Origin of the sequence: Ensifer sp. LC11 (genome assembly GCF_001695835.1) — a bacterium.
Taxonomy (GTDB): domain Bacteria; phylum Pseudomonadota; class Alphaproteobacteria; order Rhizobiales; family Rhizobiaceae; genus Ensifer.
Genome location: NZ_MBSO01000011.1, coordinates 1 through 54,688, shown reverse-complemented (window position 1 = coordinate 54,688; position 54,688 = coordinate 1). Strand labels below are relative to the sequence as shown.

Here is a 54,688-nt window from a genome sequence, read left to right as displayed (position 1 = left end):
AAACCGCCCTTGGCCTGTCGAATGTCCAGCTGCACACGGTAAGGCGACAGGTCAAGGTCGATCATCGGCGCGCGTTGGCGCTCTGGCAGACCGGCATTCGCGAGGCGCGCATCCTTGCCGCCTTCACCGCCGATCCGAAGGCGCTGACGCGTGACGAGGCGCGGCGCTGGGCCGACGACTGCAATTCCTGGGAGGTTGTCGACACGGTCGCCGACCTTTTTGTCACCGCCCGCTTCGACGAAAAGCTGATCCCGGAGTTTGCGGCCGACGAACGCGAGTTCGTCCGTCGCATCGCCTTTGCGATGATTGCGACCGCCGCGGTGCACCTGAAGAAGGAGCCGGACGCCACGATCCTCGCCTGGCTGCCGCTGATCGAGCAGCATTCGGGCGACGGGCGCAATTTCGTCAAGAAGGCGGTCAACTGGGCGCTGCGGCAGATCGGCAAGCGTAACGCCACCTGTCACGGTCCGGCGCTGGCGCTGGCGCAACGACTGGCGGAGAGTTCCGACCGCGCCGCCCGCTGGACAGGCAAGGACGCGGTTCGGGAGCTTGAAAGCGACAAGGTGCGCGGGAGGCTTGGCCTTGTCGAAAGCTGACCGGGGTTCAGTCTTCCGAAGACTTCGCCTGATCAATGATCATATAGTCGAGCGGCAGCTCGGTGGTGTACTTGATCTGCTCCATGGCAAAGACCGACGAAACGTCGCGGATCTCGATCTTGGTGATCATGCGCTTGTAGAAGGCGTCATAGGCGGCGATATCGGGCACGACGACCCGCAGCAGATAGTCGACATCGCCACTCATGCGATAGAATTCGACCACCTCTGGAAACTCGGCGACAACTTCCGAGAAGCGACGCAGCCACTCCATCGAATGCGAATTCGTGCGGATCGACACGAACACCGTCACCTTGGTGTTGATCTTCACCGGATCGAGAAGGGCGACGCGCCGACGGATGACACCATCCTCTTCCATCTTCTGAATGCGCCGCCAGCACGGCGTGGTCGACAGCCCCACCTTCTTGGCAAGGTCGGCAACAGCCAGCGTGGAATCCTCCTGCAACAGGCGCAGGATCTTGCGGTCTAGGCGATCCATGAAAGTCCCTCTCGAATTATTTTTCCCTCTATAGCGCGAAACTGGTGAAGAGAAAGAAAATTGTTTCAGCTTGTGAGCACTGAGACGCGTTCACGCAGGAACGGCAGCACGTCAGCCTCAAACCAGGGATTTCGCTTCAGCCAACCGGTGTTGCGCCAGCTCGGGTGCGGCAGAGGCAAGATTGCCGGAACGGCGTTGCGCAAGGCATGGCGCCGCCAATCTCCGACGGTCTCGGTCATCGATTTCGGGCAATCCGGCCCGATGTGCCAGCGCTGGGCATAGTGCCCGATCGCCAGAACGAGTTCGACCTGCGGCATCTGATCCATCACCCGCTGCCGCCAGAAAGGCGCACATTCGCGACGCGGCGGCAGATCGCTGCCGTGGGCGTCATAGCCGGGAAAACAGAAGCCCATCGGCACGATCGCGAACTTTTCCGGATCGTAGAACTCGTCCCGACCAACGGCCAGCCATTGCCTGAGCCGGTCGCCGGAGGCATCGTTGAACGGCAGCCCGCTTTCGTGCACGCGCAAGCCCGGTGCCTGCCCGGCAATCAGGATGCGCGCGGAAGACGAAATGACCGCCACCGGGTGCGGCTCGTGCGGCAGGAAATCACCGGCGCGCGCCGGTTGATCGCGACAGATTCGGCAGGCGGAAATCTCCGCGCGAAGCTGTTCGATGGCCGGGATGCGGCTCTCAGCCATCGCCGATACCAGCAAACAACGCAGTCAGGCGCTCAAGCAGCCAGCGGCGCATCGCCGCGATCCAGCCATCGATGACATGCGGCGCTTCGTCCGGTTGACCGTTTGTTCGGCGCCACTCCTGCGGTGCCACGAACTCGCCGGCCCAGATCCCGCGTTTCTCCTTTTCGGCTCTGGCCTCTTCCGCCTCGTAGCGCCCGTAACTCACCGCATAGCCGGCGAGCACCATCTCGCGGCCGACATCCCGCCCGCCCGCCTCGCAGGCACCAAGATCGCGACCATAACGATCGCGGCCGAAGAAGCGGCATTTGATGTCGCCGGCGGAAAGCAGCGCCCTCAACCGGTCGCGCGCCTGACGGCCACATTGCCAGGCAATACCCTCGCGTTGACAGGTCTGAGCGAGTTCCGGCGCGTCGATCCCCTCGATACGGACGCGCTTGCCGTCGATCCGCAGGCTGTCACCGTCACTCGCCGTCGCAAGTCCGCTAACCTCGCCGGTCGCTGCCCGCTCTCCCATGGGCAGCCGGTCGGCAAAGTAGGCACCGATCGCAAGCGCAACCAGCATGGCCCAGCCGCCAAGCATTCCGCCACGGCCACCAGGCCGCGGCCGGCCCGTAACCTCGCGTCTCCCGGGATACCGATATCGCGTCCGTCCGAATTTCACGTCTGCATTCACCTCGATTGTCGCGCGCGACCGCGTCTCGGACCGGCGCGTCATAAACATGGACGATTCCAAAAGATTAGAGAAGGAATCTCACGTATCGCTCCACCGGCCAAAAACAAAACACGACCGCGCCACAATGGTTGTCGAATCCTTCACGCACCGCAGCAACTTCTTAAGGATTGCTCACTAGACTGCAACGCAATCGCAACCCCGTCGCATATGAGCATGAGTATCGCTGCCAGCACATCGACCGATAAGATTATCGTCGACAAATCGCGAAGCCATCGAAACAAGGCTGTTTCGAGGACGGTCCGCGCGACGCGCGAACGGCTGCAGACGGGCTCGTCCGTGCCTTCGGGCTTCGAGCGCGAGATGCTCAATCTCTACATCGACTCCGCCCTGCATGGCGCCATCGCCATCCCGGTGCTCGTTGCCATAATCGCGGCGATCGGTATCTATCTCTCCGGCAATCTCGGCTTCGTCCTCTGGGCGCTGATGACCCTGTCGGCCCATGCCGTCACGCTGTTCTTTGCAAGGAAGGCGCGCAACGAAGATATCAGCGCCGAGAAGGTTCCTGTCTGGCGCCGCCGCTTCCTTTTTGGCCAGGTGCTGATGGGTCTCTGCTGGGCAACCTTCGTCGCCCAGGATTGCGCGAGCTGCGGCAATGTCCGTTTCGGTTTCTTTGAAGGTACAGTGCTGCTCGTGGCCCTTGCTGCAACCGCCATGGGCACGTTCCTGCTGCGCAATGCGCTCCTCTACACCTTCGCTCCCGTCGTTGCAGCGCTCGCCTTCGCGTCTCTGGCAACAGGCGATCCGATCTATATCGGCCTCACAGGCATCATTTCGCTGTCGCTGCTTTTCCTCGTCCTCATGACCGACCGCATGAACCGCGCCAGCGTGCACATTCTCTCGGTTCAATCGGAGAAGGACGACCTGATCGCGGAACTCGAAGTGGCAAAGTCGATGTCGGACGAAGCCCGCCGTCGCGCAGAAGAAGCAAACCTCGCCAAGTCCCGCTTCCTCGCCTCCATGTCGCACGAGCTGCGTACGCCGCTGAACGCCATTCTCGGTTTCTCCGAGGTCATGTCGACGGAAGTTCTGGGGCCGCTGAGCAACCCGACCTACAAGGAATACACCAACGATATCCATCGTTCGGGCGAGCATCTGCTGAACCTCATCAACGAAATCCTCGATCTGTCGCGCATCGAGGCCGGCCGCTACGACCTCAATGAGGATGCCGTCAGCCTCGTCGATATCGCCGAGGATTGCATCGGCATGGTGCAACTGAAGGCCCGCGCCAAGAACATCACCATCCATCAGCAGTTCGAACTCGGCATGCCCTCGGTCTGGGTCGACGAAAAGTCGATGCGCCAGGTCATTCTCAACCTTCTGTCGAATGCGGTGAAGTTCACCAACACCGGTGGCGAAGTCACCTTCAAGGTGGGCTGGACTGCCGGTGGCGGCCAGTATCTCTCGATCAAGGACAACGGGCCGGGCATTCCTGAAGAAGAGATCCCGATCGTGCTGTCGGCCTTCGGCCAGGGCTCGATCGCCATCAAGAGCGCCGAACAGGGCACCGGTCTCGGTCTGCCGATCGTCCAGGCCATTCTTGCCAAGCACAACGGCGAGTTCATCCTGCGCTCGAAGCTGCGCGAAGGGACGGAAGCGATCGCCATCCTGCCCGCCCGCCGCGTGCTCGAAAGTCTGCCGGCGATCGAGGATGTCGCCGCCCCGGTCCGTCGCCGCAAGAGCTTTGCCTGATCCATGCTGATCGAAACGCAACGTCTCAGGCTAAGGCCTTGGGAAGAGCGCGACATCGCGCCCTTTGCGCTCGCCAATGCCGATCCGGAAGTCCGGCGCTACTACTTCCCCGCCATTTTAACGCGGGAGGAAACGGCCGAGATGATCGCCGATTGCGAGCGGCATCTGCGCGAACACGGCTTCGGCTTCCTCGCCCTCGAACGCAAAGCGGATGGTGCGCTCGTTGGCGGCCTCGGCCTTTCCCAGGCCGGAGACGAAATCCCCGGCGGACCGCATGTCGAAATCGGCTGGATTCTCGCCCGCCCCTATTGGCGACAGGGATACGCGCTGGAAGCCGCGCAGGCGTGCCTGCACCATGCATGGTCGATACTCGGGCTGGCCGAAGTCATCGGCTACACCTCCCGCATCAACCATCCCTCGCGTGAGCTGATGGAACGGCTGGGCATGCGATCGGATCCCGCAGAGGATTTCGACGATGTCACGGTGCCCGTCGGCAATCCGCTCCGCCCCCACGTGCTCTACCGGATCAAGGTGCCGGCCTGACGGCCCGTCAGTTCATGAAGCCGTCGAAGATCACGACATAGCCGGCATAGACGCCGTTGGCGACGATCAGGCAAAGGCAGGCAAACGAACCGAGGTCCTTGGCGTTCTTGCCCATTTCGGAGATTTCCGGGGAGACGCGATCGACGATTTCCTCGATCGCCGTGTTGATCGCTTCGAAGGCCATCATCAGCAGGAAGAGGATCGCCATCGCCACATATTGGAAGAAGGTCGCGCCGACGATGGTGAATGCGACCATTGCGATGGCAAAGGCGATCAGCTCGTGACGGAAGGCGGCCTCGCCGATCAGCCGTTTGGCACCCCCAAGAGAATAGCTGGCGGCGGCAAAAAGATGCCGAATGCCGGTCTGTTTTTCGACCGGACCCGTCTGTCCAAGGCGGTGCGTGGTGTTCTTGGCGTCCATTTCTTCTCGACTGGGCTTGAAACTGCGCTTGCTTCGACATCGGGATTGAGGCGAATGAAAGGCGGCTTCGGTTGCAGGTGCCCTCGACAAATACTTAGGGCGTGCAGATGCGCTTGGATAGGCGAGAAGGGCGCATGCATCAAGGCCCGCCGCACGCCACGATGGCCGATGCGACAGGCTTTGGACAGCAATTGACCGGCTCTCTTGCAGAACCCGGCCGTTTCTTGATCACTGCTTGTTGCTGACCCCGGCCTGGGCGAAGGTCGCCATGCCGCTGTGGCAGGCGGCCGCAGCCTTGACGATGCCGGCGGCAAGCGCTGCCCCGGTGCCTTCGCCAAGCCGCATGCCGAGTGCGAGCAGCGGCGTCTTGCCGAGCTTCTCGATCGCGCGGATATGGCCCGGCTCGCCGGAGACATGACCGATCAGGCAATGGTCGAGTGCTGCCGGATTGGCCGCCTTCAGGATCGAGGCTGCCGCTGTCGCCACATAGCCGTCGATGATGACGGGCACCTTCTGCACGCGGGCGGCGAGGATGGCGCCGGCCATTGCCGCGATCTCGCGGCCGCCAAGGCGGCGCATGAGTTCGAGCGGATCGGACAGATGATCGCGATGCAGCGCCACCGCCTTCTCGACCGCGGCGATCTTGCGCTTCAGCACGTCGCCTTCCGAACCGGTGCCCGGACCGACCCACTCTTCAGCCGTGCCGCCATAAAGGCCGAGATTGATGGCCGCAGCGATCGTCGTGTTGCCGATGCCCATTTCGCCGATGCACAGAAGGTCCGTGCCGCCGGCAACCGCTTCCATGCCGAAGGCCATGGTCGCCGCGCAGTCGCGTTCGGACAGAGCCGCTTCCTCGGTGATATCACCGGTCGGGTATTCGAGTGCCAGGTCAAAAACCTTGAGGCCGAGATCGTGGCTGACGCAGATCTGGTTGATGGCCGCACCACCGGCCGCGAAGTTCTCGACCATCTGCGCCGTCACCGACGAAGGGAACGGCGTCACACCCTGACGGGTGACGCCGTGATTGCCGGCAAAGATCGCCACCAGCGGCCGGTTGACGGCCGGTGGCTTGCCCGTCCAGGCGGCAAGCCAGAAAGCGATTTCCTCGAGACGACCGAGTGCGCCCGGCGGTTTCGTCAATTGCGCATCCCGCTCCCGCGCGGCCACCAGCGCTGCCGAATCCGGCCCCGGCAGGTTGCGCAACAGTTCGCGGAAATCATCAAACGGCAGGCCGCTGGCACTCATCGGGGGAATCCTTGCATGATCGTGAAGTCTATCTACGCCCCTCATAAAGGCCGCCGAATATTCGGGCAACGACATTTGCGCCACTCTGCGTCGCCGGAGCATGATCGCAGGCATGCGCGCGATTCGACGCGCGAGCGGGAAGAGGAAAGATGTGCGCGGCTGTGCGCCCCCGTCCCGCAGGCACTTGCGAAACGCGGTCCGGTCAGCAACTTTGGCCGAGTTGCCGATTGAGGCTGGATCTTTTGGGGGAGCGATGAGCTTCGTTGGCGATTTCTGTGACGATGTGGCGCGCGCGGTCGGCTTCCTCAGCCGTATCCCGATGCCTGGGCGCCACTTCGTCGGCTACGATGGACGCCTAAGCCGCGCGGTGCGTGCCTTCCCGCTTGCCGGCCTGCTGATTGCGCTGCCATCCGCGGCGATCGCCGCCGCATTGATGGCGTGCCAGGTGAGCTCGCTCTTTGCCGCCTTCGTCGTCATCACCATTCAGGTGCTCGTCACCGGCGCGCTGCACGAGGACGGGCTTGGCGATACGGCCGACGGCTTTGGTGGTGGCCGCGACCGGGAGGCAGCGCTTGATATCATGAAGGACAGCCGTGTCGGCACCTATGGCGCCGTCGCGCTCGCGCTCTCGATTGGCCTTCGTGTTTCGGCCCTTGCCTCCATCCTTCCGCTTTTCACGCCCATGGGTGCAAGCATGGCGATCCTCGGTGCTGCGGCCCTTAGCCGCGCGGCCATGGTCTGGCATTGGGCGCGTCTGCCGCCCGCAAGGAGCGGAGGTGTTGCGGCTGCCGCCGGCGAGCCGGAACAGGGCGCCACGCGCTTCGCCCTCGCCTTTGGCCTCCTCGCAGCGATGCTGCTCTTCTATTACGCCAAGGTGCCGGCCCTCGGCCTGATCGTGACGCTCGTGGCCTACATAACCACCGTCAAGGGCTTCGACCTGCTGGCAACGCGCAAGATCGGCGGCCACACGGGCGACACGATTGGAGCCACACAGCAACTGACGGAAATCGTCGTGCTCGGCGCCCTTGCGCTGACGGTTTGAAAGCTCGATATAATCAGGGAAAAACAGAGCAACGCCATGGAATCTCCCTGCATTCTCGTCTGTTCGATCGATGACAAGACCGGCTACTGTTTCGGCTGCGGCCGGACGCGCGATGAAATCGGTAGCTGGACGCTCTATACCGATGCGGAACGCCGCGCGATCATGACCGCGCTTCCCGCGCGCCTTGATACGGTCGAACGCAAGCCCCGGCGCGAAACCCGCCGTAGCCGCATGGCGAGAGAACGCGACCAAGCATGACCCGTCTCGCCATACTGCTCTCTATTCTGGCCATCGGCCTCATTCTCTTGATCATCAATCATGATGCCGGCCGTACCATGGGCCTTGCCAACGACGACTTCGGTCAGTTGGTGTCGCTTGCCGCCATCGCAACGCTCCTCGGCGCCGGCATCCTCCAGAGCCGCAGGCGTTTCGGCGAAGGACTGCGTCAGGTCGCCATCTGGCTCCTCATCGTGCTCGCCCTCATCTCGGCCTATGTGTACCGCTTCGAGCTGCAAGGATTTGGCAACCGCTTGCTCGCCGGCCTTGTTCCCGGCCGCGCGACAGTCATTACCGACAGCGAGGGGCGGAAGGAGGTGGTGCTGCAAAAGATGCTGAACGGCCACTTCGAAACGACTGCCACGGTCGACGGCCAGGAGATCAGCATGTTGGTCGATACCGGCGCGAGCAGCATCGCACTCACCTACGAAGACGCCGAAAAGGTCGGCCTCGATCCGGCAAACCTCGACTATATCCTCACGGTCATGACTGCAAACGGCCGGGCGCAGGCTGCACCCGTGATGCTGCAGGAGATCTCCATCGGCCCGATCACCCGCCGCAACATCGGCGCGACGGTTGCCGCCAAGGGCAAGCTCGACCAGAGCCTGCTCGGCATGAGCTTCCTCGCCACCCTCGATATGCTGCAGATGCGCACCGACGAGCTACGCCTGCGCGACTGATCCGTCCTGCGCGGGCCAAAGGGCCCTCGCCACATCCGCGGTCAGTTTCTGAGCCGATATCCCGTGCGGAAGATCCAGGCCAGCACCGACATGCAGATCGCCAGGAAGACGAGGATGATCACCGCGCTGAAGACCGGGTTGACGTCCGAGACCTCGAAGAAGCTCCAACGGAAACCGCTGATCAGGTAAAGCACCGGGTTGAAGTGGCTCACCGCCTCCCAGAAAGGCGGCAGCATCTTGACCGAATAGAAGCTGCCGCCGAGGAAGACGAGCGGCGGGATCACCAGCATCGGAATCAGGTTCAGCTGCTCGAAATCCTTGGCCCAGATGCCGATGATGAAGCCGAACAGACTGAAGGAGATGGCCGTCAGCACGAAGAAGAAGACCATGACGAGCGGATGGGCGATCGTCAGATCGACGAAGAGCGAGGCCGTCAGAAGGATGATCGTGCCGATCATCAGCCCCTTGGTCGCCGCCGCGCCGACATAGCCGAGCACGATCTCCACCATGGAAACCGGCGAAGACAGAACTTCATAGATCGTGCCGGTGAATTTCGGGAAGTAGATACCGAAGGAGCCGTTACCGATGCATTGCGTCAACAGCGTCAGCATCATCAGCCCCGGCGTGATGAAGGCACCGTAGGAAACGCCGTCGATCTCCTGGATGCGCCCGCCGATCGCCGCGCCAAAGACGATGAAATAGAGCGAGGTGGAGATGACCGGCGACACCACGCTCTGCAACAGCGTGCGGCGGGTGCGCGCCATCTCGAAGAAATAGATCGACTTGATCGCTTCGATGTTCATCGCCCTGCCCCCACGATTTCGACGAAAATGTCTTCCAGCGAGCTTTGCCGCGTGGAAATGTCCTTGAGCCTGATGCCAGCCTCGCCGAGCGCCGCCAAAAGCGCAGTGATCCCGGTACGCTCGGCACTCGTGTCGTAATCGTAGATCAGACAGTGACCGTCGCCCTCAAGCGTCAGATTGTAGCTCGACAGCGTGTCGGGAACATCCTCAAGCGGATGGGTGAGATCGACCCGCAACTGCTTGCGGCCGAGCTTCGACATCAGCGCCGCCTTGTCCTCGACAAGCAGGATCTCGCCGCCATTGATGACGCCGATACGGTCGGCGATTTCCTCTGCCTCTTCGATGTAGTGCGTCGTCAGAATGATCGTCACGCCCGAGGCGCGCAGCCGTTCGACGACATCCCACATGCTCTTGCGCAGATTGACGTCGACCCCGGCCGTCGGCTCGTCGAGGAAGAGCACCCGCGGCTCATGTGACAATGCCTTGGCGATCAGCACGCGCCGCTTCATGCCGCCGGACAGTTCGCGCAGCATGTTGTCCTTCTTGTCCCAGAGCGACAGGTCCTTCAGCACCTTCTCGATATGGTCAGGGTTCGGCTTCTTGCCGTGCAGACCACGCGAGAAGGTGACCGTGTTCCATACGGTTTCGAAGGCGTCGGTCGTCAGTTCCTGCGGCACGAGCCCGATCATCGAGCGCGTCTCGCGAAACGCCCGCACAACATCATGGCCGCCAACGGTCACCGTCCCGCCGCTCGGATTGACGATGCCGCAGATGATCGAGATCAGCGTCGTCTTGCCGGCGCCGTTCGGCCCGAGCAGCGCCAGGATCTCGCCCTCCTCGATATCGAGGCTGACGCCTTTCAGCGCCTTGAAACCGGAGGCATAGGTCTTCGACAGATTGGAAACGGAAACGATAGGCGCCATAAAAAACGGATCCGGGAAGGGTGCGAAGTCGGCAGGTCCCGCCTATATGGGACGATTCATCACGATTTGCAGCCTGCCGGATCGAAAAAACAAGGTGACGCTTCGTCAATGCGGCAGCGACATGCGGGCCTCCGTGCCCGCATCTCCGACAGGCCCGGCGGATTTCCGCTCGACCAAGCGGTCATGAGCGAGCATCCCGACGATCATCGCGGCCACGAACAGGATCGTTGCCGGAAGGCCAAGTGACAACGACGCGAGCGCCGGTCCTGGGCAAAGCCCGACCAGTCCCCAGCCGACGCCGAAGGTCGCTGAACCGGCAATCAGCCGTCCGTCGATCGCGCGGTTGGACGGCAGATGAAAGCTCGCGTCGAACAGCGGACGCATGAGCCGGCGGCTGACGACGACGCCAAGCGCAGACACCGAGACTGCGCCTGCGAGCACGAAGGCGAGACTCGGGTTCCAGTTGCCGGTGATATCGAGAAAGGCCCGCACGCGGGCGGGATCGAGCATGCCGGAAAGCGAAAGGCCAAACCCGAAGACGACGCCGGAAACGAGGGTCGCGGCAAGGCGGAACACAGCGCTGTTCATCCGAAGAAACCCGCAACAAAGACCGTAAGGATTGCCGCTGCCATGAAGGTGGCAACCGCGGCTATCGAACGGTGCGAAAGCCGCGCAAGTCCGACGACGCCGTGGCCGCTGGTGCACCCGGAACCCAGGCGTGACCCGAAGCCGACCAGCAGGCCTCCGGTCACAAGCAGCGGCCAGGAGGAGGTCACCGTCACGGACGGCCAGGCATCGAATATGAGGCGATACAACACCGGTCCGGCCATCAGCCCCAGAACGAACAATGCGCCCGACGAAATCTGAATGCCCTGCAACAAGCGCCCTGCAATGCCGCTGACCCCGGCGACGCGACCGTTCGCCACCATCAGGATTGCCGCCGAGAGGCCGATCAACAGGCCGCCAGCCAACGCATTCCCGTATTCACTCATGCTTTTGAACCATCCCGACAGAAGATCTGGTAGACCGCGCCGACAAGACGCGCGACTTTGTCGTGGCTGAGCCGATAGAAAACCTGCTTGGCCTGCCGACGGGTCGAGACAATGCCGGCATCGCGCAGGACCGTCAATTGTTGCGAAAGCGTCGGCTGGCGAATGCTCAGTGTCTCTTCCAGCGCCGCCACCGAGTGCTCGCCTTCCAAAAGCGCGCTGACGATCAACAGCCGGTTGCGATTGGCGAGCGTTCTCAAAACTTTCGAAACCTCTGCTGCGTGCACCGCCATATCGGCACGCACGCCCGGAAATTGCATGACAGTTCCCATTCCGTCCTCCTGCCCCTATCAAGGAGTGAGTAGAGCCCCCAATGCTTGTGGTGGCCGAACTGATACCATCCAAGATTGTTATATAAGATAATATAATATCGTAATACTTATTATTAAACCAGATGAAACTGGAGGTATGAACCCGATCCCGGCGGCGGGGCATCGTCGCTCATGCGAAGAATCATATAGGAAATTCAGCTAGTTACAACTTGGCCGCGGGAGATGCGAAAACGCCATATTTGGGGCAACCGCCCGGAACGATCAGGCGAAGAGTAAAACCTAGGGTATAGTATCGGTCTTTGGCAGAGACCATTCTGCAGGGCCGAAACAACCAAGCCTCGAACGCCGGACTTGAGGCCCGGCTGGGCAACGGCGCCTGAGGCGCCGCCTATTTTATGGAGCCGGCAAAGCATTTCTGCGCAGCAGCTCAGCAATTCCGTGTCGCTGTCACGAAACCGTGATGCTCATCGAGCAATTTGCATCGCGCGGGCCGCAACATCGCCCTTTGATTTGCGCTCGTGATTTGCACACCGGAGCCTCCCCCTTTTGCTCCGGTTGTTGGGCCGGCCTCCCCGCCGGCCTCTTTTTTTGCCGGCTTGCGGATTTTCGTAGCCGGCAGCCGAATCTCGCCGCCGAACCAGAGGGCGATCGGCTAATCGCAGTGGCGATAGCCGGTCTTGCGGGTCCTCAGATCGAAGTGAAAATGATCCTTGTGGAACGGATCGCTTCCGGGACCGAGCACCGTGTTGAAATACTTGCAGCTGTCTGTGCGAACCGCCTTCAAGAGCCCTTTTTCACGGAAAGCGAAAAAGCCCTTCTTGCGCACATCGATTTCCTTGCCGTTCTTCAGCACGAACTTGCCAACGTCGATAGCATTGCCGCGCGCGTGCTCCGACATCGGGTTGCCGCGGCGCGAGTTCATCGTGCGGCAGGAATAGCCGCCGAGCGGCTTGATGGTCTTGACGCCCGACCAGTAGCGATAGCGCGACGATGGGGCGAGCTCGTACTTGACCCACTTGGCAAAAGCTTCGGTGACCTGGCAGTTGAGCTTTACGGCCGGCTGCACGCCGATATTGCCCGAGAGCCCGCTAAGCTCGATCGGATAGTCGATACCGCATGACGGGCCGTTGCTGATACGCGGGACGTCGCGGAACTCGACGCCGAGTTTCCTCAGCCGCTGGCGGCAGGCAATCTCCGAACCTGGCATTTCGCCGGTATAGTCAGGGGTTGAAAGCGGATTGCGCAGGCGCGGCAGGAAGGCGACCTGCTGCGGCTCCTGCGCCCGTTGCATGACGCGTTGCGCTTCCATGGCCCGGGCGCGTTGCGCCTCTTCGGCCGCAGCCTTCTCAGGCGAGAGCGGCGGCAGATCCGGATCGTAGCCGACATTTGCCTCCGACGGCGCCGTTTCCATGGTCCCGCCAAGCTGGCGCACATTCTCTTCGCCGATGCCGCCGACCACCGGCTGACTGGCATTGCCCTCGGCAATGTCGTTGCTCTGTTCCTCAGCCAGGCCGACGACGGGCTGATCGACGCCAAGCATGGCATCCATGTTCACGCCTTCCTCGGGAACAGGCATTGAACCGGCGCCGGCCGGCTGGGCGCCGGAGGAAACGGCTTCGTCGCTGTCGATCATGGGAAGCGCGCGGCGCGCCGGCTGACGCGGCTGCGTCGCAACGGCATGTTCCGGATTGGCCTGAAAGGTCGAGGCTTGTGTGGCGGCGGGATAGGCGGCCACCTCCTCTTCCGGCACGGCATCAACCGGGACCGGCCCGATCGAACCGACACGGGCGCCGCCGTCGATGCGACCCGGCGGCGAAAGCGCGTCGTCGGTCGAGCAGGCAACGAGCGACAGCGAGAGGACGAGTGCCGTCAGCGGCCGATGGAGACGAGTAACATAGGCCATAACCGAACTGTGCCTTCCTCCAGACGGTCAAGCCAGACCGCCATCATCGCCCCGCACCCTGCGCCGTTTCTGGCGCACACCGCCGTAGTCGCATCAAAGCTGCCTTCGGCCTGTGTCGCAAACCGGGCACCCCGTGCAAAAGGCCTGACTTTTCAGGTATTTTATTCAAATACGGTAAATGAAGCCTTGCATTGCAGATGCGATAATCCGCGAGGCGCAACCGGTCGGCTGCACGCAAAGAAGAAGCCCGCGTCCTTGTCGGACACGGGCTTCAAGCTTGTCATCGATCTACAGGAACTTAGCGGCACTCGCCCCGATGGATGATCTGGAAGCCCGCGCCGCCTGCCTCGCACGAATTCGAGAAGGTCTCGATCCGGTTGCCGCGCTGGCCGCAGACCGGCGCGTATTCGCGGGTGCAGAACTGGCCCTCGGAAGGACGGTCGTCATCCCGGCGGCATTCGCCCCGGCCGATCACCTGGAAGCCCTCGGAGCGCGCCTGGCAAGCGTTCGAGAAGGTCTGCGTACGACGGCCGCGCTGACCGCACACGGGGTTGTATTCCATGGTGCAGGCCTGCGGTTCGCGATCCGGCGGGCGATAGTCCGGGCGGCATTCGCCGCGGTGGATCACGCTGAAACCGTCGGCGCGGGCCTGGCAGGAGTTCGGGAAGGTGCGCATGCGATTGCCGCGCTCGCCGCAAACCGGCGCGTATTCCATCGTGCAGACCGGCGGACGGATCGGCCGCGGCCCCGGACGCGGCTCATCAACAACGACGGTACAGGCCGAAAGAAAGCCGAGCGCCAGCATCAGCGCGGCGACCGGGCGGGTCAAAAGAATTTTGAGAAGTGCCATGGATGTCCCCTCTGGAGCGCGGTCGGCAACCGGAGCGACGCCCCGCAAAATACCTCCCGCTTCTCGCGTATCTATCTCCAGTCGCGGTAAGGTCAAGACGGAGAATTCCGCCCTGCGCTGGAACCGATGGAGAAGCATCTGGAATGAACGTTGCGGTGAGATTGCAACTCGCGGCCATCACCGCAAAGCCGAGACCTCCACCAAAGGTGGAGGTTTCCACTACTGCGCACGAAACACCAGTATTTAGGGTTTGGCCCCAGGTGTGGTCTGCGCGCGCGTAAAAATGTAGGCCACTACAGCGCCAATGACGGCCGCAACGGCGTCTGATTCGATGACTTTTGTAACGCCTAAAAACATTGTGGCTGGGACGACGATCATAATACCCAGCAGCGGCAGCACATAGGGTGCGAACGGGCTGTCAGCGGTAACTTTCGGAGCGATAATCAAAAATCCGAACAGAATGATGGCTGAAAGTACAAACACACCGCCGGTGGGCGTTTGTGCGTTGCTTACCAGTGTTGCAATGGTATCCACGGCTGCCCCTCTTCGTTTTTCACCAGAGAGAGTGTGCCACAACTTTACGAAGAGTCTAATTCAAAGAATCCCGCTGTCGGCGGTTCGCGCACAGCCATGTTCCCACCCGGGATTGTAAAACATGTCCGATCCTCCCGCTCAGCATCAAGGTGTCTAACTTACGAAGAGACCCGCGCAGTTGCCGCGCGGGTCTCGTTCAACGCTCGATGGGCGACTCAGGCAGCGCGCCCGTAGGCCGAATGCGATGCTGAGGACTGCAGCCGGAACTTCGTGAGCAGCGACTTCAACTCGCGGCTTTCCACGGCCAGCGTCTGGCTCGCAGCCGTGGTTTCCTCCACCATCGCCGCGTTCTGCTGGGTCATCTGGTCCATGCTGTTGACGGCGACATTGACCTCCTGCAGGCCGGTCGCCTGCTCGCGCGCGGCGGTCGCGATCGAAGCCACCTGCTCGTTGACCCGATTGACCAGCGCCTCGATCTCCGTCAGCGCTTCGCCGGTCGACCGGACCAGCTGGACACCGGCACCGACCTCGCGCACGGAGGCGCCGATCAGTTCCTTGATCTCCTTGGCCGCCCCGGCCGAACGCTGCGCCAGTTCGCGGACTTCCTGCGCGACGACGGCGAAGCCGCGTCCCGCCTCGCCGGCCCGCGCCGCCTCGACGCCCGCGTTGAGCGCCAGGAGGTTCGTCTGGAAGGCGATCTCGTCGATCACCCCGATGATCTGGCCGATCCGGCCGGAGGAACTCTCGATCCGGCCCATGGCGTCGATGGCATTGCGGACGATGCCGCCGGACTTGGCAGCGCTTGTCTTGGTCTCGTTGACCATCTCCCGCGCTTCGTTCGCCCGCTCCGAGGCGTGGCGGACCGTCGAGGTAATCTCGTCAAGGGCCGCCGCCGTCTCTTCGAGGGCCGCCGCCTGTTGTTCCGTGCGGCGGGAGAGATTGTTTGCCGCTTCGGAAATGTCCCCCGCGCTGGCGGTGACGATTTCGGTCGAGTGCGATATCGAGCCGATAACATCGCGAAGGGCGGCAACGGCTGTGTTGAAGTCCTGTCTGAGCTTGCCGTATTCCGGTGCGATATGGCCGATCTCTGCCGTCAAGTCTCCGCTTGCCAGAAGCTCGAGCGCAGCGCCGACGGTCTCCATCGCCTCGGCTTGCGCTTCGGCGGTGGCGCGCTGGCGCTGTTCGTTGCCGCGCCGCTCGGAATTCAGGCGTTCCTGCTGATCGGCTTCGCGCGAACGCAGTTCCACTCGCTCGCGAACGGAATCGCGCAGCACCACCAGCACCTTTGCCATCTGGCCGATCTCGTCGCCGCGGTCGGTTTCCGGCACCTCTGAAGAGAGATCCTCATCCGCGATCGCCCGCATCGACGCCTTCAGCTTCTCGACCGGCTTCACCACGCTGCGCACGATCGCCAGTGCCGCCAGCAGGATCGCAAGCGCGGCAGCGGCAAGAATGCCAGCCACCTGCCAGGCGCGCTCGCGGAACATCGCCGCCAGATCGTCGGCATAAACGCCGGTGCCGACGACCCAGCCCCAGGGCTTGAAGCCCGCAACGTGGGAGTATTTCAGCACCGGAGCATCCGCGCCCGGCTTCGGCCAATAGTAATCGACGAAGCCCTGGCCGCTTTTTTCGACAGTCTTTACGAACTCTACGAAGAGCTGCTTGCCGTTTGGATCCTTGTTTTCGGTGAGATCCTTGCCGTCGAGCTCCGGCTTGATCGGATGCATCACCATGGTCGGATGCATGTCGTTGATCCAGAAATAGCCGCTGCCCTGGTAGCGCATCGCCTTGATCGCATCGAGCGAGCGCTTCTGCGCCTCTTCGCGCGAAAGCGTACCGGCCACCTCCAGCTTGTGATAGGCATCGAACACCGCAACCGCGTTCTCGTTCATTGCCGAAAGCATCGCCTTGCGTTCGCCGACGAGCTTATCCTGCGCCTGGAAAAGACCGAAGGTCAGCGCCGCTGCCATGGTCAAAAGCGCAAATGCCACCAGCGCGTAGAGACGCGCCGAGATCCTGAATTTCTTCATTGCCGTTCCCCTGCCCTCCGGCGCTTGTCGGCGCCGCCCCGAAAACCTGGCTGCCGCGGCATGATCCACAGGCACTCCAGGAGCCTGCAGGTTAGGGTGAGGTCTTTGCAAAGGTCCTAACAACCGATCCCTAAATTTGACATTTCTCATCCACCCCTTGCGAAAGTCTAACGAGCCGGCACGACAGGACACTGCCCCCGCATTTGTGCGGCGGCAGGTCTTCCCTCTGCAAGCGGGCTCGGGTTACACCTTTCATCGAACAGGGAGACAGGTGGCATGACCTCACAGACCAAACCGACCGGCGAGCTGACCTTGCGCACGCTCGCCATGCCCGGCGACGCCAACGCGGCCGGCGATATCTTCGGCGGCTGGGTGATGGCACAGATGGACCTTTCCTGCGGCATCCGCGCCGCCGAGCGCGCCCGCGGCCGCGTGGTGACCGCGGCGGTCAAGGAAATGGCCTTTGCGCTTCCTGTGAAGATCGGCGACACGCTCTGCATCTATACCGATGTCGTCAAGGTCGGCCGCACCTCGATGACCCTCAAGGTCGAAGCCTGGGCGCAACGCTATCTGTCACATCTCATGGAGAAGGTCACGGACGCGATCTTCGTCATGGTCGCGCTCGACGAGAACGGCAAGCCGAAGCCGGTGCCGGCAGAGGAATAGGAGCGGCGCAGATGGAGCCTGTCCAGACCGACCCGGAAATCTTCTCGCATATCCGCGTCGTCATGGGCATGGTCATCAGCTTGAGCCTGGCGCGGCTCTTGAGCGGACTGGCACTCTTCGTCCAGCACCCGGGCAAGACGCGCGTCTACTGGATCCACCTCGGCTGGGTCCTGTTCATGTTCGTCTTCCTCGTGCACTTCTGGTGGTGGGAGTACCACCTGCATGCGTTGGCCGTGATCGATGTCAGCGTCTACCTCTTCGTCATCCTCTATTGCTGCGTCTTCTTCTTTCTTTGCGTGCTGCTGTTTCCAACCACGCTCGACGACTACAGCGACTACGAGCACTATTTCATGTCGCGCCGCGCCTGGTTCTTCGGCTTCCTCGCACTGGCCTTTGCCGTCGATCTCGTCGACACCGCCTTGAAGGGCAAACAGTACTTTGCCTCCTACGGCCTTGAATATCCGGCCCGCAACGCAGCCTATATCCTGCTCTGCATCGTCGCCGCCTGGATAGCGAGCCGGCGCTTCCATGCAGCCTTCGTCGTCGTAGCCGTGCTTTACCAGTTGCTTTGGATGTACCGGGCCTTCGATCTCCTGGATTGAGGCCAACATGGATGCGCCGGCGCTCCAGGGATGCGCTCGCGCTCCAGTGCACCTGTTGAGGATTTCTGCCAAGCCGTCTTGATCCAGACGCGAGGCAATGCTTTATCCGTTAGTCATATCTGAATCTCGCATCGTGCAGGTCGGGGGACTGTTGCATCATGGAAATTTTTACCGCCACCGGTCTGGCAGCGCTTCTCCAAGTCATCGTCATTGACCTTGTTCTCGCCGGCGACAACGCCGTCGTTATCGGCCTGGCCGCTGCCGGGCTGCCGACCGAGCAGCGCAAGAAGGTCATCCTTGTCGGCATCATCGCAGCGACCGTCCTGCGCATCGCGCTTGCAAGCGTCACGGTCCAGCTCCTGGAAATCATCGGCCTGCTGCTCGCCGGCGGCATTCTGCTGCTCTGGGTCTGCTGGAAGATGTGGCGCGAAATTCGCGAGCAGCAGGCAGCGCACGCGGCAGGCGTTAGCGGAGAAGGCAGCGACGCGCCGAAGAAGACATTCATGCAGGCGGCGATCCAGATCGTCATCGCCGACATCTCGATGTCGCTCGACAACGTTCTCGCCGTTGCCGGCGCCGCCCGCGAACATCCGACGATCCTGGTTATCGGCCTGGCGCTTTCGATTGCCATGATGGGCGTGGCCGCCGGTTTCATCGCCCGGCTGCTCAACCGGTATCACTGGATCGCCTATGTCGGTCTCGCCATCATCCTCTATGTCTCGCTCGACATGATCTATCGCGGCGCCCTCGAAGTCTGGCCACATCTCGCACCGGCCGTCGCGGCCGTGGCCGCAGTGATCTAGCGTCGCGCCACCAACCAAGACACATGAAAAAGGCAGGGTTCCGCACCCTGCCTTTTTCGTTTTTGATCGGGGCGCTGCAACAGCGCGATGACCGTCGTCACCCCTTGAAGATGAAGGAAGCGCCGATGGCGATCAGCGCGAAGCCGACCAGATGGTTCCAGCCGATCGACTCCTTCAGCCAGAAGACGGAGAAGGCAGCGAAAACCAGAAGCGTGATCACTTCCTGCATCGTCTTCAATTGCGCTGCGGAATAGACCTCGTGACCGATGCGGTTGGCCGGCACCGCCAGGCAATATTCGAAGAAAGCGATGCCCCAGCTGGCGAAGATCGCCGTGTAGAGCGGCGATGACGTGTACTTCAGGTGCCCGTACCAGGCGAAGGTCATGAATACGTTGGAGATCAGGAGCAAAAGGATCGGCCAGAGATAGGCCGGATTGACGGTGAATGGCATGAGAAACCTCGGCGTGCGAATCGCGCTGAGACGATGCGCCACCGCCCTGCTGGCACGCAAGTACCCGTGCCACATCGCCATCCGCAGGCCCGTATCGACAGCTGGTTTCACGGTCCGCAATGGCGATTCGCCGCCGAACTGTCAGCGATTTCGGCGTTTCGCAATAGCTGCCCCAATATTTTACGGGTTTTGCCACAATTTTGCACCGGCGCATGAGCAATGTCGCTTCGCTGCCCGACGGGGCAGGCAGGGGAATACCACACTTCGAAACGGCAGTTGCCGTGAAGCTGGCTCCGCGTTTGCCGCGGTTCGCCGACGTGCCCGATGCGGCGTTTCAGGCGCCGGGCTCGCGCATGTCCGCTGATATCTCCCCACCCAACATTGAAAACAGTTGAGCAACCGGGTGCCATGCCGGCGATTGCCAGGCCGCCCCAACCGTTCGCACCAAGCAACTTGTCAAGGAGACCTGACCATGAAGGTCCTGGCGTTTCTTGCGGCTGCCTATGTCGCGCTGCTAACACCTGAATTCGCCGCTGCGGGCATGCTTGCCCAGGCGCAACAATACAAGGGCCTGCACGAGGTCAAGAACAACAAGACCCTTCGTGTAGCGCTCGGCATCAACCCGGCACGTACCCCCTGGTGCGGCCATTTCATGGGCATGGTTGCCCGCAAGGCCGGCCGCAGTCCCCCCCAGAGCTTCGGTATCGCCCGTTCCTGGCTGCGTTTCGGCGCACCCGTGAAGCTCTCCTATGCGCGACCCGGCGACGTCGTCGTCGTGCGCACGGGCCGCGGTTATCATGTCGGCATCCTGTCCATGCTGTCGAAATCGACGGCCCAGTTGATCGGCGGCAACCAGTCCGGCGGCGTCAGGCTCTCGCAGTTCGCACGCGGCCAGGTCGTCGCCATCAGGCGGTAGCGTGGCTTAAAACCGCGCCCGAACGCGTTTCTTCATCGCCGGTTTTCCGGATCGCCCGTTTCCGGATCGGTGACGCGCGCGCTCAAGACAGCGTCAGCCGCATGGCGCAGCGCCGCTCTGACGGAAGGCCGTGCGCCGCTTCATTGGCCAGAATCTGCATGAGACGCGTATCGAGTTCGCCCGCAGCAAGTGTCGCGAAACCGAGCTTACGATAGAAGAGCTCGTTCCAGGCAAGATCGCGGAACGTCGTCAGCGTCAGCGCCGCGAGCGACGTCGCACGCGCATGCGCGATCGCGGCCAGCATCAGGCTGCGCCCGAGGCCTTGCCCCTGATGTTCGCCGAGCACCGCAAGCTGCCAGATGTGCAGGGCATCGTCGGCAACCGCCGCGCAAAGGAAACCGATCGGCCGGTTGGACGCGTCGACCACAACGGCAGACAACCCCGTTCGCAGGAATTCGCGATGCGCCTCCTCCGATTGCACGTCATCATCCGCGATCCAGGCGAGTTCCGGTATCGTCCGGAACACTTCGCCGGAGGAACGCTCGATATCGGGCAGATGGGCGAGATCGTTTTCGTGGGCGGGTCGAATCAAAGGCATGGTAGCGCTTCCCTAGTCGGCGTGTCGGCGTCAAGCGATTATTCATAGCTGAGTCGAGGACGTCTGGATTCGACCCATATTCACCGTCGCACAAACTGCTAGAGTGATCTCATGTTCGCGACCAATCCGTACGAGTTTCGCAGAGCGACCCTGGATGATCTCGCTTTACTGAAGACGTGGCGGGCGAACCCGCATGTCCTGGAATGGTGGGGTTCTGGTGAGCCGTATGGTGAAGCAGAACTGGTTGATCCTCGGGTGGCTTGCTGGATCATTTCAATTAACGAACGGCCCTTTGCGTTCTTGCAGGACTACACGGTGCACGGATGGGAAGATCACCATTTTGCCGGTCTTCCCAAAGGGTCGCGGGGAATTGATCAATATATCGGAGACCCCGAAATGGTCGGCGTTGGACATGGTTCAGCGTTTATCGGTATGAGAATGCAGGCTCTATTCGATGAGGGCGCACCTGTGATCGCGACCGATCCGCATCCAGACAATGAACGGGCGATAGCCGTCTACAAGAAGTTGGGGTTCGAACCGTCCGGAGCACCTCAAGAGACCGGATGGGGCCTGATCTTGCCAATGCTGGCGAGGCGGTAAACAGAATGGATGCAACGGCAGCAAGGTCCGCTTTCCAGCCGCTCATGCATGTTTCTGCAATCGCCAGCCCTTCTTTAGCGCCTGCGCCTCTGATGGCCGTATTCCGGCAATTTAAGCTTCTCGACTTTTCTAATTTAAGTTACGCTTAATTTCCGTCTGACCAGATGCCGCGGGAGGGGCCCTCCCCCTTGGAACGGAAGCTCGCCGTGATCCTTGCTGCCGATGTCGCTGGCTATAGTCGCCTTGTCGCGGCCGACGAGGAAGGCGCGCTTGCAACGCTTGCCACCTATTGCGCGACAATCACCGGTCTCGTCAGCGAACATGGCGGCCGTATCTTCGGGTCGGCCGGAGACAGCCTGATCGCCGAATTCCAGAGCGCCGTGCAGGCGGTCCGTGCCGCGGTCGCAATCCAGCGAACCCTCCAGCGGCGAAACGCCGACCTCGCTCCGGAGCGGCGCATGGAGTTCCGCATCGGCCTCAACCTTGGCGATGTCGTGGTCGATGGCGGCAATCTGCTCGGCGATGGGGTCAACGTGGCAGCACGGTTGCAGCAGGTCGCGCGGCCTGCTGACATCTGCATCTCCGGTGCGCTGCACGACCAGATCGAAGGCAAGCTTGAATTCCCGATGCGGCGGCTCGGCGAGCAAGCCCTCAAGAACATCCCGCGCCCGGTAACGGTCCACCGCGTCGACTGGCACGAGGACCCCGTGGCCGCCGAGCTGCCCGGCGCACCGCTTGCCCTGCCCGACAAGCCGTCCATAGCCGTGCTGCCATTCGTCAACATGTCCGGTGATCCGGAACAGGACTACTTCGCCGATGGACTGACCGAGGACATCATCACCGCGCTGTCGCTCTACCGCTGGTTCTTCGTCATCGCCCGAAACTCGTCCTTCGCCTACAAGGGGCGCGCCGTGGACGTCAAACAGATCGGCCGCGATCTCGGCGTGCGTTACATCGTCGAGGGCAGCGTTCGCCGGTCCGGGTCGCGCGTGCGCGTTACCGGGCAGCTGATCGAGGCGGAAACCGGCATCCATCTGTGGGCCCAGCGCTACGATCGCGAATTCGCCGATATCTTCGCCATTCAGGACGAACTCACCCAGCATGTCGTCGCGGCGATCGAGCCGGAGATCCTCATCGGCGAGAACCGCCGCGCACTTTTGCGCGGCACCGACAATCTCGACGCCTATGAGTGCCACATGCGCGGCACGCTTCTGCACAATACCCAGGACTCGGCCGCGCATTTCAACGAGGCCATCGAGTGGCAACGGCGCGCGGTCGCCCTCGATCCTGATTTCGGCCGCGCCCATATGATGCTGGCCCGCTCGCTCTTCGCGCGCTGCTATTTCGGCTTCAGCGACGATATCGACCGCGACAGCACCGAGATGCAGGCAGAAGCCGCGCGCGCCGTCGTGCTCGAGGATCACGATCCCTATTGCCACTATGTGATGTGCCTCGCCAACTTCGCTGCCCAGCGGCCACATGCGGCGGTGGCTGAAGCGCAACAGGCGATCGATCTCAATCCAAACTTTGCCCTTGCGCACATGGCCCTCGGCTGGGCGCGCATCTATGTCGGTCGCTTCACGGAGGCGCTGGAGCCGCTGCACACGGCGCTTCGGCTGAGCCCGCACGACCCGCTGACCTATCTGTTTTTCAGCCGCATCGCGCTCGCTCACTACCATCTCGGCAACTATGACGAAGCGCTGCGCCACGCCGAACGGGCGCTGCTGCTGCGCCGCACCTACTTCAACCTGGTTGTGCTGATCGCCTGCCTCGGTCAGCTCAACCGTATCGATGAGGCCCGAAAATTTCTTCCGGAGGCGATCGCCAACGCGCCGAGCGACGTCGCACGCTACTGGCGGTTCTTCACCGCCTATGTCGATCCGGCCGACCACGCGCATGTCAACGACGGGCTCGTCAAGGCGGGCCTGCCCATCGTCCCGTAGGCCGCCATGACGCGTGCGCAACTGTTCGGCGTTATCATCGGAATGGTCGTGGTGGCGGCCTTCACATTCCTGCGCGCCAACGATCCGCAGATTCTGCGCCAGGCGCGCGACGTCACCTTCGACGAATATCAGCGGATCGCGCCGCGCCGCTTCGAACCGATGCCGGTGAAGATCGTCGATATCGACGAGGCGTCCCTGCGCGATCTCGGCCAATGGCCCTGGCCACGCGACCGGTTGGCGAAGCTGACCGAACGCCTGTCTGAGATGGGCGCGGCGGCGATCGCCTTCGACGTGCTCTTTGCCGAGCCGGACCGCCTGTCGCCGCGCACCGTCGTGCGCGATGTTCGTGGCGTTGATCCGTCCTTCATCGCGAGCCTTCCGGACAACGACGAAATCTTCGCCAAGGCGATCCTCGACCGGCCGGTCGTGCTCGGTTTCGGGCTCACCAACGAGGGCAGCTATCTGCCTACGGTCAAGGCGGGTTTCGCTCTGACGGGCGAAAGCGCCAGCGAAGCGCCACCGCGCCTGCATGCCGCCACCCCGCTGCGCCCCCAGCTTGAAGCCAATGCCGCCGGGCTCGGCCATATCAGCCTCAATCCCGGCTCGTCTTCTGCCGTCGTCCGTGCCGCGCCGCTGTTCTTGAGCGATGGCCAGCAATTCTATCCGAGCCTTGCGCTGGAGGCGCTGCGGGTCGCCCAGGGCGCCTCCACCTATGTGCTGGCCGCAGCACCGGATGTCGCCAACACGCTGACCGCCGTCAAGATCGGAGAGTTCGTCGTGCCGCTGACGGCATCCGGCGAGCTCTGGCTCTATGTCACGCCGGACACCACCGAACGCTACATTTCCGCCCGCCGCATCCTTGCCGACGACGAGCCGTCGCCGGATGTGCGCGCCGGCATCGAGGGCAGCATCGTCTTCATCGGCACGTCGGCGGCAGGATTGCAGGACGTTCGCACCACCGCGCTCGGGCAGAACGTTCCCGGCGTCTCGATCCACGCCCAGATCGTCGAGCAGATTCTTTCCGGCCGCTATCTCGCCCGCCCCGACTGGGCCGACGGCCTCGAAATTCTCTCGATCGCGCTCGCCGGCACGCTGCTCGTGCTGCTCACCACCTTCGTCAGTCCGATCGTGGCGCTCGTCTGCGGCCTTGCGGTTACCGTTCTGGCGCTCGTCGCCTCCTGGGTCGCCTTTTATTATGGCGGCCGGCTCTTCGACCCTTTGGCACCGATCCTTGCCGCGTCGATCACCCATTTCGCGGCCACCGCCTATCGCTTTCTGGTCAGTGACCGCGAACGGCGCGAGGTCCGTCAGGCCTTCGGCCGCTATCTGTCGCCCTCGCTGCTCTATCGCATCGAGCACACGCGCAATGCGCTGAGCCTTGGCGGCGACGATCGCGAGCTGACGGTCATGTTCGTCGATGTGCGCAGCTTCACCGAGATGAGCGAGCGCATGACGCCGACGGAGGTGGTCGCTTTCCTCAACACCCTGCTCGACGCGCTGAGCCGGCATGTGCTCGCCAATGAAGGCACGCTCGACAAGTTCATCGGCGATTCGATCATGGCGTTCTGGAATGCCCCCGTCGATGTCGCCAACCATCCGCAAAAGGCGGTTCGCGCTGCGCTCGGCATGCGCGAGACGCTTGCCCGGCTCAATGCCGACGACGCTTTCGGCTTCGGGGCCGGCCAGGAGGTGCGCATCGGCATCGGTATCCATACCGGGCTCGCCTGCGTCGGCAACATGGGCGCCGAGACACGCTTCAACTATTCGGCCGTCGGCGACACCGTGAACATCGCCGCGCGCATCGAGGCAGCCTGCAAGGAGGTCAATTTCGATATCCTCGTGTCCGAAGCCACCGCCCAGATGCTGCCGGACCATGCCATGCTGGATGCGGGAGCGCTTGGCCTCAAGGGGAAGACAACCCGAACCCGGCTCTTCGCCGTCGCCGGGGACGAAAAACTCGCCGCCTCGCCCGATTTCGCGGAACTGCGCCGCCTGCACGATCGGCTCGTCGAGGCCCTGCGCACGCGCACGCAGACCAGCCGCGGGATCGTCAATGCAGCAAAGCTGAAAGCGGCCACGCTGGCGCCGGTTCTTGCCGGTTTCTATGGCCGCATCACGCGCCGCTCCGAACACTTTGCCCAGACAACGGAAGAAAGCACCAAGCGTCCCGCCGAATGAGATTGAAGACAGGCGCGCGCCGGCAGCGTCCGCAACCGCATGCTTTCGACTCAAGGATACAGATGTTGCTGTAGTGTTCTGATTTCGCGTTCTTTTCACGCGCGAAAAGAAGCACGTTTTGCCACGCCATCAATCGTGGCTTTGACCGTCGGCCTGGCCCTGGTTCTGCTGCGCCCCTTGGTCCTGATCCGCTTGATCGCCGTCACCAGACTGTTGCGGCCCCGGGTCCGCAGGCCCTTCCTCGCTCGGTCCCGGATCACCAGGTGTTTCCTCGCTCGGCCCGGGGTCCTGCGGCTTTTCCTCGACCCTCGGCGGCGGGTCCTCCTCACGCGGTTTTTCTTCAACCTTCGGCGGCGGCTTCTCTTCGACAACGGGGGCCGGTTTCTCCGGCAGGGCGTTGTCGGTGCCGTCGAATTGCGCCGCCCTCAGTCCGCAGCCGGTCCCTGCCCAGCCCAGCGCTCCGGTCAGTCGTTGCCCACCGGAGAGGAAAGGCAGAGCCTGCGCATTGCCAAGCGCCTTGAGTGTCGTCCGGCTGACCCGCTCCGGGTCGGTGACCCTGCCTCCGGGCTTGGCCACGACGCAGTCGCAGCGTTGCGTCAGCTGCCGGCAGCCGCCGGGGCCGCAGAAGTCCGCCGCACCGCTGAGCAGCACCACGGCGGTGGTGCCGTCACGCCCGACATAAAAGTCGAACGCGGTGCCCCGCACGCCGATCGTGCCAGCCGGGGTAACGATCTCGTAAGCAGAATGGCCGGATTTGCCGCTGATCCAGCGGAACGTGCCCTTGGCCGCCATGATGGTGAGTTTCTTCACCGACTTCTTGCCGTCATAGACGAACTTGTCGATGACGACGGACGAGCCCCAGCCGACCGCAAGCTTGGTGCCGTCCTCGAAAACGAACTGACCGAGACCGGACTTCGACGTCGATATCCGTTCGTCGCGATATACAGGGTCCTTGACCGCGATCGGACCGCGCGCGCCACTGACCGACGTGCGAATCTGAACCGCCTGGCCGACGGGTTCGGCGGCCATGGTCGGACTGAACGTCGCGGCGCAAAACGCGATGAGTGCGGCACCACGCAAGCAGAACATGGCACGCCTCCAAAGCAGTATTGTTATCACGTTGCAGGGATTTGTGTCTCTTCGCCCAATCGGGGTAACGTAACGGCAGATTCGCAACCGTAAGAGTTATGCTGGCGGGCAAAACCAACCTGCTGTGGTTGAACGACGGCGATCGTGGGCCAAGCGGCGACGCCACGTCAGCTTGCGCACTGCCGCTGCCGGTCGTTCCGCGTCAGCGTGTCGGCAAATTCGGCGCGGCGCCCCTGCCGTCTCGCCTGCAAAAGCTGGCGCCGAAGCGCTGAGGAATGTTGCCATTTTGTACTCACGCGCCCCTTTTCTTTCGCCGGGACTCTCGCCATATTCCCCGCCATGACCAAAGCTCCGAAAAATGCCCCGCCGAAGCCCTCCACGCCGTCCGGTTTCGAAGAAGCGCCGCAGGCGCCGCTCTCCGGCACGCCGCTTTCCGGCAATGTCTCCGACTGGGTGAAGCAACTCGAGGCCGACGCGGAAGCCTCCGCTTTCGAAACCCAACGCGAGATCGCTTCGAAGGCCGGCAAGCATCGCAAGACGGTGGAGATCGCTGCCTCCAAGGCGGCGCGCAAGGCCGCGGGCGCCGATGACGAGGCGCAGCCGAAGAAGGCGGGCAAGAAGGGCAAGGTCGAGATCGTCGGCAGCAAGTCCGCCCGGGGCACCTCGATGGGCGGCTCGACCGACCCGAAGACGCGCGCCGCCGCCGGTCTCAACCCGGTCGCCGGCCTTGATGTCTCGCTGGAGGACGCCGCCAAGCTGACTTCCACGTCGGGCGTCACTGCCACGGTGGAAGCGCTGTCGGCGCTGATCGAGAGCGGCAATCCGCTGTTCAAGGACGGCAAGCTCTGGACCCCGCACCGGCCTGCCCGGCCGCCGAAATCCGAAGGCGGCGTCGAAATCCGCATGGCGTCGGACTACCAGCCGGCCGGCGACCAGCCGACGGCGATCGCCGATCTGGTCGAGGGACTGAATTCCGGCGAGCGCAGCCAGGTGCTGCTCGGCGTCACCGGCTCGGGCAAGACCTTCACCATGGCCAAGGTGATCGAGGCGACGCAGCGTCCTGCCGTCATCCTCGCACCCAACAAGACGCTCGCCGCCCAGCTCTATTCCGAGTTCAAGAACTTCTTCCCCGACAATGCGGTCGAGTACTTCGTCTCCTACTACGACTATTACCAGCCGGAAGCCTATGTGCCGCGCTCGGATACCTTCATCGAGAAGGAATCGTCGATCAACGAGCAGATCGACCGCATGCGCCACTCGGCCACCCGCTCGCTGCTGGAGCGCGATGACTGCATCATCGTCGCCTCGGTCTCCTGCATCTACGGTATCGGCTCGGTCGAGACCTATACCGCCATGACCTTCCAGATGAATGTCGGCGACCGGCTCGACCAGCGGCAGCTGCTCGCCGACCTGGTGGCGCAGCAGTACAAGCGCCGCGACATGGATTTCCAGCGCGGCTCTTTTCGCGTGCGCGGTGATACGATCGAGATCTTCCCGGCTCACCTGGAAGACGCCGCCTGGCGCATCTCGATGTTCGGCGACGAGATCGACGCCATCACCGAGTTCGATCCGCTGACCGGCCAGAAGACCGGCGACCTGAAGTCGGTGAAGATCTACGCCAACTCGCACTATGTCACCCCGCGCCCGACGCTGAACGGCGCGATCAAGGCGATCAAGGAAGAGCTGACCCATCGCCTCGCCGAACTGGAAAAGGGCGGCCGCCTGCTGGAGGCGCAGCGGTTGGAGCAGCGCACCCGCTACGACATCGAGATGCTGGAAGCGACCGGCTCCTGCGCCGGCATCGAGAACTATTCGCGCTACCTCACCGGCCGCAATCCCGGCGAGCCGCCGCCGACGCTGTTCGAATATATCCCCGACAACGCGCTGCTGTTCATCGACGAGAGCCACGTCTCCGTCAGCCAGATCGGCGGCATGTATCGCGGCGACTTCCGCCGCAAGGCGACGCTCGCTGAATACGGCTTCCGCCTGCCCTCCTGCATGGACAACCGCCCGCTGCGCTTCGAGGAATGGGACGCGATGCGCCCGGACACCATCGCCGTTTCGGCAACGCCCGGCAGCTGGGAACTGGAACAGTCCGGCGGCGTCTTTGCCGAACAGGTCATCCGCCCGACCGGCCTGATCGACCCGCCGGTCGAAGTGCGCTCGGCCAAGACCCAGGTCGACGACGTCTTGGGCGAAATCCGCGAGACGGCCGCCGCCGGCTACCGCACGCTCGTCACCGTGCTCACCAAGCGCATGGCCGAAGACCTCACCGAATACCTGCACGAACAGGGCATTCGCGTGCGCTACATGCATTCCGACATCGATACGCTGGAGCGCATCGAGATCATCCGCGACCTGCGCCTCGGCGCTTTCGACGTGCTCGTCGGCATCAACCTGCTGCGCGAAGGTCTCGACATTCCCGAATGCGGCTTCGTCGCCATTCTCGATGCCGACAAGGAAGGTTTCCTGCGCTCCGAGACGTCGCTGGTGCAGACCATCGGCCGCGCCGCCCGCAACGTCGACGGCAAGGTCATCCTCTATGCCGACCAGATCACCGGCTCCATGCAGCGCGCCATGGACGAGACCAGCCGCCGCCGCGAAAAGCAGATGGCCTATAACGAGGCCAACGGCATCACCCCGGAATCGGTGAAGGCAAAAATCTCCGACATTCTCGACAGCGTCTACGAGAAGGACCACGTGCGCGCCGACATATCAGGCGTCGCCGGCAAGGGTTTCGCCGACGGCGGCCACCTCGTCGGCAACAACCTGCAGGCACACCTCAACGCGCTGGAAAAACAGATGCGCGACGCCGCCGCCGACCTCGACTTCGAAAAGGCCGCCCGCCTGCGCGACGAGATCAAGCGCCTCAAAGCCGCCGAACTCGCCGCCATGGACGACCCGATGGCAAGGGAAGAGGCCCGAAGCGCCGAAGGCGCGAAAAACTCAGGAAAGTCAATGGAAGGTGGCAAGCGCTCCGGCAAGGGTGCGCCCAGCGCAATCTCCCCCCCTGTGGGGGAGATGTCCGGCAGGACAGAGGGGGGTGCGCCCTCCTCCTCCGAAGGCTACTTCCAGAAACTCCACCTCGACGACATGGGCCGCGACGTCGCCACTCCCGCCGGCTCAGACAAATCCCTGTTCCGCCGGAACACCCTCGACGAAATGACTGTCGGCCGCACCGAAAAACCGGTCACCGGTCATGTGCCGGAGAAGCCGATCCTCACCCGAGCCAAGCCGGGCGCCGGATCCTATGAGGACCCGGCAGACGAGAAGCGGCAGAAGGGGCGGACCAAGGGGAAGACGGGGCGGCCGGGGCGGTGAAACTAGCCACGAAACAATGTGGCGGGTAACCTCAAGCGATAACTGGCCTTATCCTCATCGGCAGCCTCCTACGAAACGTCCAACAATATTAACTAGCCTCTCAAACCGATCCAGCAAGTTCAAGAACCTTATCGATCGGAGATCTGCTTTCAGGATGCGTATTTGTCAACCAGCTATACCAAAAACGGCGCCTCTCATCTTTTCGACCGAAAGCCACATCTTCACACTTCTTACGTTCAACTCCAGAAATTTCGAGCAGCTTGGCGCAACAGACCCACATTAAATTCTCCCCAATGTGACCATGCGCAAGGAACTCAACCTTCTTCCTCATTTTAGGAGTTTTCCATTTTGTCGACTTACATATGTTGACGTCGGCGATAAAACTGCTGCCGTCTCCGATACCCCTAGCAGAGAGTTGCGCCATCAAGTTGGTAGACAACTCAAAAGAATCCCCCTTAAGAATAACATCATCTAAGCGAACTATTGAATCGCATCTTGTAATAATAGACCTGCGCCGTGCAACTTCGGAAAACGCGGCGCAAAGTGATAGTATATCTCCCATCTGCCCGCGAATTTTGTCGAAAACCTCCTCCGTGCCGACCTCTGAACCAAAATGCTTTAAATACGCAATTACGCAGTCACTCGAGAAGCTATAGTTCTCAATAGAATGACCAATTGACACAAATCTTACATTGTTTTCCTGTGGAAGAGACCATTCCGTAGTCTCTTGGTTGCCATCGAGCAATCCCTCCCACTCGCGGTCCAGAAACGCATAAAACCGGCCGTAGGCCCCGTGCGTGACGCCGATGGTATCGAGAAATTTATCGATCTTTGCCTTAGCTCCCAAACCAGAAACAGTCTCGTCAGCGATAATATCAGAAGTATCAACCAGAGTATTCATCATACTCATTTTGTCATCTATTCTTAATCGATCAAACAGCGTTTTATCATCTTTCCCTTCAACGACTATTGTCTTCTTACTTCTAGCCTGCAGTGCGATCGCGTAACCACCAAGAGAGTATGTGCTCAACTTATTACAGCCCTTCGTCGTCAACAATTTCAAGTACTTCTCGGTCGTCCATGGAAACGTGAGACGTTGGCTCGAAGAACTGCACATACCCACCATGTTCCGCACCCACTTCGGGTGAATGTGTACACGCTATGATTTGACGATCTGGGTGTTGCTGCTGAATTTCCGAAAGTATAATTCGCTGCCAATCAACGTGCAGAGAAAGCTCAGGTTCATCGATTAGAAATGCTCCCGATGTAAAGCTAGATCTACTTGCCGAATACAGCATTGTTGCAATCTGACGCTCGCCGGATGAGAGTGCGGTCAGGTGGTACGGCGTGCCCAAACCTGATACGACGGAAACAATAGAGTTCCGAATTCGCGCCGAACCCTGCGAGTTAAATTCGCCTCGAGCCCCAATCCTGAGTTTCTTTTCATCCAGAAACTTGTTTACCGAACTCTCAAACTCGATCAGAGGCTTAAGCGCAGTCTCCCTAATTCCTTTCCGCTCGGATAATATTCTTCGGTAGATTTCCAACAAGGAATTGTAGCGCTTATCTGCCTCTCCCGCCCTCTGCGCCACCTCCACGAGTCGATCATAAGTAGAGTTTCGGGTCGGCCCGACTTTTTCGGGATTCTCCTTAATTAGCAGATCATTGATGCTAGCTAGAATGTCTTGCTGATTACTAACATCTTCATCCACGTCTCCCGCGGCTATCGCCGAAAATATATCGAGAAACGCCTCTTCAAACTGCCGCTGCTCCAACTTGGTAATGCGCAACTGAGCATAACGCCATTCTTCGGCTAGCCCTTCGATCACGTCTGATATCGAGGGGTAGCGAATTAACGGCACAAAGCTGCCGAACCACTCCCGGCATTTAATCGTTTTTGAGGCAACTGATCTTGCCAGATCGATCTCGCGAGCCGGAATACCGTCCCTGCCATTTGGAAGCCTCATACCTTCCGCAGCCTGCGACACTATGCGATCGAACTGAGGGTGCTTCCGCTCCTCATATCCGCCATAGTAGGTGTCGCGCGTGCGCTCAAGGACGGAACGAAAGGCTGGCAAATAAGTCGGCCGATCGCCTAGTACTTTTCTTATATTAGATTTTTCACTCTCAGAAATGTCGTTTTCTTGGCTTTGGTAAGATGTCGGAAGTCCGTCAATGTATATTGAAACGGTACCGTCTCTTGATTTCCTTAATTCTACACATTCACCTCTATTATTCTGAACTTCTATTCTTGAAAAGACCAAAGAGTTAAATCGGCCAAAATCAAGCTCGGACAAATTTGCCAATATATGCAGTAGTGTCGTTTTGCCGCGACCGTTCTTTCCGTAAATAATGTTCAAGTTCGGATTTAGGTTAACCGAAAAATCCAAACGCCCGTGCAGACCTTCGACAGTAACACGAGAGAACCAAGTGATTTCCGGACTTCCCACTTCCGAGTGAGCGTCGTCCAGCTGCAAATAGTCTTCGATATTCTCAACGGTCATTCTAGCCAATTTTCCTTCGCAACCTTAAGTTATGCAATGTTATGCACAAAAGTCTTACAGATTCTAGTATGCGATGAAGTTGACCCCATCGGTTCACCAGCACAAGAACGGCGAAGGCGCCGAACAAGCTACACAACGTCGCGCCTCTCGACGTCCAGCTCGCGCCTCGCTGTGCCAGCATGCCCATGGGGATCCGCGATGGTCAACGCAACCACACCCCTTGCCGCCTCCCCCAATCCCCGCTACAACCACCGCATGATCAAAACCGCGCTCATCGCTGCCACCTATTATGCGACGTCTCCATAGGGAGCGGCGCGTTTCGATCATGTCTTGAAACAAGCCGCCGTCAGGCGGCTTTGTCATTTTCAGCGCTCCCTGGCGGCATCAGCCATGGAGCACCCGATGACACCTTCCGATAGCCCAGCCGATCCCTTCCAGCCGCGCTCGACCATTGTCCGGACGCTGGTCGAGCGCGGCTACATCCATCAGGTCACCGACCTCCCCGGCGTCGATCGCGCCTTCGCGGGCCGCATCGTGCCCGTTTATGCCGGTTTCGATGCGACGGCGGACAGTCTGCATGTCGGGCATCTCGTGCCGATCATGGCGCTCAGGCGGCTGCAGCAGGCGGGCCACAGGCCGATCGTGCTGATCGGCGGCGGCACCACGCGGATCGGCGATCCGAGCTTTCGCTCGGCAGCAAGGCCGATGCTGTCGGAAGGCGAGATCGCGGCCAATGTCGCGGGCATAAGAAAGGTATTCGAGCGGCTGCTGACCTTCGGCGACAGGCCGACCGATGCTGTGATGGTCAACAATGCCGACTGGCTGGACAGGATGGCCTGGATCGACATGCTGCGCGACATCGGCAAGCATTTTTCCGTCAACCGCATGCTGTCCTTCGACAGCGTCAAGACGCGGCTGGAGCAGCAGGAGAACCTGAGCTTCCTCGAGTTCAACTACATGATCCTGCAGGCGGTCGACTTCCTCGAACTGTTTCGCCGCACCGGCTGCCGGGTGCAGCTGGGCGGCGGCGACCAGTGGGGCAACATCGTCGGCGGCGTCGACCTCTTGCGGCGCATCGAAGGCCAGGAAGTCTTCGGCATGACCACGCCGCTCTTGACGACTGCCTCCGGGGCCAAGATGGGCAAGACGGCGGCCGGCGCCATCTGGGTCAACGGGGATCGCCTGTCGCCCTACGACTACTGGCAGTTCTGGCGCAACGCCGAGGATGCCGACGTGGTGCGCTTCCTCAAACTCTTCACCGATCTGCCGCTCGACGAGATCGAAATCCTCGGCCGCGCCGAAGGGGCGGAGTTGAACGCGGTCAAGGAGCGTCTCGCCCACGAGGCGACGGCGCTGGTGCATGGCGCGGACGCCGCACGGCAGGCGCAGGCGACGGCGCGGCAGGCCTTTGGCGCGGGCGAAGCCGCCGAGGGCTTGCCGGCCGTGATGCTCGGCGATGCCGAACGCGCCGATGGCGTCGCGCTGATCGACCTGCTCGTCCGCGCCGGACTGGCGTCCTCGAAGAGCGAGGCACGGCGGGCGATATCAGGTCGCGGCGTGCGGCTCGACGGCGAAGTTGTGGAGGAGGCCGAGACGATCGTGGCAATCGGCGCGCGCCCCATCCGGCTCTCGCTCGGTCGCAAGCGCCATGCTGTGGTGAAATGAACCTGCTTGCGCAGCGGCCACGCCACCCACAGCCTTCATTCCTGTGCCTGTCACAGGAATCCAGCCGTGCCGCGTCTGCGGCACGACAGGACTCGCCGCCATATGCGGGACATCAGCGTGCTGGCTCAGCGTCTCCCGCCGTGCGGACGCACGGCTGCTGGATCCCTGTGACAGGCACAGGGATGAGGGCGGAGAAGATTGCGCCCGCCGGGGCATACTTCGAGGGCGACGGAGTGCGCGTTGCGACCTGCCTGGCTTCAGCGTCATCACGGCGACACTAGCAGGTAGCCGCTACCCTCGCCCCCGGCTGTCCCGCGACGTCGCCGAATTCTTCCCCCCATCGGCACAACCCCGCCGCCGCCACATTCAGCGCAGCACCGCGCGCGGTCAGCGAATAGACCACCTTCGGCGGGATTTCCGGATAGGTGGTGCGGCTGACGAGGCCGTCGGCCTCGAGCTCCCGCAGCTGCTGCGCCAGCATTTTTTCGCTGATCGCCGGGATCGCCTGACGCAGCCGGCCGAAGCGGCGGGCGGCTTTGCCGAGCTCGCAGAGAATATCGACCTTCCACTTGCCCTCGATCGCCTTCAGCGCGATCGCGAAACCGCAGTCTTCCATTGCTGTCGTCACGTCACTCTCCCTTACGTCGAGGTAAGCACTTACCGTCCGGTGCGTATTGCGACCCGGTCGTCCCACCTTACGTCTCAGCCGCGACGACAAGCCGTCGCATTGGACATCGCTGCGGGATGCGGACGGAACCGCCCTTCCCGCGCCAAGGATATGGAGACTGGCAATGCAACCTGCAATCAGCGTTTTGGGAATGGGGCGCATGGGATCGGCACTGGCGCACGCGCTGCTCAAGGCCGGGTACCCGACGACGGTGTGGAACCGCACGGCCGACAAGGCCGCGCCGCTTGCCGCCGCGGGGGCCGAGGTGGCGCGAAGTGTGCGTAATGCCGTCGACGCCTCTGAGATCGTCATCGTCAATGTCAGCGACTACGCGGCGACGCAAAGCCTTCTGCGCGACGGCGCCGTGGCCGCCGCCCTTCAGGGCAAGCTGATCGTCGAGTTGACCTCGGGCACGCCCGATGGCGCACGCGAGACACAGGCCTGGGCCGCGCGACATGGCATAGGCTATCTCGACGGCGCGATCCTGGCGACGCCGGACTTCATCGGCACCGAGGCGGGAACGCTTCTCGTGTCGGGTCCGACCGATGTCTTCGAGCAGAGCCGCGCTGTGCTGGGCGCGCTTGGCGGCAATGTCCAGTTCATCGGCGAGGATCCGGGCCTTGCCAATGCGCTCGACAGCGCCGTGCTCGCGCTGATGTGGGGTGCGCTCTTCGGCGCCCTGCAGGCAATCGCCGTCTCGCGCGCCGAGGCGATCGATCTCGATATGCTGGCAAAGCAATGGACGGCGACGGCGCCTGTTATCGAGGGCCTCGTCTCCGACCTCATCAGGCGCAGCGCCGCCGGGCGTTATGCCGCCGACGGCGAAACGCTCTCCTCCGTCTCGCCGCACTATGGCGCCTTCCGGCACCTCATCGACCTGATGGCGGCCCGCGGCATCGACCGGACGATCACCGACGGCTACGAGGCGATCTTCCGCCGCGCGATCGACGCCGGCCACCTGCACGACGATTTCGCGTCGCTGTCGCAGTTCATGGGAAGGTCGGAAAGCCCATAACGCGAAAGGCGCCGCCCCTGCTGGCGCCTTGCTCCCGCAGGAATCGCTTCCCGGCTCCTATTGGCTTGCTCGATTCTCGCTTTTTTGATCGTCTCTTAGGGAACATTCCTCGCAATTAAATATTTTGCATTTGACTAAATTAGTGAGGTGCAAAATGAAGGCCATAAATGAACTGCTCGCGAGCACCGGCCTGGTCGTGATGTCGGCCGGCCTCCTGATATCAACTGCGGTCCCGGCGCAGAGCCAACAGGTCGAGCGCCCCATCTTTTCGCCGGGGCAGTGTAGCCCCGTTGCCCCGGCAGACAGGACTTGGTTACTGGCTGGCGCAGGGATGGAGTGTGAATCGACGCCAGCCACGCAGACCGCCGCGCCCATTCAGCTAATGTCGGACAATCCCGGCAACGGCGGCAATCTCGGTAACGGCGGCGGCAATCCCGGTAACGGCGGCGGCGGCCCCGGCAACGGCGGTGGCGGTCCCGGTAGCGGCGGCGGTGATCCCGGCAATGGCGGCGGCGACCCCGGCAATGGCGGCGGTGACCCCGGCAATGGCGGTGGTGACCCCGGAAATGGCGGTGGTGACCCCGGCAATGGCGGCGGTGACCCCGGCAACGGCGGTGGTGATCCCGGCAACGGCGGTGGTGACCCCGGCAACGGCGGTGGTGACCCCGGCAACGGCGGTGGTGACCCCGGCAATGGCGGTGGCGACCCCGGCAATGGCGGTGGTGATCCCGGCAATGGCGGTGGTGATCCCGGCGACTCCGCAGCCGGCTGACAAGAAGGAGATGCAGAGGTACCGGCTGCCGCGGCAGACGGTTATCGCAACCTGGACTCCGACGCTGGGAGGGAAACAAGCCCTTCCAGCTCGCGCACTGCACCGGCAGCCGAGATGCGCAGCAAGGCGCTTTTCTGTTGGCCGCACCTTCACTCGACAAGGTGGGCTCGCTGGAGGCCCTATTCCGCCGCGTGCGCCTTCACTTCCAGCGCCTCAAGCTCGTAGGAGTAACCCTCCAGCATCTCATAGGCCTGCTCGATGGTCTTGATCTGCTCGTCGGTGTTCTTGATCGCCTCGGCGATCGAGCGCGATCGGGCACGCAGCATGGAACCGAGCACGTCGGTCTCCGGCCGGCGGCCGAGGCGGTCGAGATGCTTGCGCACGCGGGCGCGGTGGCGCTCGAGCTCGAGGATATGGAAGCGGCTCTTGACGATGTCATCGGAAAGCTTGCGCCGCATGGCGGCCACCGGATCGAAGCTGCCGGGCTCGCGTTCGTCGAGGATGAAGTCGTTGACCAGCGTCTCCAGCATCATCAAACCCTTGAGGTCTCGCGGGTCGGCGAGCTGCGGGTCATAGCCGGTATCGTCATAGACCTTGCGGCGCACAGGGTCCTTCAAGAGCTCATAGGCAACCTGCAGGCGCGCAAACTGTTCGGGATCGCCGCCCGAATCCGGATGCGCCGATTTCGCCGCCTTGCGGTAGGCGTTGCGGATGGCCTGATTGTCGGCGCCGCGTTCCAGTCCAAGCAGTTCGTAAGGGTCGATCACGCTGTCCCCACTTCGTCTTTCACTTTCGCCGCCCGGACGAGCCGGCCGATGCACTCCAGGCGACGCAGTCGTCCGTTCCAGGCGACGCAGTCGTCCGTTCCAGGCGACAAGCCGTCCTTTCACGACACCTCCGGGCGACGCGGCGTTCGGCTCACCGCCCGCAGCCGACCCTGGCTAAGCCATCGCCGGCCAAGACGGAACCAACCTTCGGTAAAACCTGCGCGTTATCCCTGACATGCGCAAGCTTTATCCCGGAGATAGGCAAGTCTCGCCGCCTCACGGTGTCGCGCCTCAACGGCCCCGTCGGCGGCGCGCACGTTCGGTCGCGCTCGGGACGAAATTGTGTCGAGAAGCGGGCCGTCCCCGGTTTTTCTGTCGGCAAGCAAGGGGATAGCAGAGAATGAAGCGAAAGCCCGCGAACGCAGCCGCTCGACGCCCGGACACGGCGCACAAGGCCCTTGCCTTTTTTCACAAATCCTGTCACTTCTTGCGCCGTTCGGGCGATTTCTATCCCGGAGACTGGACTTTCACATGCGCCTGGCCCCGTGCCGGGACCGCCGGCAGCGGCACCGTAGACGTCTTTTCCCCGAATCGTGACCACTCGACGCCTTTCCGCTTGCAAGCGGAAGACGAGATGCCCACATCCCCCAGGGGGCGCGGGCAACGCAAATTGACTGAAGGAAAAGGACTTCTTCCATGGCCACCAAGGGCACCGTAAAATTCTTCAACCAGGACAAGGGCTTCGGCTTCATCACGCCGGATGGCGGCGCGAAGGACGTGTTCGTACACATCTCCGCCGTTCAGGCCGCTGGCCTCGCTACCCTCAAGGATGGCCAGCAGGTCACCTTCGACACCGAGCCGGATCGCATGGGCAAGGGCCCGAAGGCCGTCAACATCCAGGCTGCCTAAGCCGGATCGTCCAGTCGGACATTCATTTGGAAACGGCGCTCCGCAAGGGGCGCCGTTTTCGTTTGGGGTTGCGGCGCCCAGACCCCCGGGCCTCCTGCAGATCAGTTCCGAAATCCCGCCTCGTGGGCCCAACGTACTCCGGAAACAACTCGCCTTGGGGCGGGCATTCGACGCCAGGGATCGCGACCTCGATTTCGCCCGCCTCCCCGAGATGGTCTTCGAGGTACGGGCCGAGGTTGATTGTATCGTCGTATCACCAAGCTTTACGACGATGAGACTTTCTTGGGTGATCATGTCGCGGTGATAGACATTGGTCCAAGAACTGCCCAAATGCGACACCCATCGGGACATCGCCCTTTCGAACCAGAAACCACGTCATTCCACGGTTCTCACTCGCACGCGCGAGCTATTCGGCCGCCTGCTTCGCCGCCGTCGCCTCGAACACTGCGTCGAAAGCAGCGTGGATGACCTCCGGCCCCGCGCCCTGGCGGGTCGCATCGGAGGACAGGATCTGTCGGTAACGCCGCGCGCCCGCCCAACCCTGGAACAGGCCGACCATGTGACGGGTGACGTGGATCAGCCGGCCACCATTGGCGATGTGCGCGGCGGCGTAGTCCGCCATCGCGTCGCGGACACCGGCCCAGAAATCGAGATCGAGGCGATGGCCGCGCTCGGAGAAATTGCCCGCTTCCTGCGCCAGGGGTGCGGCCCCCGTCAGCGGATGTGGGAAGTGACCATCAGCCGCCGTCAACATGGCGCTGTCGTGATAGGCGGCACGCCCGAGCATGACGCCGTCCAGATGCTTCAACTGCTCGAACGCCTGGTCCAACGTCTGAAGGCCACCATTGATGCCGATGAATAGATTGGGATTTTCCTGCTTCAGCCGATGCACGAGGCCATAGTCGAGCGGCGGGATCTCGCGGTTCTCTTTCGGACTCAGGCCCTGCAGCCAGGCCTTGCGCGCATGCACCCAGACGGCATCCGTACCGGCATCAACGACCCGCGCGACGAGCGCACGCAGCGCCACCTCCGGGTCCTGATCGTCAACGCCGATGCGGCACTTGACCGTGACCGGGATCGTCACTGCCGCCTTCATCGCCACAAGGCAGGCCGCCACCGTCTCCGGCTCCTGCATCAGGCAGGCGCCGAAGGTGCCGGACTGCACCCGGTCCGACGGGCAGCCGACATTCATGTTGATCTCGTCATAGCCGAAGGCTTCAGCAATCTTCGCGGCCTCCGCCATCTTGGCCGGATCATTGCCGCCGAGCTGCAGTGCGATGGGATGCTCCGAGCCGTCAAAGCCCAACAGCCTCTGCTTGTCACCACGCAGGATCGCATCGGCGACGATCATCTCGGTATAGAGCAGCGCATGCCGCGACAGCCGCCGCGCAAAGTAGCGATAGTGGCGATCGGTCCAATCGATCATCGGCGCCACGGCGAAAACCGGTGCGTTGAAATAGGAACGGTTGCCCGGATTTGCGGGCTGTGCGCGGCCTTCTGCCATGCTCGATCAACTCTCGTTATTCTGGCTTTGCACGCCGGAACGACAAATGTCGCTCTCACGGCGGATTTCCAGCACTGGCGCCCCTTTGGCGCCAACGCTCCCCGCTTGGGGACGGCGCCTTATACAGTGCAAAGGCGCGGAATGCGAGAGCGTGTTCGGGGCCTGCAGCCGCGTGCTGGTCTATGCAACCTGCAGCGCAAAGGCCGTGAGATGTGGCGAAAGTCTATCCAATTGATATTGCAGCCTTGCAAGACGCCGGCTACAACCTGCGCGGACAAACAACAGGGGAACACGCAATGCTGAAATACCTCCTTCTCGGAGTGGCTGCCTTCACGCTCTCGGGCTGCCAGCCTCCGGCGCCGGAATCCGTACTGGCGTCGCAAAAGCCACCGTCGGCGGCCGCACGCAAGGAGTATGTCAGGTTGGCGCGCAGCGTCGGCGCCAAGGGCGCCCAGTTCAAGACGGCGGAAATATCGAGCGTAGTGCTGCTCAATCCCGAGGCCAAGATCTATGCCTTCTGTGTTCGCCTCCGGGAGACGCGGATCCAACAGCGGCTGCAGGTGAGCGGCTACGCCCTGCGCGACGGCAAGGTCATCGACGCAAGCACCTACGATTCCCGCTGCAACGACAAAAGGTTGCGCTACTATCCCTTCCCGGAATTGCAGGCGATACGCTGACGGGCAACACGAAGATAGCACAAGCGCCCGCCCCTTAGCCCGCCGCCACCATCATGGTTTCCATTTTGTTAAGCAAAATCGCGGATTGTCCCGCATCGACATGATCGTCGTCGGAGCAAGGCATGAGCTACGATTGGAGCGGCGCACGGCGCCGGCGGACAATAGCGACCATCATCGCCGCCGCATGTCTGCTATTGGCGCTGGCCGCCACTGTGGCCGCGGCGGTCGCCAACCATATCCTATAGGGTCGATGCGCCGGCGCGTCTCTAAATTGCATAGCGACGCTACCTCGGTTTGCCGGTTGTCACCCCGGCGACAAGCCGGCGCGCCACTGCTCTCTTCCTTGTCGCCAGCCTGGCGGGGTTGACGGAACTGCAGCACAGGATTAGGGCAGCGTTCCTGTATCGTTACCGGTCACAGGAATAAGGACAGACGGCATGAAACGCGCGATCGTGGCACTTCTCACGGTTCTCTTGGCCGGTTGCCAGTCGATGGAGCTGGAGGCGCCGGAAGTCGCAAAGCCCAGGCCCGTCGCGCCTTCCGTTCCGACGCTTTCCGGCGACGCGCTCCAGGCGTTCCTCGTCGGCAAGACGCTGCGCTACAATCTCAATGGTGTCGCCTCCACCTTCTTCACCGATGGCCGCTACGGCTACCGCGACTACGAAGTGCGCGACGGCGGCAGCTACACGATTACCGGCGACGAAGTCTGCATCACCTTCGAGGACGGCGGTCGGCGCTGCGACCAATACGCCCTGATCGGATCCGACTATTACCGCATCGAGGAAGGCGGCCGCCGCACCAAGGTGGATCGCGTCGGACCGGCTTGAGGCCAGCCCGCCCTCCTGATCAAAGCTGATGACCGGACCCCTCATTCCCGAGGGGTCCAATTCGCATGCGTTCTGGCATAGTGCGCCCGGGAACATGGCCTTGCGGGAGGGACAGGTGGTGGCTCCTTTGCGTGCGACACAGTGCCTGGCTCTGTCAAAGGCGGACATGGAGCGATTGCAGCGCGTCTTCGACGCGCTTTGCCTCGAACAGGGATGGGCACGTGATGGCGAGCGTGCACGCCGCCACGCAAGAATGCTCATTGACGACTATCTTGCGGGCAACACCAATGAGAAGCGCTTGCTCATTGCCGGCCGCGCCTTTGCCGAGCGCCTGCAGCGCGGCCAGTTCCTTTAGCATCCGTGCGTCGAACGGCCGTCCCTCCACGGCTTCCGCTGATTGCACCCTCCCATTTCGGCACGGAAAAGCTGCTTACAAATGCGAACTCCTGCGCTACATTAGCAAGATAGACTGCCGACACCGCTTGAGAGGAGCCAGCGGCCGGCGGTTGAATGCCGATGTTCATTGAGATGATCTCGAGGAGGAGACGCATGCAAGTAATCTGGAAACAGCCGATCGAGCTCGATTTTATTGGCGGCGATTGCCGCACCGTCAAAGGCCCCTCAGACGCGCTTGCGTGCCTTGCAGACCACTGGCCTCGCCGCGGGCCGTACTATGTTGCCGCCCGCAGTGCCTGCCGCGCGGCCATCGACGGTCGCCGCACGGCCGAAGAGGCCCGATCGCTGTTTATGTCAGCCGCCGCGGAAGCCGAGCTGAATACGCACTAAGGCGCCAACCGGCGCCGGACCGAATGAGCCGCCAGGACGCGGCGAACGCTCGCCAATGGCGAGCGAAAAGCAGTGTTTTTGGTTGAAACCGCAATCTCGAAAACAAGCCCGCAAACCGGGCATTTGCCCAGAACTTGCATCATTTCGGCACATTATCGCCCGATCACGCGTAATTTTTCCAGAAATGGCCCGATTTCTGTCGTGAAGCATTCATTTCTTTCTACTATATTCTGAGGTGCCTCACAAAAACCAATTTCGGAGTGCTTTAATCCCGCAAGGGAATTCAAGAAAAACGATAAACGGGAGAGAACATATGAGCGAGAGCAATCTCTATCGCATCGTTGAAGTCACCGTGAAGCGTGAAGGCGGCCGCCGCGATCTCGGCATCATGACCGTGCGCCAGGCCCTTGAGCTTCCCGAAGTCCCCAGCCTCGAATACAGCCATCCCGAGCTTAATTCGCGCTCGGACGGTCGGTTCCTGACCAGAGACCAGCTCCAGGCCTACGCGCACTGCGCCTGAGCTTTGCCCTCATGGCGCCCGGGTGGGTGCCATGATCCTGCGCGCCCGACCGGGCGCGCGCGTACCGGAACCCTTTCTCAATCCTTCCTCAATCCTTCGTCTAATATTTTCGCGGATCGATTCCGATTCGTGAATTTATGCAGTAACGTCCGGATTCTCCACCGCTCGACCTGAACCGAAACCGGTTGACACCAAGCGGCCAACAACGGTGACCTTGCCTGCCCTTCGCGACGGGCAAGCGCCCATCAACGGACGATCATGGAAACTATCATCCCTCCTCCGCCGCCCGTCCTGCTGCCGATTTCCGGCAGCCTTGTCGGATTTCCGGTTCGCAGGGTTTATTGCGTTGGTCGCAACTATGCTGCGCATGCCATCGAGATGGGTCACGACCCCGACCGTGAACCGCCCTTCTTTTTCCAGAAGAACCCGGACAATCTGCTCGCAGCCGGTAACACGTTCCCCTATCCGCCGCTGACCTCGGATGTGCATCACGAGGTCGAACTTGTCGTGGCGCTGAAGCGCGGCGGCAGCGACATCGCCGTCGATGAAGCGCTTGATTGTGTCTATGGTTACGCCGTCGGCATCGACTTCACCCGGCGCGACCTGCAGGCGGAGGCCAAGAAGGCCGGCAAGCCCTGGGCGGCCGCAAAGGCGTTCGAGCATTCCGCCCCGGTCTCGGCGATCGTGCCGGCCGAAGCGATTGGCCATCCGGTCAACGGCAACATCTGGCTGAAGGTCAATGGCGAGACGCGCCAAAAGGGCGATCTCGACCAGATGATCTGGAAAGTGCCAGAGATCATCGCGGAATTGTCGAAGCTCTTCACGCTGGCGCCCGGTGACATCATCATGACCGGCACGCCCTCGGGCGTCGGGCCTGTCGTGCGCGGCGACGAGGTGGCTTGCGGCGTCGATGGCGTCGCGGCACTTGCCGTCACCGTTCTCTAAAGCGCGTCGCGATCTTTCAGATTCGCTCCTTGCGCTTTAAATTTTGTCTTTTCGCATGTCGCGACAGAGCCGCGCGTCTTTTTGGACGCGCAAAGGTCGCTGTAGCACTTTGATTTGCTGCGTGTTTTGTCCTTTAATCGACTAGGATTGAAGGACATGCAGTAGCCTCGAAAGAAGAAGGATAAACGCCGATGCCGTTCTATGCCCTTGGATCGCTCCGCCCGCAGACGCCGCCGGACGGTGGCTATTGGGTGGCGCCCGACGCAAGCGTCATCGGCCAGGTCGAGATCGGCGACGAAGTGGGCATCTGGTTCGGCGCGACGGTGCGCGGCGACAACGAGCCGATCCGCTTGGGCGCGCGCACCAATATCCAGGAAAACGTGGTCATCCATGTCGATCCCGGCTTTCCGGTGACCATCGGCGAAGGCTGCACCATCGGCCACGGCGCCATCATCCACGGCTGCAGCATCGGCGAGAATTCGCTGATCGGCATGGGCGCGACCGTGCTCAACGGCGCCAAGATCGGCCGCAACTGTCTCGTCGGCGCCAACGCGCTGGTGACCGAAGGCAAGGAGTTCCCCGACAATTCCCTCATCGTCGGCGCGCCGGCCAAGGCGATCCGCACGCTGGATGATGCAGCCGTCGAAGGACTGAAGCGCTCAGCCGCGCACTACGTCAAGAACTGGCGACGCTACGCCTCCGACCTTAGCCGGCTGGACTGAGACCCAAGCAATTCCGGGAAAGCGGTGTCATCCTACTGCAAAGTGCTACGGCGACCTTTGCGCGTCTAACAAGACGCGCGGCGCTGTAGTCGACGGAACCGAGCTTACGCGCAGCTTTGGCAATGACCGCGGATCTCGATCGTCGTCTTCTCGGTTTTGAAGCTCTGCGCCCGCGTCAGCGCCGAAAGCCGCTGCTCGATAGCCTCGTCATGGAACTCGGTGACCTGGCCGCAGCCCTCGCAGATGGTGAAAGCGGTGACGCCATGGTCGTGCTCGTGATCATGCGGGCAGGAGCAGGCGACGAAGGCGTTCAGGCTCTCCAGCCGGTGCACGAGGCCGTATTCCAGCAACTTGTCGAGCGCGCGGTAGACCTGCAGCGGCGCGCGAAAGCCATGATCGCGCAGCTTGTCGAGGATGGTGTAAGCGCTCATCGGCCCTTCGGAATGGCTGAGCGCATCCATCACCAGCGTCTGGTTCTTGGTCAGTTGCGGCGTAGCCATCAGCGGTGCCCTCCAGGCGTGGAATGATGCGCCGCCTCCATTGGGCGGCGACCGATCGGTAGCAGACTAAGAACAAAAAGCCCAACAGCCGCCACGACGATAGATGGTCCCGACGGCGTATCCCAGTGCAGCGAGCCGAAAAGTCCACCGGTAACCGCGAGCGCACCGATGACAGATGCGAGCACAGCCATCACCTCAGGCGAGGTCGAGAAGCGCCGCGCGGTTGCGGCAGGAATGATCAGGAGCGAGGTGATCAGGAGGATGCCGACGATCTTCATGGCGATCGCGATCACCAGCGCCATCAGGAGCATGAAGAAGAGGCGCGTGCGCTCAGGATTCAGCCCCTCCGCTTCCGCCAGTTCCGGATTGACGGTCGAAGCCAGGAGCGGCCGCCAGAGATAGACGATGGCGAAGATGACAAGGATGCCGCCGCCCCAGATGATATCGATATCGGATTCGGAGACGGCAAGAATATCGCCAAAGAGAAAGCCGACGAGATCGATGCGCACCCAGGTCATGAAGGCGACGATAACGAGGCCGAAGGACAGCGCCGAATGGGAGAGGATGCCGAGCAGCGCATCGGTCGACAGCGCGCCGCGGCGCTGCAGGAACAGAAGCAGCACCGAGACGACGGCGGCGACGATGAAGACGCTGAGCATCAGGTTGAGTTCGAGAAGCAGAGACAGCGCCACACCAAGCAGCGCCGAATGCGCCATGGTATCGCCGAAATAGGCCATGCGCCGCCAGATGACGAAACAGCCGAGCGGCCCGGCCATGACGGCGATGCCGATGCCGGCAATCAGCGCGCGCACGAAGAAATCATCAAGCATCGCGCTTCTCCTTCACGTCATAGCCATGCAGGCGCGTATGGTGGCCGCAGCCGCAGTCTTCGCCGTGGTCGTGCACGTTTTCCTCATCGTCGTGGTGGTGCCCGTCGCCGGGGAAACAATGTTCGGTGATCGAGCCGTCTGCATGCAGGACGCGTCCGTCGGGCAGATGGGTGTGGTCATGGTGGTGGCTGTAGACCGCAAGGGTACTCGCGGCCCGCCGCCCAAAGAGTTTCTGGTATTCCGGGCTCTGGCTTACCGCCTGCGGGGTGCCGCGGCAGCAGACATGGCCATTCAAACAGACGACCGTATCGGTCTCCGCCATGACGATATGCAGGTCATGCGAGATCAGCAGAATGCCGCAGCCGGTGCGGTTTCGGATCTGCTTGATCAGTTCGTAGAGCGCGATCTCGCCGCTGAAATCGACGCCCTGCACCGGTTCGTCGAGCACCAGCAGGTCCGGCTTGCGGGCGATGGCGCGGGCCAGCAGCGCTCGCTGGAACTCGCCACCCGAGAGATGCTGGACTTCAGCTTTCGCCAGATGCAGCACGCCGGTCGCCGACAGCGCCTCCTCGATCTCCCGACCCTTCAGCGGGCCGGTCAGCGTCATCAGCCGCTCCACGGTCAAGGGCAGCGTCCAGTCGACGGCCAGCTTCTGCGGCACATATCCGACTTTCAGGCCCGGCTTGCGCTCGACATGGCCCTCGTCCGGCTTCAAGACGCCAATCGCCGCCTTCGCCGTCGTCGATTTGCCTGATCCGTTCGGGCCGATTAGCGTGACGATCTCGCCCGGGCTGATCGAGAACTCGACGCCGCGCACCAGCCAGCGACCGTTGCGGCGCACACCGGCATTGCTGAGATTGACCAGCGGCAGCGTTTCTGGAGAACGGAAGTTCAGCATGAAAAAATTCCGGATTGGATGGTTGCCACTGGCTATCGCACACGTTATAGCATAACGCAATTGATGTAATAACATTACATTATTGCTTCAAGGTCATCAACGGCCTGTTGGATTGATGCCTTGCATGCCCGACAGCGTGCCTGGTCGAAACGGCCAGGTGCGTCATTCAAGCCCGGAGAACCCGATGAAATCGACATCCGCCCTGCTTTTTGCCTCCACCATGCTTCTGGCCGCACCCGCCGCGGCGGCCGGCCCCAATGTGGTGGTTTCGATCAAGCCGATCCACTCGCTCGTCGCCTCGATCATGCAGGGCGTCGGTGAGCCGTCGCTGATTGTCGAGGGCGCCGCCTCCCCGCACACCTACAATATGAAGCCTTCCAATGCCGCCGCCCTCCAGGCGGCCAAGGTGGTCTTCTGGGTCGGTCCAGGCCTCGAAGCCTTCCTCGACAAGCCGCTCGACGCACTCTCGGGCGGCGCCAAGGTGGTGGAACTCAGCGAAGCGCCAGGCATCGAAAAGCTGAAGTTCCGCGAGGGCGGTGCGTTTGAAGCGCATGACGATGGCGAAGAGAGCCACGGCGACGAAGGTCATGACGAAGAAGGCCACAAGCATGCCGAGGGCGAAGCGGAGCATGACCACGCCGCAGCGCCGGAAGCTGCGGCCGGGCACGATCATGGCCATGATGACCACGGCCATGGCGATACCGACCTGCACATGTGGCTCGACCCAATCAATGCCAAGGCGATGGCGGCCGAAATCGAAAAGACGCTGACCGAAGCCGATCCGGACAATGCCGGTGCCTACAAGGCCAATCTCGACGCACTCAACAAACGGCTCGACACGCTCGACGCGAAGCTCGCCGAGACGGTGGCGCCGGTGAAGGACAAGGCTTTCGTGGTCTTCCACGACGCCTATCAGTACTTCGAGCACCGCTACAAGGTTCGGGTCGCCGGCTCGATCACCGTGAGCCCCGAGGTGCTGCCCGGCGCTGACCGACTTTCCCAGATCCACGCCAAGATCAAGGAACTGGGCGCAACCTGCGTCTTTGCCGAGCCACAGTTCGAACAGAAGCTGATCAACGTGGTGATCGAGGGAACCCCGGCGAAATCCGGCACACTTGATCCGGAAGCCGGAACGCTCGAGGCCGGCCCGGATCTCTATTTCCAGATGATGGAAGGCATCGGCACGTCGCTGAAGACCTGCCTTTCCTCGGCCAGCTGATCCGTCCTCCCAAGACGGGGTGGGCGTTCGCTTGGCTAGGCCATGGGAGTGCCCCCTCTCTCCGTCATCCTCGGGCTTGACCCGAGTTGGGCAGCAAATGCTTTGCGCCCACTGCGCCTGTAGGGACTGGACCCTCGGGGCAAGCCCGAGGGTGACGAGCGGAGTGGTCGACTGGCGCACACGGAAACGTCGAGCGGAAGTCAGCTAAGCAGCAGATCGAGGCGTACCTCGGCTTGCACCCAGTTTCGCACGCACAACGGCGAGCCCAACGCTCGCCTTTTTTGGAAACAACAACCGTAACGATATAACATACAGGAACACCCGATGGAAAAGCTTCCCGTTACCGTGCTCTCCGGTTTCCTCGGTGCCGGCAAGACCACCCTGCTCAACCACGTGCTTTCCAACCGCGACGGCCTGCGCGTGGCCGTCATCGTCAACGACATGAGCGAGGTCAATATCGACGCGGCGCTTGTGCGCGATGGTGGCGCCGGACTTTCGCGCACGGAAGAGCAACTGGTGGAAATGACCAATGGCTGCATCTGTTGCACGCTGCGCGACGACCTCCTGAAGGAGGTTCGCAACCTCGCCGAACAAAACCGCTTCGACTATCTGCTGATCGAATCGAGCGGGATTTCCGAGCCCCTGCCCGTTGCCACCACCTTCGACTTTCGCGACGAGGACGGCGAAAGTCTCGCCGATGTCGCACGCCTCGATACGATGGTGACGGTCGTCGATGCCGTAAACCTCGTGGCCGATTATTCCTCGCTCGATTTCCTCGCCGACCGCGGCGAGACGGCGGGTGAAGAGGACGCGCGCACGCTCGTTGACCTGCTGGTCGAGCAGATCGAGTTCGCCGACGTTGTCGTCCTGAACAAGATCGGCACGGCGACGCCGGAACAGGTGGACGCCGCCCGCAAGATCATCGTCGGCCTCAATCCGGATGCGCAACTGATCGAAACCGATTTCGGCAAGGTCAGGCTTCGCGACGTGCTTGGAACCGGCCGCTTCGACCTCGTCAAGGCCGAGCAGAACCCGCTCTGGTACAAGGAGTTGAATGGATTCAAGGACCATGTGCCGGAAACCGAGGAATACGGCATCCGCTCCTTCGTCTATCGCGCCCGCCGGCCCTTCGATCCCACGCGTTTCCAGTCCTTCCTCAACCGTTCCTGGCCGGGCGTGCTGAGAGCGAAAGGCTTCTTTTGGCTGGCGACCCGCCCGCACTATGTCGGCGAGATCAGCCAGGCCGGCCCGCTCGTGCGCACCGGCAAGATGGGCCTCTGGTGGTCGGCCGTGCCGCAGGAACAATGGCCGCGCGAGCCCGGATTTCTGACGGCGGTCGGTCGCTACATCGACCCGGTCTGGGGCGATCGGCGGCAGGAGATCGTCTTCATCGGCGCCGATCCGATGGACGAGGCGGAGCTTCGCGCCGAGCTTGACGCCTGCCTCATTGCCGACGAGGCCTTCCGTCCCGAGCGCTGGCACGATCTTGCGGACCCCTTCGCCAGCTGGTCGCCACGGGCCGCCTGATGGCAGAAGCTGCGCGCGCCCCGCGTAGACCGCGCTTCATGTGCATGGCGCTCAACGCCGCCGGGCGGCCGGTGCCGATGTTCGATCCGTTTCTTGGCGGTGCACCTGGGGAGGAAGAAACACTGACGCCAATGGGCGCGGTCGAGCGTTTGCTGTTTGGGGAGCGGGAGCACTCGTCAACCTTGGCAGTAGCAGCGCGTCAGGCGAACAACGCCCGCTGACGTAGTTGGCGAGCAGCCGCTAACGCCTTCCTCATTCCTGTGCTTGTCACAGGAATCCAGCCGCGCCGCGTCGGCGGCGCGAGAAGGCTTCGTGCCAACGCACGGCGGCTGGATCTCTGTGACAAGCACAGAGATGAGGGAGGTCCTGGTTGATGCCAGTGGTCCACGGCATCCTCCGAATGATAGAGATGTCTTGGCTGGCGGCGGCAAGGGGCGGCGAACCGCCACCCCTTCAGAAAATGATACCTATCGTGCCGTCGCCAGCCCGACGATGACGCCGGTCGCGAGGCTGATCAGTAGGAAATCGTTGCCGGACCGCACCCACTGCTGGCCACGCGGCGGCGGACGCAGCCTGTAGTAACGGTAGTCGCGCACCTGGGCCATGTGGCGGCGCTCGGCCGGCGTCAGGCGATGGCCGCGCGCCCAGCGTTCCTTCTTGTTGACAATCACACGCTTCTCGATCGTGACGTGTCTGTCGACGTGGCGATCCACACGACGATCAATATGGCGATCGACATCGCGATCGACGGGGCGCCGGGTTCGGTCGTAGTTCTGCGCCACCTCGAAGGAGCCCGCCGGCTGTGCGAGCGCGGCCATCGGTGTGATCAGAACGGAACTGGCGACCAGGGCGATCAGGAGACGTTTCATCGGGTGTCCTTTCGTTGTCTTCACCCGAAAATTAGTCCCCGCTCCCTGAACCGAATATGAAGCACCACATTACAAATGCGTAATGATATCTTATACTTATTCGACATTAATTACAGACATTGACCGTTATTCAGCGAGATTAACGTAGCGAAAGTGATCGAAATCGGCAGGCTTGCCCGCGCCCGATGTGTCGAAGGCGAACAGGCCGGCGAAGGCGCCGGTAAACGAGCCGTGCTCGCCGCGACCGCCCTCGTCTGAAACGACGCCCGCATCGAGAACCGGACCGGCCGACGACCAATCCCCTGCTCCAGCCGGACGCCAAAGGAATTGCAGATCGTTGTCACGGATCTCCATCGCAAGCTCGATCGGTCCCTCCGGGATGGCGATGCCACTGCCGAGAGGAAATTCCAGCCGGCCATGCGGGAAATCGCCGGGGCATGACAGGATGGTGAGCGACCGCCCGAGCGTTTCGTGCCAGGTGACGCCGAGCGCATGGAACTTGTGGCGGTTGTAGTAATGCGTGAGGCCCGCCACTTGCTGATAGGTTTCGGCCACAAAATCGACCGCCGTTTCTGCGCGGAACGAGTGGTGCTCCTGCCGACGCGCCACCAGCGCCTGCTCGAACCAGCTGCCAATGCTCTCGCGCCCGAAGAGCCGGAGATGCCCTGGCCGCCCGTCGAGCGAAAAGATCCGCTCTGGCTGAGGCGTGCGCAGCCACTGGAAGTCGACCGGCAGTGCCGTGTTGTCGAAATCGGTTTCGACGACGCTTGGTGTTGGCACTTTCTTGGCGTCATTCGGTGCCGGCACCAGCACGTCCGGCACCGGCCCGCCATTTTCCAGATAGAGCCAGCCATCGTCACGCCAGACGCATTTCTGCAGCGCCGTCTCGCGGCCGAGCGTGCAGCGGCGCCCAGGCGGCAACGGCCTGCCGGTCAGATGCGTGTGGTAGGCCTGACCGTCAGGCGTCTCGACATATTGCCCGTGGCCGGCGCGCTGGAGCGGCGCTTCCGGGTGATCCTTCGACGTGATCAGATAGGTGTTCGGATGCATCTCGTAGGGGCCGTCGATGCTGCGCGAGCGCGCCATGGTGACAGCGTGATCGTAGCCGGTACCGCCTTCGGCGGTGGTCAGATAGTACCAGCCGTTCTTTTTGAAGAGATGCGGCCCCTCGACCAGGCCGAGCGGCGAGCCCGAGAAGATGTTCTTCACCGGACCGACCAGCTTGCGGGTGCGCTCGTCCCATTCCTGCAACAGGATGCCGTCGAAGGCCGGATGCTTCGGCGAGCCGCCGAAGCTTTCGGAGCGATGGTTCCACTGCATGTTGAGGAACCATTTGCGCCCGTCGTCGTCATGAAACAGCGACGGGTCGAAGCCGGAGGAATTGACATAAGCCGGGTCCGACCAGGTCGCCTCGATCGCTTCCGCGGTGACGATGTAGTTATGCGCGTCCTTGAAGTTGCCGTCGAAACGCTTGACGTCTGTATAGACCAGCCAGAACAGCCCGTCGTCAAAGGAAAGGCACGGCGCCCAGACGCCGCAGCTATCAGGGTTGCCGCGCATGTCGAGCTGGCTTGCCCGCTCCAGCGGCCGACGCACCAGCCGCCAGTTCACGAGATCGCGCGAGTGATGGATCTGCACGCCCGGATACCATTCGAAGGTGGAGGTCGCGATGTAGTAATCGTCTCCGACGCGGCAGATCGAAGGATCCGGATTGAAGCCCGGCAGAATAGGATTGCGGATCGTGGCGGTCATGGTTTCAGCGTCCTCCCTTTGCGGCGCCATCCGACCTTAAAAATCATACAAATTCAAGACTGCAACGTTACAGTAAATCACCCGCCCCATCGTTTGTAGCCAGCTTTCCACATCGATTCGTGCGGCCGATGTGCCTTTGAATACGGCGGATTACCGCGGCGCGACGGCATCCACAGCCGGATTGCACAAACAATGGGCAGAGGCTGGGAGGCTTCATTCAACTTTAGTCGGAGGCGACCGAACTACACGGGAAAATCGCGCCTCAGACTTGAACGCGCGCTTGAAATCGGCACTCTGACTGTGCTTGGCACAACAACCATAAAAGCCATCGCGGGGAGGAAATCGATGAGAGCTTTGCTCGGCTTCAGCCGACTGATAGACACGATTACGGAATTCATCGGAAAGAGCGTTTCCTGGTTCATTCTGGCCGCTGTGCTGGTCAGCGCCGGCAATGCCATCATCCGAAAAATCTTCAACATGTCGTCGAACGCCTGGCTCGAGGCGCAATGGTACCTGTTCGGCGCCGCCTTCATGTTTGCCGCCGCCTACACGCTCAGCCAGAACGAACACATCCGTATCGACGTCGTCTACGGCCAGTTTTCGCGTCGCGTGCAGCACTGGATCGATCTGCTCGGGCATCTCTTCTTCCTGATGCCCTTCGTTCTGCTCGTGCTCTACTACCTCTTCCCCTACGTGAAGATGTCCTACGTCTCGGGCGAAGTCTCCTCCTCAGCCGGCGGCCTGATCATCTGGCCGGCCAAGGCCATCCTGCTCTTCGGCTTCCTGCTGCTGGCGTTTCAGGGCGTGTCGGAGATCATCAAGAAGATCGCGATCATGACCGGCAACATGGAGGACCCGACACCCTATGTGCCGACCCATGCGCCGCTTGACGATGTCGTGTCTCCGGAGACCCGTCCATGATCGAATTCATTGCTGAAAACCTGGCGCCGATCATGTTCGCGTCGCTGATCGTGTTCCTTCTGTTGGGATACCCGGTCGCCTTCTCGCTCGCCGCCAACGGCTTGCTTTTCTTCATCATCGGCGTCGAGCTCGCGCCGCTGTCCGATTCGATCAACCTTTCCTGGCCGCTGCTCAACGCATTGCCGGACCGGTTCTGGGGGGTGATGTCAAACGACACATTGCTCGCCATCCCCTTCTTTACCTTCATGGGGATCGTGCTCGAGAAATCGGGCATGGCGGAAGACCTGCTCGACACCATCGGCCAGCTCTTCGGCCCGATTCGCGGCGGTCTCGCCTATGCGGTCATCTTCGTCGGCGCGCTGCTTGCGGCCACGACAGGCGTCGTTGCCGCCTCGGTCATCGCCATGGGCCTGATCTCGCTGCCGATCATGCTGCGCTACGGCTATGACCGCAAGGTTGCCTCGGGCGTGATTGCCGCCTCCGGCACGCTCGCCCAGATCATTCCGCCGTCGCTCGTGCTCATCGTTCTTGCCGACCAGCTCGGCCGGTCGGTCGGCGACATGTATGCCGGCGCGCTGATCCCGGGCCTGGTGCTGACCGGCCTCTACATGGCCTACATCCTGCTGATGACCTTCATCAGGCGCGACTCCATGCCGGCTTTGCCGCTGGAAGCCCGCACGCTCGGCTCTGGCGTCATCTCGCTCGCCGTCGCGCTGGCTGTGGCCGTCGGCATCGCCTATGCCGCGCACGTCTACCTCTACCCGACCCAGGGCGAGAATGCCGACATTCTCGGCGGCACCGTCGGCGTCATTGTCATCTACGTCGTTGCGCTCATCGACCGCGGCTTCAAGATCAACGCGATGTCGAGACTTGCCCAGCAGGTCATCATCGTACTGATCCCGCCCTTGGCGCTGATCTTCCTCGTGCTCGGCACCATCTTCTTGGGCATCGCGACGCCGACCGAGGGCGGCGCCATGGGTGCCGTCGGTGCCTTGATCATGGCGGCGGCCAAGAGCCGTTTGACCATGAACGTGGTGCGCGGGGCGTTGACGGCAACGACCCGGCTTTCGGCCTTCGTGCTGTTCATCCTGATCGGTGCACGCGTCTTCTCGCTGACCTTCTACGGCGTCAACGGCCACATCTGGGTCGAACACCTCTTGACGGCGATGCCGGGCGGCGAAACCGGCTTCCTGATCACCGTCAACGTGCTCGTCTTCTTCCTGGCATTCTTCCTCGACTTCTTCGAACTCGCCTTCATCATCGTGCCGCTCTTGGCGCCGGCTGCCGACAAACTCGGCATCGACCTCATCTGGTTCGGCGTTCTGCTCGGCATCAACATGCAGACGAGCTTCATGCATCCGCCCTTCGGCTTCGCGCTCTTCTATCTGCGTTCGGTCGCAGCCAGGGTGCCCTATCTCGACAAGATCACCGGCAAGACGATCCAGCCGGTCACGACCGGGCAGATCTACTGGGGTGCCGTGCCCTTCGTCGGCATCCAGATCCTGATGGTGGCGCTGACAATCATGTTCCCGCAGATGGTCATGCACTACAAGGGAACCGGCACGGGCGTCGATCCGAACACGATCAAGATCGAGGTGCCCGGCTTCGGCGCCGGCGGTGGCCTGGGCCTCCCCGACAATGGCGGCGGCCTCGGCCTGCCCGGTGGTCTGCAGCTTCCAGGCGGCAGTCCGCTCGACCAGAAGCCGGCCGACCAGAACGGCGGCGCACAACCACAAACGGCGCCGTCAAACGACCTCAGCCAGCCGCCCTCGTTCAAGTAAGGTAGACTGACAGACAAACAGAGGGCGGCCCCACGGGCCGCCCAGACTGCTGACAAACCTCTGGCGTTTGCCGGGGGTTTTTGATTCACTGGGTTATGTTGAAGAAACCCGCTCCCGAACAGACCGCACTCGAGATGGTGACGCTCGACAGCCTGGTT

58 protein-coding genes (1 of these 58 cut by a window edge) are annotated in these 54,688 nt (G+C 62.1%); 31 read left to right on the top strand and 27 right to left on the bottom strand.

Annotated elements, in window-relative coordinates:
- On the top strand, window positions 1–596 hold the 3' portion of the coding sequence (locus BBX50_RS08325) for a DNA alkylation repair protein (protein ID WP_065774853.1). The gene continues 106 nt to the left of window position 1, outside the view; the window shows 596 of its 702 coding nt (coding positions 107–702); its start codon lies off the left edge, out of view; the stop codon is at window positions 594–596.
- Window positions 597–603: 7 nt separating this feature from the next.
- Here the strand turns inward: BBX50_RS08325 and BBX50_RS08320 are convergent, their stop codons facing one another.
- The 3 genes from BBX50_RS08320 to BBX50_RS08310 form a co-directional block, all read right to left on the bottom strand.
- Window positions 604–1,092 (bottom strand): Lrp/AsnC family transcriptional regulator, encoded by a 489-nt coding sequence (locus tag BBX50_RS08320; protein ID WP_065774852.1) that lies wholly within the window; start codon window positions 1,090–1,092, stop codon window positions 604–606.
- A gap of 65 nt (window positions 1,093–1,157) precedes the next feature.
- The gene (locus BBX50_RS08315; RefSeq protein ID WP_065774851.1) at window positions 1,158–1,793 is read right to left on the bottom strand and encodes a uracil-DNA glycosylase family protein; all 636 of its coding nucleotides are present in this window, start codon (window positions 1,791–1,793) and stop codon (window positions 1,158–1,160) included.
- Entirely contained in the window at window positions 1,786–2,355 is a 570-nt protein-coding gene (locus BBX50_RS08310) for a thermonuclease family protein (protein ID WP_244513115.1), read from the bottom strand. Before BBX50_RS08310 ends, BBX50_RS08315 begins: the two co-directional genes overlap by 8 nt.
- A 324-nt stretch (window positions 2,356–2,679) precedes the next feature.
- Between BBX50_RS08310 and BBX50_RS08305 the strand changes: the two genes are divergently transcribed.
- Together BBX50_RS08305 and BBX50_RS08300 are read left to right on the top strand one after the other, a co-directional pair.
- Entirely contained in the window at window positions 2,680–4,215 is a 1,536-nt protein-coding gene (locus tag BBX50_RS08305) for a HAMP domain-containing sensor histidine kinase (RefSeq protein WP_065774850.1), read from the top strand.
- Window positions 4,216–4,218: 3 nt separating this feature from the next.
- Window positions 4,219–4,758: a GNAT family N-acetyltransferase gene (locus BBX50_RS08300; protein WP_065774849.1), complete on the top strand. Its 540-nt coding sequence runs from the start codon at window positions 4,219–4,221 to the stop codon at window positions 4,756–4,758.
- Window positions 4,759–4,765: 7 nt separating this feature from the next.
- Here the strand turns inward: BBX50_RS08300 and BBX50_RS08295 are convergent, their stop codons facing one another.
- Window positions 4,766–5,179, bottom strand: a complete 414-nt coding sequence (locus BBX50_RS08295) for a diacylglycerol kinase (protein WP_065774848.1) — start codon at window positions 5,177–5,179, stop codon at window positions 4,766–4,768.
- Window positions 5,180–5,407: 228 nt separating this feature from the next.
- The gene (gene cobT / locus BBX50_RS08290) at window positions 5,408–6,424 is read right to left on the bottom strand and encodes a nicotinate-nucleotide--dimethylbenzimidazole phosphoribosyltransferase (RefSeq protein ID WP_065774847.1); all 1,017 of its coding nucleotides are present in this window, start codon (window positions 6,422–6,424) and stop codon (window positions 5,408–5,410) included.
- A gap of 253 nt (window positions 6,425–6,677) precedes the next feature.
- Between cobT and BBX50_RS08285 the strand changes: the two genes are divergently transcribed.
- From BBX50_RS08285 to BBX50_RS08275, 3 genes are read left to right on the top strand one after another with little or no spacing between them, the layout of a single operon-like run.
- On the top strand, window positions 6,678–7,466 hold the full coding sequence (locus BBX50_RS08285; RefSeq protein WP_065774846.1) for an adenosylcobinamide-GDP ribazoletransferase: 789 nt from the start codon (window positions 6,678–6,680) through the stop codon (window positions 7,464–7,466).
- 36 nt (window positions 7,467–7,502) lie between these two features.
- Window positions 7,503–7,724 carry a DUF1289 domain-containing protein gene (locus BBX50_RS08280; RefSeq protein WP_065774845.1) on the top strand — a complete coding sequence of 74 codons (222 nt, stop codon included), beginning with the start codon at window positions 7,503–7,505 and terminating at the stop codon, window positions 7,722–7,724.
- Entirely contained in the window at window positions 7,721–8,422 is a 702-nt protein-coding gene (locus tag BBX50_RS08275) for a TIGR02281 family clan AA aspartic protease (RefSeq protein WP_065774844.1), read from the top strand. The genes BBX50_RS08280 and BBX50_RS08275 overlap by 4 nt, the downstream gene beginning before the upstream one ends.
- A 41-nt stretch (window positions 8,423–8,463) precedes the next feature.
- On the opposite strand, the gene BBX50_RS08270 is transcribed toward BBX50_RS08275, so the two are convergent.
- From BBX50_RS08270 to BBX50_RS08230, 9 genes are all read right to left on the bottom strand, one after another.
- Window positions 8,464–9,225, bottom strand: coding sequence for an ABC transporter permease (locus tag BBX50_RS08270; RefSeq protein ID WP_065774843.1), 762 nt, complete (start codon window positions 9,223–9,225; stop codon window positions 8,464–8,466).
- Entirely contained in the window at window positions 9,222–10,148 is a 927-nt protein-coding gene (locus tag BBX50_RS08265) for an ABC transporter ATP-binding protein (protein WP_065774842.1), read from the bottom strand. Before BBX50_RS08265 ends, BBX50_RS08270 begins: the two co-directional genes overlap by 4 nt.
- Window positions 10,149–10,253: 105 nt before the next feature.
- Window positions 10,254–10,736, bottom strand: a complete 483-nt coding sequence (locus BBX50_RS08260) for a YeeE/YedE family protein (RefSeq protein WP_065774841.1) — start codon at window positions 10,734–10,736, stop codon at window positions 10,254–10,256.
- The gene (locus BBX50_RS08255) at window positions 10,733–11,140 is read right to left on the bottom strand and encodes a YeeE/YedE thiosulfate transporter family protein (RefSeq protein ID WP_065774840.1); all 408 of its coding nucleotides are present in this window, start codon (window positions 11,138–11,140) and stop codon (window positions 10,733–10,735) included. Before BBX50_RS08255 ends, BBX50_RS08260 begins: the two co-directional genes overlap by 4 nt.
- Window positions 11,137–11,469, bottom strand: a complete 333-nt coding sequence (locus BBX50_RS08250; protein WP_065774839.1) for a metalloregulator ArsR/SmtB family transcription factor — start codon at window positions 11,467–11,469, stop codon at window positions 11,137–11,139. The genes BBX50_RS08255 and BBX50_RS08250 overlap by 4 nt, the downstream gene beginning before the upstream one ends.
- Window positions 11,470–12,121: 652 nt before the next feature.
- Window positions 12,122–13,372, bottom strand: coding sequence for an extensin family protein (locus BBX50_RS08245; RefSeq protein ID WP_065774838.1), 1,251 nt, complete (start codon window positions 13,370–13,372; stop codon window positions 12,122–12,124).
- Between the two features lie 298 nt (window positions 13,373–13,670).
- Complete coding sequence (locus BBX50_RS08240) at window positions 13,671–14,222, bottom strand: Kazal-type serine protease inhibitor domain-containing protein (protein WP_065774837.1); 552 nt, start codon at window positions 14,220–14,222, stop codon at window positions 13,671–13,673.
- Window positions 14,223–14,465: 243 nt separating this feature from the next.
- Window positions 14,466–14,756 carry a hypothetical protein gene (locus tag BBX50_RS08235; protein WP_065774836.1) on the bottom strand — a complete coding sequence of 97 codons (291 nt, stop codon included), beginning with the start codon at window positions 14,754–14,756 and terminating at the stop codon, window positions 14,466–14,468.
- Between the two features lie 215 nt (window positions 14,757–14,971).
- Window positions 14,972–16,786, bottom strand: a complete 1,815-nt coding sequence (locus BBX50_RS08230; RefSeq protein WP_065774835.1) for a methyl-accepting chemotaxis protein — start codon at window positions 16,784–16,786, stop codon at window positions 14,972–14,974.
- 276 nt (window positions 16,787–17,062) lie between these two features.
- On the opposite strand from BBX50_RS08230, the gene BBX50_RS08225 reads away from it, so the two are divergent.
- The 3 genes from BBX50_RS08225 (at window position 17,063) to BBX50_RS08215 (ending at window position 18,857) form a co-directional block, all read left to right on the top strand.
- Window positions 17,063–17,452 carry an acyl-CoA thioesterase gene (locus tag BBX50_RS08225; RefSeq protein ID WP_065774834.1) on the top strand — a complete coding sequence of 130 codons (390 nt, stop codon included), beginning with the start codon at window positions 17,063–17,065 and terminating at the stop codon, window positions 17,450–17,452.
- Window positions 17,453–17,463: 11 nt separating this feature from the next.
- Window positions 17,464–18,054 carry a hypothetical protein gene (locus BBX50_RS08220; protein ID WP_065774833.1) on the top strand — a complete coding sequence of 197 codons (591 nt, stop codon included), beginning with the start codon at window positions 17,464–17,466 and terminating at the stop codon, window positions 18,052–18,054.
- Window positions 18,055–18,212: 158 nt separating this feature from the next.
- The gene (locus BBX50_RS08215) at window positions 18,213–18,857 is read left to right on the top strand and encodes a TerC family protein (RefSeq protein WP_065774832.1); all 645 of its coding nucleotides are present in this window, start codon (window positions 18,213–18,215) and stop codon (window positions 18,855–18,857) included.
- Between the two features lie 97 nt (window positions 18,858–18,954).
- Here BBX50_RS08215 and BBX50_RS08210 read toward each other — a convergent pair whose 3' ends face one another.
- On the bottom strand, window positions 18,955–19,308 hold the full coding sequence (locus BBX50_RS08210) for a DMT family protein (RefSeq protein WP_065774831.1): 354 nt from the start codon (window positions 19,306–19,308) through the stop codon (window positions 18,955–18,957).
- Between the two features lie 472 nt (window positions 19,309–19,780).
- Between BBX50_RS08210 and BBX50_RS08205 the strand changes: the two genes are divergently transcribed.
- Window positions 19,781–20,224, top strand: a complete 444-nt coding sequence (locus BBX50_RS08205; protein WP_065774830.1) for a TIGR02594 family protein — start codon at window positions 19,781–19,783, stop codon at window positions 20,222–20,224.
- An 82-nt stretch (window positions 20,225–20,306) separates the two neighbouring features.
- On the opposite strand, the gene BBX50_RS08200 is transcribed toward BBX50_RS08205, so the two are convergent.
- Window positions 20,307–20,822, bottom strand: coding sequence for a GNAT family N-acetyltransferase (locus BBX50_RS08200; protein ID WP_065774829.1), 516 nt, complete (start codon window positions 20,820–20,822; stop codon window positions 20,307–20,309).
- Between the two features lie 111 nt (window positions 20,823–20,933).
- On the opposite strand from BBX50_RS08200, the gene BBX50_RS08195 reads away from it, so the two are divergent.
- The 3 genes from BBX50_RS08195 (at window position 20,934) to BBX50_RS08185 (ending at window position 25,543) form a co-directional block, all read left to right on the top strand.
- A complete protein-coding gene (locus BBX50_RS08195; protein ID WP_065774828.1) occupies window positions 20,934–21,422 on the top strand; it encodes a GNAT family N-acetyltransferase in 489 nt (162 codons plus the stop codon).
- 188 nt (window positions 21,423–21,610) lie between these two features.
- Window positions 21,611–23,365, top strand: coding sequence for an adenylate/guanylate cyclase domain-containing protein (locus BBX50_RS08190; RefSeq protein WP_065774827.1), 1,755 nt, complete (start codon window positions 21,611–21,613; stop codon window positions 23,363–23,365).
- Between the two features lie 6 nt (window positions 23,366–23,371).
- The gene (locus BBX50_RS08185) at window positions 23,372–25,543 is read left to right on the top strand and encodes an adenylate/guanylate cyclase domain-containing protein (RefSeq protein ID WP_065774826.1); all 2,172 of its coding nucleotides are present in this window, start codon (window positions 23,372–23,374) and stop codon (window positions 25,541–25,543) included.
- Window positions 25,544–25,672: 129 nt separating this feature from the next.
- On the opposite strand, the gene BBX50_RS08180 is transcribed toward BBX50_RS08185, so the two are convergent.
- On the bottom strand, window positions 25,673–26,632 hold the full coding sequence (locus tag BBX50_RS08180; protein ID WP_065774825.1) for a FecR domain-containing protein: 960 nt from the start codon (window positions 26,630–26,632) through the stop codon (window positions 25,673–25,675).
- Window positions 26,633–26,971: 339 nt separating this feature from the next.
- On the opposite strand from BBX50_RS08180, the gene uvrB reads away from it, so the two are divergent.
- A complete protein-coding gene (gene uvrB / locus BBX50_RS08175; RefSeq protein WP_065774824.1) occupies window positions 26,972–29,953 on the top strand; it encodes an excinuclease ABC subunit UvrB in 2,982 nt (993 codons plus the stop codon).
- A gap of 100 nt (window positions 29,954–30,053) precedes the next feature.
- On the opposite strand, the gene BBX50_RS08170 is transcribed toward uvrB, so the two are convergent.
- On the bottom strand, window positions 30,054–31,016 hold the full coding sequence (locus BBX50_RS08170; RefSeq protein ID WP_139108524.1) for a hypothetical protein: 963 nt from the start codon (window positions 31,014–31,016) through the stop codon (window positions 30,054–30,056).
- Window positions 30,988–32,457: an AAA family ATPase gene (locus BBX50_RS08165; RefSeq protein ID WP_083213585.1), complete on the bottom strand. Its 1,470-nt coding sequence runs from the start codon at window positions 32,455–32,457 to the stop codon at window positions 30,988–30,990. Before BBX50_RS08165 ends, BBX50_RS08170 begins: the two co-directional genes overlap by 29 nt.
- Before the next feature lie 402 nt (window positions 32,458–32,859).
- Here BBX50_RS08165 and tyrS point away from each other — a divergent pair, with 402 nt between their 5' ends.
- Window positions 32,860–34,122, top strand: a complete 1,263-nt coding sequence (gene tyrS, locus BBX50_RS08160; RefSeq protein ID WP_065774822.1) for a tyrosine--tRNA ligase — start codon at window positions 32,860–32,862, stop codon at window positions 34,120–34,122.
- A 277-nt stretch (window positions 34,123–34,399) separates the two neighbouring features.
- Here the strand turns inward: tyrS and BBX50_RS08155 are convergent, their stop codons facing one another.
- On the bottom strand, window positions 34,400–34,750 hold the full coding sequence (locus tag BBX50_RS08155) for a helix-turn-helix domain-containing protein (protein ID WP_244513114.1): 351 nt from the start codon (window positions 34,748–34,750) through the stop codon (window positions 34,400–34,402).
- Window positions 34,751–34,913: 163 nt separating this feature from the next.
- Here BBX50_RS08155 and BBX50_RS08150 point away from each other — a divergent pair, with 163 nt between their 5' ends.
- Together BBX50_RS08150 and BBX50_RS08145 are read left to right on the top strand one after the other, a co-directional pair.
- Window positions 34,914–35,804 (top strand): NAD(P)-binding domain-containing protein, encoded by an 891-nt coding sequence (locus BBX50_RS08150; RefSeq protein ID WP_065774820.1) that lies wholly within the window; start codon window positions 34,914–34,916, stop codon window positions 35,802–35,804.
- 382 nt (window positions 35,805–36,186) lie between these two features.
- Window positions 36,187–36,576, top strand: coding sequence for a hypothetical protein (locus BBX50_RS08145; RefSeq protein WP_065788387.1), 390 nt, complete (start codon window positions 36,187–36,189; stop codon window positions 36,574–36,576).
- A 179-nt stretch (window positions 36,577–36,755) separates the two neighbouring features.
- Here BBX50_RS08145 and BBX50_RS08140 read toward each other — a convergent pair whose 3' ends face one another.
- Window positions 36,756–37,343 carry a J domain-containing protein gene (locus tag BBX50_RS08140; protein WP_065774818.1) on the bottom strand — a complete coding sequence of 196 codons (588 nt, stop codon included), beginning with the start codon at window positions 37,341–37,343 and terminating at the stop codon, window positions 36,756–36,758.
- Window positions 37,344–38,039: 696 nt separating this feature from the next.
- Here BBX50_RS08140 and BBX50_RS08135 point away from each other — a divergent pair.
- Window positions 38,040–38,252, top strand: coding sequence for a cold-shock protein (locus tag BBX50_RS08135; protein WP_065774817.1), 213 nt, complete (start codon window positions 38,040–38,042; stop codon window positions 38,250–38,252).
- A gap of 406 nt (window positions 38,253–38,658) precedes the next feature.
- On the opposite strand, the gene dusA is transcribed toward BBX50_RS08135, so the two are convergent.
- On the bottom strand, window positions 38,659–39,756 hold the full coding sequence (gene dusA / locus BBX50_RS08130; protein ID WP_065774816.1) for a tRNA dihydrouridine(20/20a) synthase DusA: 1,098 nt from the start codon (window positions 39,754–39,756) through the stop codon (window positions 38,659–38,661).
- Between the two features lie 212 nt (window positions 39,757–39,968).
- Here dusA and BBX50_RS08125 point away from each other — a divergent pair, with 212 nt between their 5' ends.
- The 8 genes from BBX50_RS08125 to BBX50_RS08095 all read left to right on the top strand — a co-directional run bounded on the left by BBX50_RS08125 (window position 39,969) and on the right by BBX50_RS08095 (window position 44,233).
- Window positions 39,969–40,433: a hypothetical protein gene (locus BBX50_RS08125; protein ID WP_244513113.1), complete on the top strand. Its 465-nt coding sequence runs from the start codon at window positions 39,969–39,971 to the stop codon at window positions 40,431–40,433.
- A gap of 122 nt (window positions 40,434–40,555) precedes the next feature.
- Window positions 40,556–40,678, top strand: a complete 123-nt coding sequence (locus BBX50_RS30925; RefSeq protein WP_274533985.1) for a hypothetical protein — start codon at window positions 40,556–40,558, stop codon at window positions 40,676–40,678.
- A 192-nt stretch (window positions 40,679–40,870) separates the two neighbouring features.
- Window positions 40,871–41,260, top strand: coding sequence for a hypothetical protein (locus BBX50_RS08120; RefSeq protein ID WP_065774814.1), 390 nt, complete (start codon window positions 40,871–40,873; stop codon window positions 41,258–41,260).
- Window positions 41,261–41,375: 115 nt separating this feature from the next.
- The gene (locus BBX50_RS08115) at window positions 41,376–41,615 is read left to right on the top strand and encodes a hypothetical protein (protein ID WP_244515118.1); all 240 of its coding nucleotides are present in this window, start codon (window positions 41,376–41,378) and stop codon (window positions 41,613–41,615) included.
- Between the two features lie 194 nt (window positions 41,616–41,809).
- Complete coding sequence (locus BBX50_RS08110; RefSeq protein WP_083213584.1) at window positions 41,810–42,046, top strand: DUF982 domain-containing protein; 237 nt, start codon at window positions 41,810–41,812, stop codon at window positions 42,044–42,046.
- A 313-nt stretch (window positions 42,047–42,359) separates the two neighbouring features.
- A complete protein-coding gene (locus tag BBX50_RS08105) occupies window positions 42,360–42,566 on the top strand; it encodes a hypothetical protein (RefSeq protein ID WP_065774812.1) in 207 nt (68 codons plus the stop codon).
- A 258-nt stretch (window positions 42,567–42,824) separates the two neighbouring features.
- Window positions 42,825–43,511, top strand: a complete 687-nt coding sequence (locus tag BBX50_RS08100; RefSeq protein ID WP_065774811.1) for a fumarylacetoacetate hydrolase family protein — start codon at window positions 42,825–42,827, stop codon at window positions 43,509–43,511.
- A gap of 191 nt (window positions 43,512–43,702) precedes the next feature.
- Window positions 43,703–44,233, top strand: coding sequence for a gamma carbonic anhydrase family protein (locus BBX50_RS08095; RefSeq protein ID WP_065774810.1), 531 nt, complete (start codon window positions 43,703–43,705; stop codon window positions 44,231–44,233).
- A gap of 104 nt (window positions 44,234–44,337) precedes the next feature.
- Here the strand turns inward: BBX50_RS08095 and BBX50_RS08090 are convergent, their stop codons facing one another.
- From BBX50_RS08090 to BBX50_RS08080, 3 genes are read right to left on the bottom strand one after another with little or no spacing between them, the layout of a single operon-like run.
- Entirely contained in the window at window positions 44,338–44,733 is a 396-nt protein-coding gene (locus BBX50_RS08090) for a Fur family transcriptional regulator (protein ID WP_065774809.1), read from the bottom strand.
- Window positions 44,733–45,563: a zinc ABC transporter permease subunit ZnuB gene (gene znuB / locus BBX50_RS08085; RefSeq protein WP_065774808.1), complete on the bottom strand. Its 831-nt coding sequence runs from the start codon at window positions 45,561–45,563 to the stop codon at window positions 44,733–44,735. Before znuB ends, BBX50_RS08090 begins: the two co-directional genes overlap by 1 nt.
- Entirely contained in the window at window positions 45,556–46,461 is a 906-nt protein-coding gene (locus BBX50_RS08080) for a metal ABC transporter ATP-binding protein (RefSeq protein ID WP_065774807.1), read from the bottom strand. The genes znuB and BBX50_RS08080 overlap by 8 nt, the downstream gene beginning before the upstream one ends.
- A gap of 184 nt (window positions 46,462–46,645) precedes the next feature.
- On the opposite strand from BBX50_RS08080, the gene znuA reads away from it, so the two are divergent.
- The 3 genes from znuA (at window position 46,646) to BBX50_RS29730 (ending at window position 49,428) form a co-directional block, all read left to right on the top strand.
- Window positions 46,646–47,680, top strand: a complete 1,035-nt coding sequence (znuA, locus tag BBX50_RS08075; protein WP_065774806.1) for a zinc ABC transporter substrate-binding protein ZnuA — start codon at window positions 46,646–46,648, stop codon at window positions 47,678–47,680.
- Window positions 47,681–48,004: 324 nt separating this feature from the next.
- Entirely contained in the window at window positions 48,005–49,207 is a 1,203-nt protein-coding gene (gene zigA, locus BBX50_RS08070) for a zinc metallochaperone GTPase ZigA (RefSeq protein WP_065774805.1), read from the top strand.
- Window positions 49,207–49,428 carry a hypothetical protein gene (locus BBX50_RS29730; protein WP_210183468.1) on the top strand — a complete coding sequence of 74 codons (222 nt, stop codon included), beginning with the start codon at window positions 49,207–49,209 and terminating at the stop codon, window positions 49,426–49,428. Before zigA ends, BBX50_RS29730 begins: the two co-directional genes overlap by 1 nt.
- 246 nt (window positions 49,429–49,674) lie before the next feature.
- Here BBX50_RS29730 and BBX50_RS08065 read toward each other — a convergent pair whose 3' ends face one another.
- Window positions 49,675–50,076, bottom strand: coding sequence for an RcnB family protein (locus BBX50_RS08065; RefSeq protein WP_065774804.1), 402 nt, complete (start codon window positions 50,074–50,076; stop codon window positions 49,675–49,677).
- A 126-nt stretch (window positions 50,077–50,202) separates the two neighbouring features.
- Complete coding sequence (locus BBX50_RS08060; RefSeq protein WP_065774923.1) at window positions 50,203–51,828, bottom strand: glycoside hydrolase family 43 protein; 1,626 nt, start codon at window positions 51,826–51,828, stop codon at window positions 50,203–50,205.
- A 345-nt stretch (window positions 51,829–52,173) separates the two neighbouring features.
- Between BBX50_RS08060 and BBX50_RS08055 the strand changes: the two genes are divergently transcribed.
- Together BBX50_RS08055 and BBX50_RS08050 are read left to right on the top strand one after the other, a co-directional pair.
- Window positions 52,174–52,749, top strand: coding sequence for a TRAP transporter small permease subunit (locus BBX50_RS08055; protein WP_065774803.1), 576 nt, complete (start codon window positions 52,174–52,176; stop codon window positions 52,747–52,749).
- Window positions 52,746–54,530, top strand: coding sequence for a TRAP transporter large permease subunit (locus BBX50_RS08050; RefSeq protein WP_065774802.1), 1,785 nt, complete (start codon window positions 52,746–52,748; stop codon window positions 54,528–54,530). The genes BBX50_RS08055 and BBX50_RS08050 overlap by 4 nt, the downstream gene beginning before the upstream one ends.
- The last annotated feature ends 158 nt before the right edge of the window (window positions 54,531–54,688 follow it).

What these genes read in the sequence shown, in the direction of transcription:
- BBX50_RS08320 (WP_065774852.1), bottom strand. Translation starts at nt 1,092, where the DNA reads ATGGATCGCCTAGACCGCAAGATCCTGCGCCTGTTGCAGGAGGATTCC.
- BBX50_RS08315 (WP_065774851.1), bottom strand. Translation starts at nt 1,793, where the DNA reads ATGGCTGAGAGCCGCATCCCGGCCATCGAACAGCTTCGCGCGGAGATT.
- BBX50_RS08310 (WP_244513115.1), bottom strand. Translation starts at nt 2,355, where the DNA reads ATGCTGGTTGCGCTTGCGATCGGTGCCTACTTTGCCGACCGGCTGCCC.
- BBX50_RS08305 (WP_065774850.1), top strand. Translation starts at nt 2,680, where the DNA reads ATGAGTATCGCTGCCAGCACATCGACCGATAAGATTATCGTCGACAAA.
- BBX50_RS08300 (WP_065774849.1), top strand. Translation starts at nt 4,219, where the DNA reads ATGCTGATCGAAACGCAACGTCTCAGGCTAAGGCCTTGGGAAGAGCGC.
- BBX50_RS08295 (WP_065774848.1), bottom strand. Translation starts at nt 5,179, where the DNA reads ATGGACGCCAAGAACACCACGCACCGCCTTGGACAGACGGGTCCGGTC.
- cobT (WP_065774847.1), bottom strand. Translation starts at nt 6,424, where the DNA reads ATGAGTGCCAGCGGCCTGCCGTTTGATGATTTCCGCGAACTGTTGCGC.
- BBX50_RS08285 (WP_065774846.1), top strand. Translation starts at nt 6,678, where the DNA reads ATGAGCTTCGTTGGCGATTTCTGTGACGATGTGGCGCGCGCGGTCGGC.
- BBX50_RS08280 (WP_065774845.1), top strand. Translation starts at nt 7,503, where the DNA reads ATGGAATCTCCCTGCATTCTCGTCTGTTCGATCGATGACAAGACCGGC.
- BBX50_RS08275 (WP_065774844.1), top strand. Translation starts at nt 7,721, where the DNA reads ATGACCCGTCTCGCCATACTGCTCTCTATTCTGGCCATCGGCCTCATT.
- BBX50_RS08270 (WP_065774843.1), bottom strand. Translation starts at nt 9,225, where the DNA reads ATGAACATCGAAGCGATCAAGTCGATCTATTTCTTCGAGATGGCGCGC.
- BBX50_RS08265 (WP_065774842.1), bottom strand. Translation starts at nt 10,148, where the DNA reads ATGGCGCCTATCGTTTCCGTTTCCAATCTGTCGAAGACCTATGCCTCC.
- BBX50_RS08260 (WP_065774841.1), bottom strand. Translation starts at nt 10,736, where the DNA reads ATGAACAGCGCTGTGTTCCGCCTTGCCGCGACCCTCGTTTCCGGCGTC.
- BBX50_RS08255 (WP_065774840.1), bottom strand. Translation starts at nt 11,140, where the DNA reads ATGAGTGAATACGGGAATGCGTTGGCTGGCGGCCTGTTGATCGGCCTC.
- BBX50_RS08250 (WP_065774839.1), bottom strand. Translation starts at nt 11,469, where the DNA reads ATGGGAACTGTCATGCAATTTCCGGGCGTGCGTGCCGATATGGCGGTG.
- BBX50_RS08245 (WP_065774838.1), bottom strand. Translation starts at nt 13,372, where the DNA reads ATGGCCTATGTTACTCGTCTCCATCGGCCGCTGACGGCACTCGTCCTC.
- BBX50_RS08240 (WP_065774837.1), bottom strand. Translation starts at nt 14,222, where the DNA reads ATGGCACTTCTCAAAATTCTTTTGACCCGCCCGGTCGCCGCGCTGATG.
- BBX50_RS08230 (WP_065774835.1), bottom strand. Translation starts at nt 16,786, where the DNA reads ATGAAGAAATTCAGGATCTCGGCGCGTCTCTACGCGCTGGTGGCATTT.
- BBX50_RS08225 (WP_065774834.1), top strand. Translation starts at nt 17,063, where the DNA reads ATGACCTCACAGACCAAACCGACCGGCGAGCTGACCTTGCGCACGCTC.
- BBX50_RS08220 (WP_065774833.1), top strand. Translation starts at nt 17,464, where the DNA reads ATGGAGCCTGTCCAGACCGACCCGGAAATCTTCTCGCATATCCGCGTC.
- BBX50_RS08215 (WP_065774832.1), top strand. Translation starts at nt 18,213, where the DNA reads ATGGAAATTTTTACCGCCACCGGTCTGGCAGCGCTTCTCCAAGTCATC.
- BBX50_RS08210 (WP_065774831.1), bottom strand. Translation starts at nt 19,308, where the DNA reads ATGCCATTCACCGTCAATCCGGCCTATCTCTGGCCGATCCTTTTGCTC.
- BBX50_RS08205 (WP_065774830.1), top strand. Translation starts at nt 19,781, where the DNA reads ATGAAGGTCCTGGCGTTTCTTGCGGCTGCCTATGTCGCGCTGCTAACA.
- BBX50_RS08200 (WP_065774829.1), bottom strand. Translation starts at nt 20,822, where the DNA reads ATGCCTTTGATTCGACCCGCCCACGAAAACGATCTCGCCCATCTGCCC.
- BBX50_RS08195 (WP_065774828.1), top strand. Translation starts at nt 20,934, where the DNA reads ATGTTCGCGACCAATCCGTACGAGTTTCGCAGAGCGACCCTGGATGAT.
- BBX50_RS08185 (WP_065774826.1), top strand. Translation starts at nt 23,372, where the DNA reads ATGACGCGTGCGCAACTGTTCGGCGTTATCATCGGAATGGTCGTGGTG.
- BBX50_RS08180 (WP_065774825.1), bottom strand. Translation starts at nt 26,632, where the DNA reads ATGTTCTGCTTGCGTGGTGCCGCACTCATCGCGTTTTGCGCCGCGACG.
- uvrB (WP_065774824.1), top strand. Translation starts at nt 26,972, where the DNA reads ATGACCAAAGCTCCGAAAAATGCCCCGCCGAAGCCCTCCACGCCGTCC.
- BBX50_RS08165 (WP_083213585.1), bottom strand. Translation starts at nt 32,457, where the DNA reads ATGACCGTTGAGAATATCGAAGACTATTTGCAGCTGGACGACGCTCAC.
- tyrS (WP_065774822.1), top strand. Translation starts at nt 32,860, where the DNA reads ATGACACCTTCCGATAGCCCAGCCGATCCCTTCCAGCCGCGCTCGACC.
- BBX50_RS08150 (WP_065774820.1), top strand. Translation starts at nt 34,914, where the DNA reads ATGCAACCTGCAATCAGCGTTTTGGGAATGGGGCGCATGGGATCGGCA.
- BBX50_RS08145 (WP_065788387.1), top strand. Translation starts at nt 36,187, where the DNA reads ATGTCGGACAATCCCGGCAACGGCGGCAATCTCGGTAACGGCGGCGGC.
- BBX50_RS08135 (WP_065774817.1), top strand. Translation starts at nt 38,040, where the DNA reads ATGGCCACCAAGGGCACCGTAAAATTCTTCAACCAGGACAAGGGCTTC.
- dusA (WP_065774816.1), bottom strand. Translation starts at nt 39,756, where the DNA reads ATGGCAGAAGGCCGCGCACAGCCCGCAAATCCGGGCAACCGTTCCTAT.
- BBX50_RS30925 (WP_274533985.1), top strand. Translation starts at nt 40,556, where the DNA reads ATGAGCTACGATTGGAGCGGCGCACGGCGCCGGCGGACAATAGCGACC.
- BBX50_RS08120 (WP_065774814.1), top strand. Translation starts at nt 40,871, where the DNA reads ATGAAACGCGCGATCGTGGCACTTCTCACGGTTCTCTTGGCCGGTTGC.
- BBX50_RS08110 (WP_083213584.1), top strand. Translation starts at nt 41,810, where the DNA reads ATGCAAGTAATCTGGAAACAGCCGATCGAGCTCGATTTTATTGGCGGC.
- BBX50_RS08105 (WP_065774812.1), top strand. Translation starts at nt 42,360, where the DNA reads ATGAGCGAGAGCAATCTCTATCGCATCGTTGAAGTCACCGTGAAGCGT.
- BBX50_RS08100 (WP_065774811.1), top strand. Translation starts at nt 42,825, where the DNA reads ATGGAAACTATCATCCCTCCTCCGCCGCCCGTCCTGCTGCCGATTTCC.
- BBX50_RS08095 (WP_065774810.1), top strand. Translation starts at nt 43,703, where the DNA reads ATGCCGTTCTATGCCCTTGGATCGCTCCGCCCGCAGACGCCGCCGGAC.
- BBX50_RS08090 (WP_065774809.1), bottom strand. Translation starts at nt 44,733, where the DNA reads ATGGCTACGCCGCAACTGACCAAGAACCAGACGCTGGTGATGGATGCG.
- znuB (WP_065774808.1), bottom strand. Translation starts at nt 45,563, where the DNA reads ATGCTTGATGATTTCTTCGTGCGCGCGCTGATTGCCGGCATCGGCATC.
- BBX50_RS08080 (WP_065774807.1), bottom strand. Translation starts at nt 46,461, where the DNA reads ATGCTGAACTTCCGTTCTCCAGAAACGCTGCCGCTGGTCAATCTCAGC.
- znuA (WP_065774806.1), top strand. Translation starts at nt 46,646, where the DNA reads ATGAAATCGACATCCGCCCTGCTTTTTGCCTCCACCATGCTTCTGGCC.
- zigA (WP_065774805.1), top strand. Translation starts at nt 48,005, where the DNA reads ATGGAAAAGCTTCCCGTTACCGTGCTCTCCGGTTTCCTCGGTGCCGGC.
- BBX50_RS29730 (WP_210183468.1), top strand. Translation starts at nt 49,207, where the DNA reads ATGGCAGAAGCTGCGCGCGCCCCGCGTAGACCGCGCTTCATGTGCATG.
- BBX50_RS08065 (WP_065774804.1), bottom strand. Translation starts at nt 50,076, where the DNA reads ATGAAACGTCTCCTGATCGCCCTGGTCGCCAGTTCCGTTCTGATCACA.
- BBX50_RS08060 (WP_065774923.1), bottom strand. Translation starts at nt 51,828, where the DNA reads ATGACCGCCACGATCCGCAATCCTATTCTGCCGGGCTTCAATCCGGAT.
- BBX50_RS08055 (WP_065774803.1), top strand. Translation starts at nt 52,174, where the DNA reads ATGAGAGCTTTGCTCGGCTTCAGCCGACTGATAGACACGATTACGGAA.
- BBX50_RS08050 (WP_065774802.1), top strand. Translation starts at nt 52,746, where the DNA reads ATGATCGAATTCATTGCTGAAAACCTGGCGCCGATCATGTTCGCGTCG.